A 56169-nucleotide genomic window follows, 5' to 3' on the forward strand; every position below is an offset into this window, starting at 1 on the left:
AATGGCCGTGGCCTACCCCGACCGCTTCGACAAATACCTATAAACCCAGCCCCACACACAAACAACTTGACACGCTCTCGACTGCGTTTAGATTTCGAAAAAGGACTCACCAAATCCCAGGGTCGACGAGAAGAGTTCATACCCGTCGGCGAAGACGCCAGCACGTATAACAGACTTATGAAAGCGCTGCGCCAACGCCATGATGTCATCGAATCCGGAAGGCTTGCCCCTCCCGCCTTACCTAGCGGGGTAGATCCGTATAAACGCATCAGCAATCGCTACATTTGCTTCGAAGAACGCGTCATTATCGCCGATCTTCTCCGCGAAGATGTGCCACTGCGTGAGATTGGGCGCCGTTTAGGGCGTAGCGCATCGTCAATTCAGCGTGAAGTACGCAGAAACCACAGTGCTGAAGGCCTGTATCGTGCGGAAACAGCCCAGTTAAAGGCCTGTGCGCGGAGATTGCGGCCGAAAATACCGAAACTACTAGCCAACAAAAGACTATGGGACTATGTATGCGCACAATTGCGGGCACAATGGTCACCTGAGGAGATTTCTAATCGCCTGCCCATCGACTACCCCACTGATAAGGACATGCGCATTAGTCACGAAACGATTTATGACGCCTTTTACCTGCAGGCCAAAGGAAGACTCAAAGACCTTGGCTTGGACTTGCCGACAGGTAGAAAGAAACGCAAGAAACGTCAAACCCGCTCCAGCACACCTGCCCAGCAACGCTTCGTCGACGACATGATCCTCATAGACGACCGGCCAGATGAGGTAAGTGAACGTATTTTGCCAGGCCACTGGGAAGGCGACCTCATCCTCGGTAAAAACAACCAATCAGCGGTAATCACGCTAGTAGAACGCGTTAGCCGATTTGTTGTCCTTGGCCACCTACCGGGAAGGCATACCAGCAAAGAAGTATTCACAGCCCTGCACAAGGCAGTTGCAGGAATCGATAAAGCTATCTGGTCATCAATTACCTGGGACCAAGGAAGCGAAATGGCTGGCCATAAAGCCTTTACTATGGCCACTGACATTCCCATCTACTTCTGCCATCCAGGATCACCATGGGAACGCGGCAGCAACGAAAACACCAACGGCAGGCTCAGAAGAAACCTTCCTAAAAACAGCGACCTGTCCATCTACAGCGCCGAGGACCTAGAAATGATCGCCAACATTCACAACCACAAACCACGCAAAGCACTCAACTGGCGCACCCCAGCCGAAGTCATGACCAACGCCCTCACACAAACCGGTAGCATCAAACCAAACTAACCATCATCGTTGCAACGACCCCTAGAATCCGCCAATTCGCACTGCTTGAAAAAGTCCCCACTCTAGCAAAAGCATTCCAGGAATTACACGGATTTTTCCGCAAAAATTGCAGCTAGACCCCCACATACGGGAAACGACGCGGTGCCCCTACAGCGCCGCGTCGTCCCTATTCCCTATCACTCACAACGGATTGGAGAAACCGTTCGCCTACCCCCTAAGTAGGCTTTGTGAGCAAGACCAACTGTAGCACTCGCGCAATGCAAACGGTAGCGCGAATCAAAGTTCCCAGCTTCCACCAATATTTTTTATTCTTAGGTGTGTTTTTTCAGACTTAATGAACCGTAGGTTTGGTTTTTCCTGTGGATGGAGCCCACCACTTTGCACTCAGCCCAATGAGAGTGATGGCGAGCAATACCGCAACGCCGGTCCACAGGATGGCCGGCTCGCCTTCGTTGCCCGCCGTCGTGACGGCCGCGGTAGTCCAACTCAACGGCAAAAGATTAGAAACAATCTGCCAAACCTTAGAAACACCGGCAATTGCCGCGGATTTCCACAGCCAACCCACCAGCGCGGTCTGGCCGATGCCAAACAGCGCCGCGAGGATGCTGCCGGCAGTAATGCCGCATAGCCCGAGTAGGCCGCGGGTGATGGCCGCCATGGACAGCGCGCCTAGAAGGAGCGCCGCGCCGGCCCACACCGCCGCCACAGGGGTAAATCCGGTGGCGAGCACAAAGAGGAGGATTTCCCCGATGGCGACCGCGGCCAGCGTGCCGCCGAGGACTGTCAACCATGGGCGGAATCCCATCTGCCATGCCACACCGGCCGCGGTGCCTGCGAGCAAGACCAGGGCGGAGACCAGCATCGCCACGATAGGGCTGAGCAGATGTGCTGGGCCGTCGGTCGCGGTATGCGCCGGCGGCAGGGCACGCTGAATTTCACCCACGTTGGTCTGGTTTTGGGCCGCCATGGTGGAAAGCCTGCCGGCGCCGTCGTCAAGCTTGTCCACGCCCTCCTGCGCCTCACCGACGCGCTTGTTCAGCTCCGCGATGCCCTCGTTAAGCTCCTGCGCACCGGATACGGCCTGGTTCACGCCATCGTGATAGGCATAGCCGTTGACCGCCAGCTGATTCGACAGATCGCGCGAGCCGTCCTTGAGCTTCTTGAGCTGATCGGTCACCGAATTATCCAGGCGGAAATTATTCACCTGCGAACGGAGATCGCCCAGCTGCGAGCGAATTTCCTTCGCTTCCTTGGACTTATTTCCTTCCAGGTCGCGCATCGTGCCATCGATGGCCTGCAGAATCTGCCCTTGGACGGCACCGAGGCCCACCACCTGGTCCACGGCACCACCGACACCATTGGCCAGCTCCGTTGCACCGCCACCGAGCGTATTAGTTCCGGACTGCAGCTGATTGAGGCCGGCCACCAATTCTTGGGAGCCCGTCGCCAACTTGTCGACGCCCCCTCCAAGCTCATCCGCCCCCTTATTCAGCTCTCCCGTGCCGTCGTCAAGCTGCGTGGCGCCCGATTTAAGCATGCTCGCCTGTGCCTGCGCGCGGCTGGCCGCCTCGGCGGCTTCCTTCACCTCTGGCGAGGCGAAATTTTCCCGCGGCGCTCCAAACGGCTGCGCGGCGCTAGACCAGGTGTGGGCGGGTTCCCACTGCGCAAGGCCCGCCACCGCAGCCCCGATAATGAGCGGCAGGGCGAGCAGGAGGATCAAGAGGACGCTGCGCCACCGGGAGGGGGACGCAGCGTCTGGGGAGGCAAGGCGTGAGGTCATAGTACTGAACCTATCCTTGCAGGTCACTCCCCTGTTGCAGGCGCGCCGAGCACCCCCGCAATGGCAGTTCCTCTACGATATATGGCATGTCCCACAATTATTCCCTAGCCCCTTCCCGCTACCTCGCCGCTGCGGTCATCGCACCGCTGTGTTTCAGCCTTGTTGCCTGCTCCAACGATGCCGATACGTCCGCAGAACCGGAGTTCTCCGACGCCACCGCCGCAAGCTCCTCGGCCACGGAGACCTCGTCCGAAGAAACCACGAGCGATCCCGCAACCTCGGAAGCCGAAGACACCGCCACCGAGACTGTGGAGGCCGAGCCTACTTCTGCGGCGGCAGCTCCCGCTGAGGAGACCGCGGATTCCGGCAACGCGGAAAGCGAAGCCCCAGCCGCCGTACCCGCCGACACCGGCCGCGGCGACTGCTCCCCAGAAGCGCTACAGCCCGCAGCTCCCACCATGACCAATATCCGAGTCAATAACTGCGATGGCCAGTGGGCCCACTTTGGCAAAGACAGCACGGACTGGACTGCCTGGGCACGCTATGAGGGCGGCCAGTGGGTAGCCATTGAATCCATTGGCACGGCAACCTCCGGCATGGCCGCCCCGTGCTACGACGTGGATAAATGGGCTGCCGAGGGCGCTCCCGCCTTTGTCACGGAAGAGATGCGCCGTTGCGACTAGCCACACAACAAGAAACCGCCCCCGTCCCGAGCAGTAATGCAATTCGGTACGGGGGCGGCGTCGTTAGCGCACAGGCGCTGCCGGGGAAGGGTTACTTCTTCTCGGCGTAGACCTCGCGCACGCGCTGGCCAAGGGCTGGGTGCACGTTAGTCCAGTATTCGTAGACGCGCTCCTCGGTCTCCTCGGATACACCAGCCATCGCGTTGGTGATATTGGTGACCAGGCGCTCCTTGGCGGCATCGTCATAGACGTTTTCGTACAGGTCGCGCGCCTGCACAAAATCATCGTCCTCGGCGTGGCGAACATACGGTGCGCGCACCAGGTCACTGCCGTGGGACTCCGGATTGATGTAGAGCTCCGCCGCGGTGGTGGTCTCGAGCTGGGAGCGGTCGTTCACAGCGGCGTCGTCAAGCACGCCCGTACCCTTGTCGTGGCGGTTGGGCGAGTAGACCGGATCCTCCGGAGCATTGAAGAGGAACTGCATGCTGCCCTCGTGCTCGTAGGTATTGACCTCGTCCACATTCTGCGGCTGGTTAACCGGCAGCTGCTTGTAATTCGCGCCGATGCGGTAACGCTGCTGGTCAGCGTAAGCAAAGACGCGAGCCTGCAGCATCTTATCCGGAGACAGGCCAACGCCCGGCACGATATTGGACGGGTCGAGCGCTACCTGCTCAATCTGCGCGAAGAAGTTGCGCGGGTTGCGGTTGAGCACAAAGTAGCCCACATCGTGCAGCGGGTAGTCCTTCTTGGACCAGACCTTGGTCAGGTCGAAGGGGTTGAAGCGGTAATTTTCCGCCTCATCCAGCGGCATGATCTGCACCTTAACGTCCCAGATCGGGTAGTTGCCCTCCTCGATGGCGTTGTAGAGATCCTCGCGGTGGCAATCCGGGTTCTGGCCGGCGGTGGTGGTGGCCTCCTCATCGGTGAAGTTCTCCACGCCCTGGCGGGACTTGAAGTGGTACTTGACCCAGAAGGCCTCGCCTTCTTCATTGACCCACTGGAAGGTGTGGGAACCGTAGCCATTCTGGTGGCGGGTGGACTTCGGGGTGCCGCGGTCACCCATCAGATAGGTGACCTGGTGTGCGGACTCCGGGTTGCGGGTCCAGAAATCCCACTGCATATCGGCATCGCGCAGGCCATTGGTGCCTAGGCGCTTCTGGGAGTGGATGAAGTCTGGGAACTTAATGCCATCGCGGATGAAGAAGACCGGGGTGTTATTGCCCACGATGTCGAGATTGCCTTCTTCGGTGTAGAAACGCAGGGCAAAGCCGTGCACATCGCGCCAGGTATCCGGGGAGCCCTGCTCGCCAGCCACGGTGGAAAACCGGCCCATCATCGGAGTGACGGTGCCCTTCTGGAAGACCTTGGCCTTGGTATAGGCAGAGACATCTTCCGTGATGTGCAGCTCGCCGAAGGCGCCGTGGCCCTTAGCGTGCGGCGTGCGCTCCGGCACGCGCTCGCGGTTGAAGTGCGCGAGCTTTTCAATGAGGTGGATATCATTCAGCGCCACCGGGCCCTGCTGGCCGGCGGTCACCGAGGTGTTTTCGGACGGCACCGGCTGGCCCGAAGGGCGGGTGGTATTTCCCTTGCCAGCGGCGCGCTGGCCCTTGTTCAGGATGTCATCAGCGGTAAATTCACTCATTCTTGCCTCCTGGCAATTCGCGTTCAGTTCCCTCCAGTGTGGCAAAACTTTGCACGGTTGTCAGGGCTCGCAAAAGAGAGTAAGAGGTGCTGGTAGATTCATTCAGGTGACTCACCACTCCGCAGCAGACGACGCCCGCGTCACCGACCTTGCCCTTCGGGCCGGTCGCGGCGACCGCGCGGCACTGACGGAGTTTATCAAGGCCACCCAGGATGATGTGTGGCGCTTGCTGGCGCACCTGGGCGGGCCCGAGGGGGCTGACGATCTCACTCAGGAGACCTATCTGCGCGTCATCAGCGCCTTGCCGCGGTTTGCGGCGCGGTCCTCCGCGCGCACGTGGCTGCTCTCCTTGGCCCGGCGCGTGTGGGTGGACAATATTCGCCACGATATGGCCCGGCCGCGAAAGTCTGCCACCGAGTACGAAGACGCGATGGGTGCGGCGCCGGAAGAATCCGCGGCGTGGAGCGAGTGGATCGACGCGCGTACGCTTATCGACGCCCTCCCGGCCGACCGCCGCGAAGCGCTCATCCTTACCCAAGTGCTGGGCTATACCTATGAGGAGGCGGCCAAGATCGCCGGCGTACGGGTGGGAACGATTCGCTCCCGCGTGGCCCGCGCCCGCAAGGATCTCATCGCGGGGATAGGGTAATACCCCCAAATAGCCCCCTGCGATTGCGGAGTTAATTTCACTCCCAAATTGTTACGCTCTAGTTACCTTGCTTCCTACGGGCCCCAGATTTTGGCACTTAGCTGCACTTTACGCGCAATGAGTGGGGTGAACGCGGCCACAATGAGGGCGATTCTTGCGCGAAATATCTGTCCAATGTGTGGTTTATTAGTTCTGTACACACGTGATAAATCGACCGTCGATCCGGGCCCGCGCGATACCAATGCCGGGCCCGGCGCGTGTGAGTAAGAGAGTTTCTCCCTTTCATGTTAAAACGCGCAATCGGAATTTCCATGGCGTTTATCGGCGTCGTCGTGGGCGCAGGCTTCGCCTCCGGCCAGGAGGCCATGCAGTACTTCGTGGCCTTTGGTAACTGGGGCCTGTGGGGTATCGCCCTGGCCGCTGGTTTGATGATGATCACCGGCATCTCCATCCTGCAGCTCGGCTCCTACTTCCAAGCCGAGGAGCACACCGCTGTCTACGACAAGGTCGCATCGCCATTTACCGCCAAGATTTTGGACTGGTCCACCCTGGTGACCTTGTTCTCCATCGGCTTCGTCATGTTCGCCGGCGGTGGTTCGAATATCAATCAGCAGTTCCCGTCCGTCCCAGTATGGGTGGGCGCCACCGCCATGCTGATTTTGGTGCTGCTCGTCGGCCTGATGGATGTCGACCGCGTAACCGCAGTCATCGGTACCATCACCCCATTCATCATCATCTTCGTGGTGCTTGCCACCGGCTATACCATCTTGAATGCAGACGTTGATTTCTCTGCCATGAATGACTGGGCGGTCAACAATGTTGATACCTCGCTGCCTAATTGGTGGCTAGCCGCACTGAACTACACCGGCCTGAACGTGATGACGGCAGTATCCATGTCCATCGTTATTGGCGGTAACTTCCTGGATAACCGCGCCGTGGGCATCGGTGGCCTCATTGGCGGCCTGCTCTACCTGATCCTGTTGGCCCTGCTGGTATTCGCCCTCTTCTTCGAGGCAGAGACCGTCAACGGCCAGGACATGCCGGTACTGAGCCTGATTACCAGCATCCACCCAGTCTTGGGCGTGGTGATGACCTTTGTCATTTACGGCATGGTCTTTAATACCGCCATCGGCATGTTCTACGCGCTGGGCAAGCGCTTGACCCGCAATAACCCCAAGCGCTTCTACCCGGTTTATGCCGGTGCCTGCATCATCGGCTTCATCCTGTCCTTCGTGGGCTTCCAGGCCTTGGTCAGCAACGTCTACCCGATCTTGGGCTACCTCGGACTCCTGATGATCGCGGTGATGGTCTTCAACCGCATCAAGAACGGCAGCAAGCTCGCGGACGAGTCCGATCGCCGCATGCGCGCACACGAGCTGGTGTCCCGCCGCCTGGACCCGCGCAAGCGCTTTACCAAGAAGAACGAGCGCGAGCTGCGCAAGCTGGCTGCAGCGTCCAATATGGAAACCACCGAGTTCGTCACCAATATCGCAGAAGAGATCCACGAGGAGCTCGAAAATGATGATGATATTGAGTATGACCGCGAAGATCCGGAGCCGTCCGTGACCTACGTGCAGCACACCAAGCCGGAAGTTCCGTCGTCCACTAGCGACCTCGACTTTGGCAAGAAGGGCACTGGTGCCGACTCCGGCACTGGCACCGCCAAGCCGGTTTCTGAGGACTAACCCCCTCGCCCACGGCTGATAAGCCAAAAGCTCGGCGCCCTCCTTCCCTTGCTATGGGGAAAGGAGGGCGCCGAGCTTTGTAGTGCAACGGGTGGCGAAGCGGCGCTGCTCTAGACGAGCAGCTCTGCAATCTGGATGGTGTTGAGAGCGGCACCCTTGCGCAGGTTATCGCCGGCGACAACGAGCACGAGGCCCTTGTTATCGTCCACCGTCTGGTCCTGGCGGATGCGGCCAACCAAGGACTCGTCGATGCCGGTGGCGGCGAGCGGAGTGGGGACGTCGGCAAGCGTAACGCCCGGAGCGCCACCCAAAAGCTCGGTGGCCTGCTCTGGGGTGATGGGCTTATCGAACTCGGCGTGAATGGTCAGGGTGTGGCCGGTGAAGACCGGGATGCGCACGCAGGTGCCCGCCACCTTCAGCTCCGGAATGTCTAGGATCTTGCGGGATTCGTTGCGCAGCTTTTGTTCCTCGTCGGTCTCCAGGGAGCCATCATCAACGAGGTTTCCGGCCATCGGCAGAGCGTTATAGGCGATAGGTGCCACATACGGGCCAAAGTCTTCGTCATTAAGCGCGGAGCCGTCGTGGACCAAGCCCACATTGTGCTCACCGACGGAATAGACCTGCGCGGCCAAAGTCTGCACGCCGGCCAGACCGGAACCAGACACCGCCTGGTAGGAGGACACGTGGAGCTTATTCAGGCCAGCGGCATCGTGGAGGACCTTCAGCACCGGCATGGCCGCCATGGTGGTGCAGTTCGGGTTAGCAATGATGCTCTTCGGGGTGTTCTTGACTGCCTCGGGGTTGACCTCGGAAACGATGAGGGGAACCTCTGGGTCCTTGCGGTAGGCCGAGGAATTATCCACCACGGTCGCGCCGGCCGCGGCGAATACCGGGGCCCACTGCTGAGAGGTGGAGCCACCGGCGGAGAACAAGGCAATATCGACATCGGCAACGGATTGCTCGGTGACCTCAGCGAGGTCTTCTACGGTAATCTGCTCGCCGCGGAATTCCAGCTCGGTGCCGGCGGAGCGAGACGAGGCAAAAAAGCGCACCTTATCCGCCGGGAAATTGCGTTCTTCCAAGATGGAGCGCATAACGCGGCCGACCTGGCCGGTAGCGCCTACGACTGCAACAGTGGTCATGACTTAAAAATCCTCTGTAGTTGCTTTTAGGTATTTAACGTCCGGTTCCAGCATAAACCGTGGCTTCTTCTTCGCCACCAAGCTGGAACTTATCGTGCAGCGCACGAGCTGCCTTATCCAGGTCAGCCTCGCGGGTGAGCACGGAGATGCGGATTTCGGAGGTGGAGATGAGCTCCATATTGACGTCGACGTCGCGCAGGGCCTCGGTAAACTCGGCGGTAACGCCCGGGTGGGACTTCATGCCGGCGCCAACGAGGGAGACCTTGCCCACTTGGTCGTCGTAAAGCACATTGGCCCAGCCGCCCTCGGACTTCAGCTTGGTCAACAGCTCCATGGCGCGTGGACCGTCAGCACGCGGGCAGGTGAAAGTGATGTCGGTGGTGCCATCCTCCAGGGAGGAGACGTTTTGCAAGACCATGTCAATATTGATCTCTGCATCGGCAATGACACGGAAAACCTTCGCTGCCTCCCCGGGGCGGTCCGGGATTCCAAGGACGGTGACCTTTGCCTCGGACTTATCGGTTGCTACACCAGTGAGTACTGCTTCTTCCACAGGGATATCCTCCATTGATCCGGTCACTAGGGTGCCGGGGTCATTTGAATAAGACGAGCGAACTCGCAAGGGTACATTGAACGCGCGGGCATATTCCACGCTGCGCAGAACCAAAATCTTGGAACCTACCGCGGCCATCTCCAGCATCTCCTCGAAGGAGAGCTTCTCTAGCTTCTGCGCGTCTGGGACGATGCGCGGGTCTGCGGTATACACGCCATCGACATCGGAATAGATCTCGCACACGTCCGCATTCAGCGCGGCTGCTAGCGCCACCGCGGTGGTATCGGAACCGCCGCGGCCCAGCGTGGTGACATCGCGCGATTCCTTATTGACTCCCTGGAAGCCGGCGACGATGCAGATCTTGCCCTCATCGAGAGCTTCGGTCAGGCGGCCTGGGGTAACGTCCACGATGCGGGCATTGCCGTGGCGCTCGGTGGTGAGCACGCCGGCCTGGGAACCGGTAAAGGACTGGGCATGGGCACCCAAGGATTCCACGGCCATGGCCACCAGCGCATTGGAGATGCGCTCGCCCGCGGTCAGCAGCATGTCCATTTCGCGCCGTGGTGGCACGGGGTTGACCTGGGCGGCAAGGTCGAGCAGCTCATCGGTGGTATCGCCCATGGCGGAGCACACCACGACGACGTCATTGCCCTGCTTCTTGGTGGCCACGATGCGCTCCGCAACGGCGCGAATGCGGTCTGCGGATTCGAGGGATGAACCGCCATATTTTTGCACGATCAGGGCCACGGTAAGGATGCCGCCTTTCGTCTTTCAAGGCACCCCTGGCGCGCGCGTCCGCACACCACCAGAAATACCTGTCGGTCATTAGTCAAATACCCATGCTACCCCGCAGGGGCCTAGTCCTCATCATAATTCCTAGACAATGCTTGCTTTTTATTCACACACCCCGAGCGTAAAGCGCGCCATGCGCCGGCCGTCCCCCCCATAGAGAAAAACGCGCGCCATGCAGCGCAGAATATGCATATAACAGGAATCTTTACTACCGTTGAGCGGGTGTTAAGCAACCTCCTCGCCATCTTTTTCGCGCTCGCATCCGCGCTGACGGTTGCTTGGGGCACGGTCGTCCGCCACCGCATTGCCCTCGACGCCGATGATTCGGTCATGCGTGCCGCCATGTCTAACCCCTTGTGGTGGGTGGGCACCGCGGCCGCGATTGGCGCCTACGGCCTGCAGGTTATCGCGCTCGGCTTCGGCACCTTGCTGGTCGTCCAGCCCATCTTGGTGCTGTCCTTGATGTTTACCCTGCCGCTCTCGGCATGGTACTCCGGCCGTAAGATGCCCTTCCACGAGGTTTTCTGGTCCATTGCGCTGACCATTGCGGTGGGCATCATGGTCATCTACGGCCGGCCGGTTGCTGGCAATCCCCGCCCAGAATGGAGCGATTGGTGGCCGGCGCTCCTCATAGGGTTGGCCACCCTCGCAATCCTCGGCGCGGCGGCCGCAAAGCTACCGGATCAGCGCCCCTTGGCATTGGGCACGGCCTGCGGCGTTATTTATGGCTTCGTCGCCCTGCTTTCTAAGGCCGTGGTGGATATTTTCACTCATGAAGGCCTCACCACCCTATTGGCGAGCTGGCAGTTCTACGGCCTCATCGGCCTCGCGCTTACCGGCACGGTGGTACAGCAATATTCCTTCAACGCCGGCCCCCTGGCCCATTCCCTGCCGGCCATGACCATCTTTGAGCCCATCGTGGCCTTCGGCTTGGGATACATGGTCCTGGGAGAGAAATTCCTCATCGATACGGCCGTCGGTTGGGCAATTATGCTCATCGCCCTAACCGTCATGGTGCTGTCCACCATCGTGCTCTCCCGCAGCCCGGTGAGCCAGCGCGGTTAGATGGCCCACTCAAATACGCCGAGCATATAGGCCGAAAACCACGCGCCAAACAGGGCCCAGGCAATAACCGCCACGCTTGCCGACGCCCCCTTTTTCACCCACGGCAACAACACGATCACCGCCGGCAGGAGCAGCCGGGGCCGCGAGTGCATGATGCCATCAGAAAGCAGCACATTGGCCATGAGGACGGCGGAAAATAGCCAGGCCGCCAACGGCAGGCGACGCCATGCCAGCACCAGGCATACCGGGGCAGCGATCATGACACCGGCACTGAGCAGGTAGCCGCCATTGGTGGCCCCAGTCAGCGTCTCCCACAACCACATAGCCGTGGCTTTGCCGCCATCAAAGCCGGAATTCCAATGTTCTTTCTGGATACCAAAATAACCGCCGACATCTTTCAAGTGGCTGCTCGACCACCACAAATAGCCCACCAGCGGCACGACCGAAAACGCCACCGCGGCCCAGGCTCGCCAGTCCTTTCGGGCCCGCAGCAGCACCATAAGCCCAAAGACCGCAACGAGGTCCACCGCGGTAAGGCGCACGAGCCCGGCCACAAAGATATACGCCGCGGCGGCCCACCAGCGCTCGCCCACCAGAGCCACTACCGCCCAGATAGCCAGTGCCCCGAAAAGCGCCTCGGTATACGGCATAGAAAACACGATGGACATCGGCGCGCTGGTTACCACTACGGCGCTGAGCACTTGGGCCCACTTTCCCATGCCCATCTGCGCGGCTAGGGCCATCACCCCGGCGGCCAGCGCGATGCTAAAGAGCACGTTGAGCGCGATGGCAGTGCCAGCCTCACCGGTTCCCAAGATGCCGCTTACCGCACGCACTAGGAAGGGAAAGCCTGGAAAGAAGGCCATGGTTGTCTCATGGACCGGCCCATCCGTAGAGATATCCGCACCGAAGTACCCGCCGCGGGCAATTTCTACGTAGTGCTTGGCGTCCCACTTATTGAGCAGTCCCCAGAGCTTATCGTCCTGCACGGCGGCCACCGCCGCGAGCACGCCCACGCGCACTGCGGCTCCGATGAGCGCAACGAGCGCGGCAGGCGCCCACAAGGAGCGCAGTAAGGACGACGAGTTGGATGCGGAATGGCGGGCAGTAGACACGAAAGGCATAGTACCGCACCGCCGCCGCGTCTCACTGAATGAAATCTCTTGCCACATAGTGAGAGAGCCTGTAGTGTGACCGATATGACACAGCGGATTGACCTACTCCTTATCTGCCGCGGCGGGATTTCGGCCTAAGCACTGGCCAGCGCCCCGTCGCGGAGTCCGGCTACCCAAGCCCAGCTGGCCGTCTCCCCACAGACACCACAGACAAGGAAACCGCACCATGTCCCCCACCGACTCTTTTATCAGCGCCCCTCGCGATATCACCACCCCCAACGGCCCACGCCGCGAGGGACAGCCCGCGTGGAATAAGCAGCGCGGCTCCGCCATGCCCCACGAGCGCTACCAGCCCTTCGCCGTCGAAGTGGAAGACATCGATCTGCCGGACCGCACGTGGCCCAGCAAGAAAATCACCCACGCCCCACAGTGGTGCGCAGTGGATCTGCGCGATGGCAACCAAGCGCTCATTGATCCCATGAGCCCAGAGCGCAAGCACCGCATGTTCGACCTTCTGGTCAAAATGGGCTACAAGGAAATCGAGGTCGGCTTCCCGTCCGCCTCCCAAACGGATTTCAACTTCGTCCGCGAAATCATCGAGGGCAATAAGATTCCCGATGACGTCACCATCCAAGTGCTAGTCCAAGCCCGCGAGCACCTGATCCGCCGCACCTTTGAGGCCTGCGAGGGCGCCAAGAACGTTATCGTGCACTTCTATAACTCCACCTCGAAGCTGCAGCGCCGTGTGGTCTTCCGCAAGGACAAGCCCGCCATTAAGAAGCTGGCTACCGACGCCGCCGCACTCATCAAGTCCATCGCCGCGGACTACCCCGACACCACGTGGCGCTGGGAGTACTCCCCCGAGTCCTTTACCGGCACCGAGCTGGACTTCGCCCGCGAGGTCTGCGATGAGGTAGTAGAAATCATGGATCCCTCCCCGGATAACCCGATGATCATCAACCTGCCCTCTACCGTGGAGATGATCTCGCCCAATGTCTACGCCGATTCCATCGAGTGGATGCACCGCAACCTGGCCCGCCGCGAAGACATCTTGCTCTCGCTGCACCCGCACAATGACCGCGGCGAGGGAATCGCCGCCGCCGAATTGGGCTTTATGGCCGGCGCGGACCGCATCGAGGGCTGCCTATTTGGCAACGGCGAGCGCACCGGCAACGTCGATCTCATCACCCTGGGCCTGAACATGCTCACCCAAGGCGTAGACCCACAGATTGACTTCTCCGATCTGCCGCAGATCCGCGAGACCGTCGAATACTGCAACCAGCTGCGCGTGCCGGAGCGCCACCCCTATGGCGGCGAGTTAGTCTTTACCGCCTTTTCCGGTTCCCACCAGGACGCCATCAACAAGGGCCTCGATGCACTGGCGGCCACCATCCGCCCCGGCGCGAACAATACCGAGGTCTCGTGGGAAGAACTGCGCGAGGCCATCTGGGAGGTTCCCTACCTGCCCATCGATCCAAAGGACGTGGGCCGCGACTACCAGGCGGTCATCCGCGTCAACTCCCAGTCCGGCAAGGGCGGCGTTGCCTACATCATGAAGACCGACCACGGCATCAATATGCCGCGCGCCATGCAAGCGGAATTTTCCACCGTGGTGCAGGAAATCACTGACTCCGAGGGCGGCGAGGTCAATTCCAAGAACATGTGGGACATCTTTGCCACCGAGTTCTTGGACCGCGAGACTCCACTGGCCCTAGCGTCCTTCCATATGGACAATGCCCCAACGGACGAGGAGGACGCTGCCGTGACCGCCACCGTGACCTTCCGCGGGGAAAAGTCCACTGTCTCCGGCACCGGCAACGGCCCCATCGCGGCGTATGCCAACGCGCTGGAATCCCTGGGCATCGACTTCGAGGTCATGGAATACTCCCAGCAGTCCCGCTCCGCCGGCGACGACGCCGAGGCCGCCTGTTATATCGCAGCCGACGTTAACCAGAACAAGGTGTGGGGCGCCGGCATCGCCGGATCCACCACGCGGGCTTCCATTAACGCAATTAACTCCGCCGTCAATCGCGCCCTGGCCTAAGCCCGGCCGCCGGTGCTGCACACCAGTGCCGCACCCTGGCGTGGTAGAAGGGTGGGTATGCCTTCTTCTACCTACCTCATTCCGCACCGCGGCTTGGGCGCCGTGCAGGCCCTGCCCGTCTATGGTGCGCAGACGAAGGAAAACCAGGAGTTCACCGTCACCTTGGCGCCCCGCCAGGACGGTGGCCTGGAGGTGCGCACCGACTCCCCCATCGGGCACATCACCAGCGCAGACCGCGCCGAATACCCCGAGATAGATCTGCTTTTTCGCGCTGGGCTCACTCCTGCAGCTACGGCCGCGCCGCAGCCCGATGGCTCCCTGTCCCTGCTGTTGCCTCGGCCGGGCCTCTGCCTGCCAGCCAATAACCCGCCGGCCGGTCCGTGGACGATGCTGGGCTATGCCCCACCCATCAACATCACCGAGCTACCCGCGGATCTGGATATTCCCGCCCACGCGCGCATGCACGTATTGGTGACGCTTTCACCCAGCGCCACCGGATCCGGCGCCGATGCTTATTTGGGCCCGCAGTGGGTGGGGCGGCTGGATGGGGTGGACGTCGCCAAGCAGGGCACAACCCTGGCCCATGCCTACCATGCGCCGCGCAGCACCGGCCGGGTGCTCAGTATTTATGCGGGTGCGCCGCTGCCGGATTCAAAGGAAGCCTCGCTTGCCGACGCCACCCCTACCTCCCCCGCCGCCACCGAAACCTTCGAAACCACAAGCTTTCGCGCCGTCAACGTCGATGACTCCACACCGCGCCGCCAGCAGTGGTGGCCTACCCTCATTGCCCTTCTGGTAATTGCGGTGCTTATCGCCGTACTTATTTTTATTCTGTAGGAACTTTTGGGCAGGATAACATCCCTTTCTCGCCGGGTTGGGAAATTGGAAAACGCCCCTAGCGGTGCTTAAAATGCGAAGTTACTATTGTTTCGCATGGAAAGGCCCCAATGACTTCGCTGGATTCCGCCACCTACGTGGTCCCTGACCACGGTTTTGGCGTGATCCATAACCTGCCTATTGCGGATGTGTCGCCGGAGATTTTCAGCGATTTGCTCGAATCCACAGCCGCGGAAAACGGTTACCTTTCCGCGGAGCTCGGCCCCCGCACCGCCGAGGAAGGCTTCGCGATTCGGATCGGTGACTCTCTTGTGGGCCACCTCAGTGCTGCCGATTCCCAGGCCTATGCCCTCTTTGACTGGATTCTCAGCGCCGGCCTGCACCCACGCGCCACCGCCCATGTGAGTATGACGGATGCCTCTGGGGAAGACTGGCCCACACTGAACCTGCTCCTGCCGGCGCCGCACCTGTGCATTCCCGCCAATAACCCGCCGGCGCAGCGCTGGACCATGCTGCCCGGCGAGACCACCGCCACGCTGACGGAGTTTTCCAAGGACGTCACCGCCTTTCCGCACACCGACGAGCACTACCTCGTTTCTTTGCGCACCCGCGGTTTCCTGCGCCGCAATACCGTCGACGTCTATATCAATAGCACCTTCTTAGGCTCCCTTCCCCGGGAAGCCGCCCGCGAGATCGCCCCCGCCGTCCTCGACTGCACCAAGACCGGCCGCCTCGCCATTGCCCACGGTTACTTCCACTACAACGCCGATGACCGCCCCGCGCTCACCATTTATGCGCATAACGCCGCCAACAAGCACCACGCGGGCCTAATTTTGGGCGTCGTCGCCGGTGGCACCGCCATCATGTCCGCTGCTACCGCAGCTCGCGCTCAGGCTGCATCCGCTGTCCCCGGCGGCCCCGCTACCGGTGTCTCTACCGCCGGCACCTCCGCAGCCAGCGGCTTCAGCGTCGCCTCTGCTGCCGGCGCATCCGGTGCCGTGACATCGAACCTGCTGGCCGCAGCCGGCGTCGCCGTGCTCGTTGGTGGCGGTGCCACCGTAGCCACCAACCTGCTGAGCGAGGACGAAGCCCTTTCAGACACCAACACGCATTCCACCGCGCCCGCTCCGGAAGACAACCATTCCTCCCGCGATTCTTCCCACTTCGACGGCAATGGCCCCAAGCGCCCCGCGCACCCCGCCACGCCGCGCATCCACGATGCCGGCCCCACCAGCGGTACCGCAGCTCAGCCCCCGCTTGCCGACGCCCCCTCCACTTCGCAAACCACGAAGAAGCCCAGCGCGACGCATTCTCCTCACGCTGACCGCACCCAGGCCCCTGCCGCCGACAACCGACGTGGCCACCACAGCGAACCCCGCGGCGGCCACCACGGCGAGGATTCCCAGGCAATTTCCCGCGCTGCCTCCGCCGCGGCCGCTGCCGCCATGGCCGCAGCAAATGACGTCGCCTCGGCCCCAGCCCCGGAACCGGCACCGGCACCGGCACCGTCTCGGACCACGCCTGCCTCGACGCCATCCTCCAGCTCGGAACCCGCACCCCAGGTAGCGGCCAAGGCACCGACCGCAACCTCCTCGTCCTCCCAGTCTGCCGAGCCTTCCGATCTGCCGACCTCAAGCGCGTCTACCTCGGAAAAGACAACTTCCGAGGAAACGACGACTGAAACTACCACCGCAGCCTCGACGGAAAAGCAGACCGCAGAGCCTTCCAGCTCCGCCACCAGTTCTGCCACGAGCGAACCAACGTCTGAGCCGACCCAGGCTGCAGACCCGTCTACGCCCACCTCAGCGCCTGAATCTTCGGAACCAAAGCCCTCGGAGTCGACCGCGCCTACGACGACGTCTCCGTTGCTGACCTCGGAGTCCGAGCCTGAGCCGGCGCCGGATACCACTATCCCAGGTTCCGAGCTCGAACCAACGCCAGAGCCGGAGACCACTGCACCTACGACGACGATCCCTGGCTCTGAACTCGAACCCACCCCGAAGCCAGAACCAGAGATCACCGTAGAGCCTGAACCGGCACTGCCTACTACGGACCGCGGCGCACCGGATGAACCGGAGGTGCCCCTGGTACCGCTCGAGCCGGAGGAGCCGCAGCAGTCGGAGGAACCGGGGCGACCTGAAGAGCCCGAGGAGCCAACGACCCCGCCGAAGGTCATCGTCATCGTCGCCGAAAATTAAGCGGCGCGCCCTGTCCCCCTGCACGAAATGCGGGATACTACACTGAGTTTAATGAACAACACACCTGGCCCCTCCCCGCAGCACACGCCGGCGTCGGCCCCAGCGCCGTCGCCCGCGACGGTGGCTTCGCGCCACGCGGCCAGGTCCACAGCGCCCAAACCGGGCGCAGAACAGCGACGCGCCCGGCCGCGCCGCGCGGTGCGACCGTCCGGCGAACCGGACGCCGCAAAACCCAAGCCGATACCAAAGCCAAAGCCGCACCCATCTGCCCGCCACGAGCGACCTGCCGCGCCGAAAGCGGCTAACCAGAAGCCACAGCAGCCGCAGCAAGCCGACTCATCCACCGATGCGGCCGACTACCCCTACGTGGCGCTGACCCTACAGACCACCGGCATCCACCCCAGCACCGGGCGCATCGTGACTATCGACGCCATCGCATTCAACGACGCCGGCAACCACGGCCAGCTCTTCCACGCCGTCCTCAAGCCCGATATCGATGCCGGCCCGCGCCACCTCCACGGGCTGAGCACCACCGATATTGAGCAGGCTCCCGCCTTTGGCAAAATCCTTAAATCGCTGGACAAGCTTATCGATGGCCGCACGCTCATCGTCCACGATCTCCCCTATACCTGGGGCTTTATCGTCGCCGAGGCCCGCCGCGCCATGATGGCCGCCGCCCGCCAAAATCGCGCCCGCAACCGCGGCCGCAACAAGGGCCGCCGGCGCCGCCAAAAGGTCGGACACGTCCCCACACCGGTTCGCATTATCGATACCTTGGCCACCTCTTATGCGCAGCAGGTGCGGTCGAATGATGTGCGTTTAGGGGGCGTCGCCAAGCAGAGCGGCCTGGACGCCACGCCGAAAGCCTCGGTGGAGCGCGCCGGCCGGCCCGAGCCGGAAACCTCACGCGAGAACACCGAGCTGCTCATCGCGCTCTACCGCCAGCAAGAAGGCGGAACTGTGCGCAGCTATGCGCCCGAAGACGTGCGCGCCGATCGCTTCGGCCTGCAACGCTCCCACGTGCGCGTCGACGCCGCCGAGGCCCCCGTCCAGCACCACAATCCCGGCAAATACGAACCGGGCAAGGAGCTGCGCCGCGGCATGGAGATCGTGGTCGCACCGGAAATCCTCGAGGATCCGGACACCATCATCGCCGCGCTCATGCGCGAGGAGCTCAATTATTCGGAAAAGCTTACCCGCGAGTCCTCCCTGGTAGTCTGCAATGTCACCACGGATCTGGTGGGAAAGCCCATGCATGCCCACCGCAAGGGCATTCCGCTGATGTCGGATGCCGCGTTTCTTGACGCCCTCACGCGCATCGAAGACGCCGAGCCCGCACCCGAATCCGCTAAGCCTGCGCCGCGGGCCCAACGCTCACCGCAGCACAACAAAAAGGGCGGCGGTAAGAACAACAAGCGGCGCCGGCGCCGCGGCGGCCGCGGTGGCCGCGGCAGAGGCCGACGAAATTCTGGCGGCTCGGCGGGAAAAAAGAACGACTAAGCCGCCCGCCCGACTACCCTAGGGGACATGAGTTTTAGAGTCCCGGGTGCGCTGAAGAAGTTGCGCACCACCACCGCCACTACCGCCGCGAAGCTGGCCACCACCGCTTCCCGCGCCACCGGCCGTGGCGCCGGCGGAATGATCGGTGGTCTAATCGCCAATGCCATTGACCCTTCCATCATGACCAACCTGGGCGGTGGGCGCCCGGCCGTGCTGGTTACCGGCACCAACGGCAAGTCCACTACCACCCGCATGTTGGCCGCCGCGGTTCGCGCCGAGCACACCGTAGCCACCAACGACGGCGGCGACAACATGGACGCCGGCATCATTTCCGCGCTCATGGCCGGCAAAGACGCCTCGCACCTGGTCCTCGAGGTGGACGAGCTCCACGTGCCCCACGTGGCCGATAACCTCAACCCGCAGGCCCTGGTCCTGCTCAACCTCACCCGCGACCAGCTGGACCGCGTGGGCGAAATCAACAAGATTGAGCGCGCACTGCGCGGCGCCGTGGAGGCTCACCCAGACATGCTCGTCATCGCCAATTGCGACGACGTGCTCATGACCTCCGTGGCCTATGACGCCAAGAATGTCATTTGGGTCTCGGCCGGCGCCGGCTGGCTCGGCGATTCCGTCACCTGCCCGCGCACCGGCGGGCACGTCGTGCGCACCGAAGATGACTGGTACGCCGTTAAGCCGCTTGCCGACGGCCGCGAATTCCGCCGGCCGCAGCCTACCTGGGGCGTCGATAAGCGGGGCATCATCACCCCGACCGCCAAGCGCCCGCTGAACCTGGCGCTGCCCGGCCGCGCGAACCGGGGCAACGCCGCCCAAGCCATCGCCGCAGCCGTGCAGGGCTTCGGTGTGGACCTCGATAAGGCCATTGCGGCCGCCGAAGGCATCGACGACGTCGCCGGCCGCTACTCCACCATCCACTGGAAGGGCCGCGAAATTCGCCTGCTGCTGGCCAAGAACCCGGCCGGCTGGCAAGAAGCCCTGTCCATGGTGGACCGCAGCGCCGATGGCCTGGTCATCGCCACCAACGGCCAGGTGGCCGATGGCATCGACATGTCCTGGCTGTGGGACGTGAAATTCGAAGGCTTCAACGGCTTAAGCGTCAAGGCCGCCGGCGAGCGCGGCACCGATCTCGCTGTGCGCCTGGTCTACGCCGATATCTCCCACGAGCTCATCCCGGACCCGATGGACGCGCTCGCCGCCTGCCCGGAGGGCCGTATCGAGGTCCTCGCCAACTACACCGCCTTCCGCGATTTGAAGAAGGCGCTTTCCAAGGAGGCCACCAATGCTTAATATCGGCCTAGTGCTTCCCGACGTCCTCGGTACCTACGGCGACGACGGCAACGCCCTCGTCCTGCGCCAGCGCGCCCGCATGCGCGGCTTCGAGGCGGAGATTCACCCCATCCGCTTGGGCGAGCCCGTGCCCGAGACGCTGGATATCTACACCCTCGGCGGCGGCGAAGATACCGCGCAGATCCTGGCCGCGGACCACCTGATTTCCGATGGCGGCCTCACCCGCGCCGCTAACGCTGGCCGCCCCATTTTTGCCATTTGCGCCGGCCTGCAGGTCCTGGGCGAATCCTTCCGCGCCTCCGGCCGCATCGTCGACGGCGTCGGGCTGCTCGACGCCACCACGGCCGGCATGCAGGACCGCGCCATCGGCGAGGTAGCCTCCGAGCCCACCCGCGCCGGTGTCACCGCGGACCTCACCGAGCCGCTGACCGGCTTTGAAAACCACCTGGGTGCCACCATCCTCGGCCCGTCCGCGCAGCCGCTCGGCACGCTCACCCGTGGCAATGGCAACGCCGACCAAGCCGCCACCGCCGATCTCAGCGACGGCTCCGCCCAGCGCACCTACGAAGGCGCCGTCCAAGGCAGCGTCATCGCCACCTATATGCACGGCCCAGCACTGGCCCGAAACCCGCAGTTGGCGGATCTCCTCCTCGCCCAAGCCATGGGTGTGCCCCTCGCCGACCTCGAGCCGATTGATATCCCGGCCGTCGACCGCCTGCGCGTCGAACGTTTCAACGCCTCCGAGCCCCCGCGCTCCCAAAGATAGGCCCACACCTGTGGATAACTTCGCCCGGCGGCCCCACAACCCCGAGTTATCCACAGGCTCGGTCGCCACCCCTTGTAGCCGCGTGCCCCCGCCCATAGGCTGCGGGGCATGACGTTATTGGAGCAGCTGGGCGATATCGCTAAGCGCGGCGTGGAACTTCTCGAAGAGGCCCACGCCGCCTCCAGCCTGCCCTTGCCCGCGGACCAAGCGCGCACCCTGCGCCGCACCGCCGCGGCCTTCCTCTCGCCCACCAGCCACTCGCGCTACCAATCCCGCGCCCTGGCCGCCGCGCGCCGCAACCAACACAGCCTGGAGACCCTCGCGCTCATCGCCCGCCGCTCGCGCGGCATTTCTGACCCCACCAAACGCTGGCAATTTCGCGAGAAGCTGTGCGCCACCGCCGGCACCACCGCGCAGGTCTCGCGCGCGGCGACTCGGCTGCTGCGCGAAATCAACCCGCCGCCCGAGCGCGAGGACGGCGGCCGCCGCATCATGCACGGCGAGAAAACTACTCTGAGTTTCACCGGCCCCGCCGCGCAGATGGCCGATATCTGGGCCGCCGCCAAGTCCGACCCGCTGGCCTGGCTCACCGGTTCCCGCGCCGCCGCGCCCGCGACCGTGACCACCAATGTCATCATCGAGCTGCCGGATTACCTGAAAATCCTGACAGGCGACGGCGACGACATCCGTCTCGCGATGACCAATGGCGCGACCATCACCGGCGCCGAACTCGTCCGCCGCACCCTAGCCGGCGCCGGCCTTTTCACGCTCATCCACCCCGAGCGCGGCCCCGTCAATCTCTACCGCACCCGGCATGCCTCCCCTAAGCAGCGTCGCATGCTCGAGGCCGAAGGCGCCCGCTGCGCCTGGCCCGCTTGCCGACGCCCCGCCTCCGAATGCCAAGCCCACCACCTCATCGAATACTCCCGCGGCGGCCTCACCCACCCCGAAAACATGACGCTGCTCTGCCCGTATCACAACTCCATCAACGGCCTGCCGGGCCGCGGCCGGATGGCGCGCATTCGCGGTCGAATCGCTTGGCTCCCGCCCGCCAGCCGGCACAACGCGATGCCTAGCAGCCCGCATAGCAGCATGCATAGCGGCCACAGCGGTATACACAGCAGCGCAGATAACGGGACGGCCAGCAGAGCGCACGGCCCGCCGGTGTTCACCGGCCGCGCGCGAACCGGGCCCACGGCCGCCGTCCCCTAGCCCGCGCTTGCGGATTCCCCGCGTTAAATGGTCAGGCGGCCAGAGAGCGCGCGGGACAAGGTGAGCTCGTCCACGAACTCCAGATCGCCTCCGAGCGGCATGCCGGAGGCCAATCTGGTGATCTTCAAATCAGGGAAGTCGCGCAGCAACCGCACCAGGTATGCGGCGGTGGCCTCGCCCTCGGTATTGGGGTCGGTGGCGAGAATAACTTCGTGGATGGTGGGGGTGGCGTCGTAAAGCGGGGCTTCAGGGGTGGAATCCGCCAGCTCGCGATCCGGCAGCACGCCGCCTAGGCGCTGTAGCAGCGTGGAAATATTCAGATCGCGCGGGCCCACATTCGCCAGCGGATCCAGCGCGCCACCCAAAACGTGATAGCGACCCTCATACTCGCCGGTGCGCTCGATGACCTGGATATCCTTCGGCTCTTCCACCACGCAAATGGTCGAGGCGTCGCGCTGCGAATTAATGCAGATGCGGCAGACATCCTCGCGGGAAATATTGCAGCAGATGCGGCAAAAGGTCACGCCATCGCGCACCGCGCCCAATGCGTTCTGCAGCCGCTCGATGTCCTCGGGCTCCATGTGCAAAACGTGAAACGCGATGCGCTGCGCCGACTTCGGGCCGATGCCCGGCAGGCGCGAAAACTCGTCGATGAGGTCTTGCAGAGGTCCTTCAAACATCAATTACTCCCAAATCAGCAAAAGGCCGCGGCCCCACCCGGGGCAACGGCCTTTTATCGTATCGCGCGGGCTACTGGTTGCCGCCGAAGACATCCTCAAAAGACGGACCACCCTGGCCGCCCATGCCCTGGGACAGCGGGCCAATCTTTTCCTGTGCCAGGCGGCCGGCCGCAGCGTGGGCCTCCTTGAACGCTCCCATGACCAGGTCCTGCAGGGTGTCGACGTCCTCTGGGTCCACGACAGACTTATCGATCTGCAGGTCCACGAGCTCGGCACCGCCGGTCATGGTCACCTTAACCAGGCCGTTGCCTGCCTGGCCCTCGACGTTGGTGGCGAGGATTTCTTCCTGCGCCTTCTGCAGGTCCGCCTGCACCTGCGCGGCCTGCGCGATGAGGTCGTTCATGTCATTTGCCTGCTGCATTGGGTCTTGGTCAGCCATGTTGTTTCCTTTCTAATTCAACTGTAAATTTCGCTACCGCCCGAGTGTACCGTGCTTGCCGGTTAGGCACGCCGGGCGCCCAGCTCGCGCTCCAGCAGCTCCATAGCTACCTCGGTAGCGCTGCGATGATCCATCTCGCCGGTGGACTGCGCGGCCTCCATCATGTCGCGCTCTTCGTCGTCGCGGGTATAGGCCGGCGGCTCCTCGGGCGGAGCGGCAAAGTCCGGCTCAGGCTCGGGCGGCAGCGGCACGCCGTTGCTGAACTGCGATTCATCGCGCTGCTTGGCAGCCTGCGTCGCCCGTGCGATGCGCGAGCGCCACCCGGGCGCGCTTTCCGGTTTACTCTCCGCCTCCTGGTCGTCGGCAGGCTCGCGCGCCGGCGGATTAGGCTTCCACGCTTCTTTGCTCTGCGGCGGCCGCGGGGCATCGAAACCGGCGGTCTTCGGGTCGGTACCCACCACACAGGTCACGGCCACATCGCGCTGGAACTCCTCCTTGAGCACCTCCACGATGACGGCGTTATTGGCGGGCGCGTTGATGCGCTCGGCCAGCGCGCCGGTGGTGTGTCCCAGCGTCAGGGTGCCATCGCGGAAGCCAAGCACGCGGGCTTCGGCCAGCATGATTTCGGCCACCTTATTCCGCTTTCCGACGCTCCCCCTCAACGCCACCCATTTCTCCCTCACGGCCTCTGCGAAGTCGCCCGCCGGCTCCTCCGCCGCCTGCGGCTGCGCCATTTCCGACGCCTTCTCTGCGCCAGACTCCGCCCCAGATTCCGGCTTGGTTTCCTGGGCAGATTCCTCTGCACGGGCTGGCACGGGCTTCTCCAGTGGCTCGCGATGCTTCTCCTGAGTCGGCGCTGAGTGCGGCGCCTCGCTCTGCGCCGACTGCGCCGATTGCTGCTCGGACACCTCTGCCTGCGGGATTTTCCGCTCACGCTGCCACGGGTCCCCAGCCTCTTGCTGCTGCGGTTTCGGCTGCGGCTCTTGGTTCTGAGGCTTCTGCGTGCTGTGCGCCTCGGCGGCTGCCGGCTGCTCGGGTTGCGCCTTCGGCTGCGCATCCGGTTGCGATTCCGGTTGGGACGGGACCTGCGGTTGCGGCTGAGCGGCCGGTGCAGAGGTTGGAGCAGAAGAAGGGGTAGAAGCCTGCTGCTCCTGGGACTTGGCGCGGCGGCGAGCGATGATAGCAGCAGCGGCGGACTGGGGGTCTTGAGCACCGGCGACGGCAGAGTTGGCCGCGGGAGCACCGCCCGGGGTCGCAGGGCCAGCCGGCGCGGGCGAGGCCGCGGCAGCATTGGCAGCGGGGGCGGGAGCGGGAGCCGCTGCAGGTGCGGCGGCAGCGGGACCGGTGGACCCGATAAGCAGATGCGCGCACATGATTTCTAGCAGCAGGCGCGGTGAAGTCGCACCAGTCAGGTCGCTGATGCGGTCGTTGACCGTGGAGGCCAGGTAAGTCAGCTGCGGTCCGGAAAAACGCTGCGCTTGGGCGGTGAGCACGGAAGCGCGGTCGGTGGGCGCGGAGACGAGGCCGGCGTCGATGGCGCCGGGCACGGCCTGCAGAATCATCAAATCGCGCAAACGGTCGAGCAAATCGACGGCGAAGCGGCGCGGGTCGTGGCCGGCCTCGATGACGTGGTCGACCATCGCGAAGAGGCCGGGTTTGTCTTGGTTGGCGAGGGTTTCGATGGCGTCGTCAAGCAGCGAGACATCGGTGACACCCAAAAGCGGCCGGGCAAGGTCGTAGGTCAGGCCATCGGGCCCGGCGCCGGCCAGCAGCTGGTCCAGCAGAGACAAAGTATCGCGCGGGGAACCGCCGCCCGCCTCAATGACCATGGGGTACACGGCGTCCTCGACCTGCACGCCCTCGGACTCGACGGTGCGCTGCAGCAGGCCCTTCATGGCCGGCGGGGTCAGCAGGCGGAAGGGATAGTGGTGGGTACGCGAGCGAATGGTGCCGATGATCTTCTCCGGCTCCGTGGTCGCGAAGATGAAAATGACGTGCTCGGGCGGCTCCTCCACGACCTTGAGCAGTGCGTTCGCACCGGAGGGCGAGATCATATGCGCCTCGTCAATGATGAAGATGCGGTAGCGCGATTCGGCCGGCGCGTAGTAGGCGCGGTCGCGCAGCTCGCGCATGTCCTCCACGCCGTTGTGCGAGGCGGCGTCGAGCTCCGTCACGTCCAGGTTGCCGGGGCCGCCGGGGGCGAGGGAGACGCAGGAATCGCATTTGCCGCACGGCGTCGAGGTCGGCCCGTGCTCGCAGTTGAGCGAGCGGGCCATAATCCGCGCCGAGGAGGTCTTGCCGCAGCCGCGCGGGCCGGAAAAGAGGTAGGCGTGGTTGATGCGCCCTGCGTCAAGGGCGGCGGATAGCGGCGTGGTGACCTGCTCTTGGCCCACGACCTCCGCGAACGTTGCTGGACGATATTTCCGGTATAAAGCCACGGTTAGCCAGTTTACCGGCTAACCCTCGCGCGACCAGTCCAGCAGGTCAATGCCCTGCTCGGCCACCGCTCCTTGCAGCTTGCCGACGCCCTCTTCTACCCCAAACGCATATTCCGAATCCGTCAGCATGACCAGCTGCAAGATGAGGGTCAGGCGGCCCTCCTCGCGAAACTGCGGGGTCTGCCCGCCCCACAGGTACGGCGCGATGAACAGTCCGTGGTGCACGGTGATATCTGGGACGTCGAGGATGGACGGCAGCATCACGCCCGGCTGCGCCGGCAGCAGGCCGCCGGCCTTCTCGAAGGTGTCGGCCGCGGCGTTGATGGCGGCGGCCACCTCGGGCTGCCCGGTGCGTGCCACCGTAAGCAGCTCGCAGCGCACATCGGCACCGTCATCTTGGCTTTGCAGGCCGGTGTCGGTGGTGTTGAAGGTGGTGGTAAGGGCGAGCGATTGGGCGTCGGCAAGCGAGGCAAGGCCTAGCCGGCGCTTATCGACGTAGCGGAACTCCAGCGGCGCCGGGATAATCTCGCTCAGCCACAGGGCAGACTCGTCGGCGTTGATTTTAGGCCCCCAGCTTCTCCACGGCGGCGAGCAGGACGCAGGTGGCAACGCCGTCCATCGCGGCCTCGACCTCCTCCTGTGGCGGCAGGGTTGGGGCGAGGCGGATATTGCGGTCATTGTCGTCCTGGCCATAAGGGTAGGCGGATCCGGCCTGGGTGAGCAGGATGCCGGCATCGCGCGCCAGCTCCCAGACGCGGTTGGCGGTGCCGTCGACGACGTCGAGGGAGATGAAGTAGCCGCCCTTCGGGTTGGTCCACTGCGCCACCTCGTACTCGCCGAGGCGCTTGTCCAGGATGCGCAGCACGGCATCGAACTTGGGCTTAATCAGCGCTGCGTGGCGGCGCATCACGGCGCGCACGCCCTCGGCAGAGCCGAAGAACTCGTGGTGTGCCAGCTGGTTAATCTTATTGGGGCCGATGCCGCGGATGCCGGCGTGCTCCAGGTACCACTCGAGGTTGTCCTCCGAGGTGCCGAAGAAGCCCACGCCCGCGCCCGCGAAGGTGATCTTCGAGGTCGAAGACATGGCCCAGAAGCGGTTCGGGTTGCCTTCTTCCGCAGCGATATCCAGAATCGGCAGGATTTCCGGGAAGTCCTCGGTCAGGGTGTGCACGGCGTAGGCGTTATCCCACACGATGCGGAAGTCCGGCGCGCCGGCCTCCATGCGGGCGAGGCGGCGGGCCTTGTCTTCAGAAATCACGGCGCCGGTGGGGTTAGCGAACATCGGCACTACCCACATGCCCTTGACTGCCGGATCCGCTACCAGCTTTTCGACGGCCTCTACATCCGGCCCGTCCTCCTCCATTGGCACCGTGACCAGCTCGAAGCCGAATTGCTCCGTGATGGCAAAGTGACGGTCGTAGCCCGGCACCGGGCAGATCCACTTGAGCTTTTCTTCCTTACTCCACGGCTGTGCGGAATCATTGGTGCCGAAGAGAAACGCCCAAGAGATCAGGTCGAACATGATGTTCAGCGAGGACGAGTCTGCGGCAATCAGCAGCTCTGGGTCCATGTTGGTCAGCTTGCCCCAGATATCGCGCAGTTCTTTGATGCCCTTTTGGTTGCCGTAATTACGCAGGTCGTTTCCGGCCGCATCGGTGTAATGGCCTAGTCCGGGCAGCGCCAGCAAATCATTGGAGAGGTCCAGCTGTGCCTTGGCCGGCTTTCCGCGGGTCAGATCTAATTTCAGGCCCTTAGCCTTAAGGTCCTCGTAGTCTTTACGGACCTGGGCAGCGAGCTCCGCGAGTTCGGACGATTCCAAAGTAAGAAGCGACATGCGTATGTCTACCTTCCATGTATAGGGCGACTTTTAGCCCCCAATAGTAACGCACGCCATACAAAAAGGGGACCCCGCGCACCCGCCAGAGCCTCCTGACCCTTGCTGCATTCCTGCCCTGGGGGAGTTCAGAGGATGGACGCCACGCGGAATCCTGCCCCATACTTTAACGCCCGCGCACCGGTTTAGCCAAATGGACCTCCAGCCGCACGGGCTGCCACCACCCGCCGGCGCGCGGACCAAGGACCATTCGACACAAAACGGCTTTAGATCGCCGAAAATAGGCCCTGACCTGGCGATTGGTAAAATAATTGCCACGGCTGCTAATGTTTCTTCTCGGAGGATTCGACTAGCGGCCTATGTCACACGCCTGGAACGCGTGCGGGGTTCACGCCCCTCGTGGGTTCAAATCCCACATCCTCCGCCAAAGGAAATCCCGGCTCCTGCTACACAGCATGGAGCCGGGATTTTTGTTGTATACGGGCGCGCGGCCGCGCTTGCCGACGCCGCTACCCCTAATCGATGACCGGCGGCTCGTAGCCATCCGCCTTAAGCCATGCGACGTGTGGCGGCGTATTCATCCCCCACTCGGTGCGCGCCCAGAGGAAAGCCTGGGAGACCTCGGCCTCGGAATAGCCGCCATCGCGCAGGTATTGCCGGAATCCGTTCGGGCCTGGGTCCTTGATCCAGAGCCAGACGTAGTCGTCGAGGGAGTCGTCGGCAAGCAAGCCCTCCAGCCCTGCTGGAACATATTCGCGCTCGGCGCGCACGCGGTCCGCTAGGTCCTGGTCAAGGAAGTCGTAGAGGTAATCCAGAGCGTCCTCAAGCTGCGCATAATCGAAAGGATCCATGCCGCCCAGCCTAGTGGCGCTTGGTGCCCAAGACCATGCGGTCAATTTCCTCGAGCACCTCATCCACGATGGCCGGATTATAGGCCCGGTAGCCGCGCATGCGCAGCAGCTCCTCCTGTGCGGCCGCCAGGGCGGTCCGGCGGGCCTCCAACACCACGTGGCGGGCCTGCCAGGCGCGCTGCCAGCGGGAGTCATCGGAAACATCCTCGCCATCGCCCAGGCGGTCTTCGAACCACTGAATCACGTTGGCGGAAATTTCGGGGTCGACCTTTTCGGCGTCGGCAGTAATGTGGCCGTCCGGCCGGAAGTGCGACAGGGCCTCGATGCTGGCCGCACGCGCGCGGGCCACCACGGCGGCGCGCATCTTATCGCTGGCGATTTGGGAGGCCTCTGTCAGGTCAAGGCGCTCCATCAGCCACGGCAGCAGCAGGCCGGGCACCACCATCGTGACCAGCAAGACGGTCAGTGCAATGACCGCCAGCTCGTGGTGAAAGCTGAACACGCCGGCCGGGATGGACAAAACCAGCGCCAAGGTGACTAGGCCGCGCATGCCGGACCACGTCATCAGCAGCACCTCCTGCAGGCGCAGCGGCGCCACGCGCGGGCGGCCGCGGGAGACGTTGATGCGGTAATAGATGTACATCCACACCAAGCGGACGACGAAGGCCACAAGGGACAAGATGACGCCCACCACCACGGAGTGCCACAGGTCCGAGCCCACTTCACCGATGGCGGTATTGACCGTCAGGCCAATGAGCCCGAAAGCCACGCCGGTAAAGAGCAGCTCGATGGTCTCCCAGAAGGCCTGGCCGGACAGGCGGTCCTCGGCCTGAATATCGGCACGGGAATTAAGCTCCACGGCCGCAATGACTACGGCGATAACGCCGGAGGCGCCGAGTTCCTCCGAGATGAGGTAGACCGCAAACGGCGTCACCCAGGTCAGCGCGTTGCGCGCGGTGACGTCGTGGACATGGGTGATAAACAGCGCCACCAGCCGGCCGACGACCCACCCCAGGCCGCCCGCGACGAATGCGGAGTAGAAGAAGTTGAGCACGCCGCCGCCGAAGGAAAGCTCATCGCCTTGGGTTACGGCCGTCAGCGCGAGATTGAAGGCAACGATGGAGGCGGCGTCGTTAAATAGGCCCTCGGTCTGCAAGGTGGTAATGATGCGGCGCGGGATGCCGGCGGGCTCGGCCACGGCGTCAACGGCAACGGGGTCCGGCGGGGCGATGGCCGCACCGATAAGGATGGCCGCGGCCAGGCTGATGCCGGGCAGGAAGGCATAGGCCGTGAAGCCAACGGCCAGCGTGGTGGCGACCACCAGCAGCACGGACAGGCTCAGGATGGTCACCCATTGCTCGCGGATAACACCCCAGGAGGTGCGCCGGGCCAGCGCCCACAGCAGCGGCGGCAGGAAGATGGGCAGGATGAGCTCGGTAGGCGGTTCGAACTGGGGCAGACCGGGCACGAAGACGGCGCAGGCGGTAATGATCGTCAGCAACGCCGGCCATGGCAGCCCAACCTTGTCACCGATGGCGACGACGAACACGGTCAGCAGCATGAGCCCAATGAGCACCAGAAGAACGTCCATGGGCCCAGATTTTACCCCCGCCAGATATAAGGCTCCGGGCTGAGGCGGTCAGGCGCGAATTGCGCGAGCAGATCCGCAGCACTGTGGGCTTCGTACCCCAGCGAGGCCGCCAGCTGCTTGACGACGTCCCCCTCCTCCCCCATCTCCCGCATGGTCACCGCCCCATCGCGCTTGGCCAGGCGCTCGCCGGATGCATTGAGTACGAGCGGGACGTGGATATACTCCGGCGGTTCGATGCCGAGCAGCGAGGCGAGGTAGGCCTGACGCGGCGCGGAGGAGAGCAGATCATCGCCGCGGACCACTTGGTCGATTCCTTGGTAGGCATCGTCGACGACGACGGCCAGGTTATAGGCCCAGCCAGTGTCTTGGCCGCCGCGGCGCAGGATGAAGTCATCCACGTCGCCCGTATAGGTGCCGTGGAGGGCGTCGTGGATGGTGAATGTGGGGGCGTCGGCAAGCAGGCGAAGGGCGGGCTGGCGATTCTGGGCCGCAAGCTCGGCGCGCTTGGCCGCGCGCTGGTCTTCGGTGAGGTTGCGGCAGGTGCCCGGGTACTGGCCGGGAATGGCGTGCGGGGCGCGGGAGGCCTCGCGGATATCCTTGCGGGAGCAATAGCACTCGTAGGTGGGCAGCTGGGCCAGAGCCTGCTCATAGGCGGCGTCGCGGTCGTGCTGGTAGATGACCTCGCCGTCCCAGTCCAGCCCGAGCGCGCGCAGATCCGCGAGCTGGCGCTCGGCCGACTCCTGGGAGGAGCGCTGCTTATCGATGTCCTCCACGCGCACCACAAAGCGCCTGCCCGTCGACCGGGCGAAAAGCCACGCCAGAAGCGCCGTGCGGAGGTTTCCAAAGTGCAGATCGCCGGAGGGGCTTGGCGCGTAGCGGCCGGCGCCGGTGGTCGCGGAATTCATGCCCACAGTCTACGGGCTGGCACAATGGCAGGCATGGAAAAATCGAACGGCGCTGAGGTGCGCTTCATTCCCGTCCGCTCCACTCTCTACCCCTGGCTGGTCACCGTGTTCGTGGTGACGTTCCTGATTTCTAATATCAACGCCACCAAGGGCGTCCAGCTCGGCCCGCTGGTCACCGACGGCGCCTTCTTCCTCTTCCCGCTGGCCTATATCGTCGGCGATGTGCTCTCGGAGTGCTATGGCTTCAAGTCCACCCGGCGCGCGGTCTATATCGGCTTCGCGATGGCCATTCTGGCGGCCGTGTGCTTCTATATCGCCATCTGGCTGCCGGCGGCCGATTTCTACGAGGGCCAGGAGGCCTTCGCTGCCACGCTCGGCCTGATGCCGCAGATCCTGGCCGCCTCGCTGGCCGGCTACCTGGTGGGCCAGCTGCTGAATGCCTGGACGCTGACCGCGATGAAGAAGCGCTCGGGCGAAAAGGGCCTCTTTGCGCGGCTTATCGCCTCCACTGTGGTGGGCGAGTTCGGCGATACGCTGCTCTTTTGCGCCATCGCCGCACCGGTCATCGGCGTAGACACCGTGGGCGGATTTATCAATTACGTCCTCGTGGGCTTTGTGTGGAAGACCCTGATGGAGGCCGTCATGCTGCCGGTGACGGCCGCGGTCATTCAGTGGGTGAAGAAGCGCGAGGACTACTTGCCGGCGTAGTACCGGCCGAGGAATTCATCGCGGTAGGCCTCGTAGTAGCCGCCGTCGATGGCGGCGCGGATATTATCCACCAGGCGAATCATGAACTCCACGTTGTGGATGGTGCACAGCGTGCCGGCGAGGAATTCCTTCGCCTTGAGCAGGTGGTGCAGGTAGGCGCGGGAGTAATTCTCGGATACGTAGCCGCCGAATTCCTCGTCGACGCCGGCAAAATCCCGCTTGAAGCGCGCATTGGTAAGGTTCATGCGGCCATCCAAGGTGTAGACGCCGCCGCGGCGCGCCAAGCGGGTGGGCGCCACACAGTCGAAGGTATCGGCGCCGGCCTCGACGGCGGTGAAGATATCGTCCGGCTCGGAGATGCCGAGCAGGTGGCGCGGCTTGTCCTCGGGTAGCTCATCGCAGACCCAGCCGACGATAGTGCCCAGGTTTTCCTTTTCCAGTGCGCCGCCGATGCCGAAACCGCCGAAGCCACGCTTGCCGTCCTCGCGGGCGGCGCGGTCGAGGTCGAGCAGGCCGCGGGTGGCCTGGCGGCGCAGGTCCTCGTACTGCGCGCCTTGGACAACACCCCACAGCGACTGCTTCGGGCGGTGGGCGCGCTCGCGGGTGAGGCGATCGTGCTCATCCAGGCAGCGTTTAGCCCAGCGGTGCGTGCGCGCGACGGATTCCTCCTGGTAGGTGCGCGTATCAACCAGCGTGGTCAGTTCGTCGAAGGCAAACATGATGTCTGCGCCCAGCCCGTGCTGGATCTGCATGGACTTCTCGGGGGTAAAGCGGTGCTTGGAGCCGTCGATGACGGATTTAAAATCCACGCCATCCTCGTCCACCTGCGCCATGCGTTCCTTCTTGGCGGCGCGGATGTCCTTATCGCTGAGATCCGCAACGTCCATCGCAAGGACCTTTTTGAAGCCCACGCCCAGGGACATGACCTGGAATCCGCCGGAGTCGGTATAGGTCGGGCCATGCCAGTTTTCAAACTCGGCCACGCCGCCGGCCTCGTCCACGATGTCGTGGCCCGGCTGCAGGTAGAGGTGGTACGCATTCGACAAGATGGCCTGCGCACCGGTAGAGCGAATTTGTTCCGGGGTCAGCGTCTTGACCGTGGCTTTGGTGGCCACTGGGATGAAGGCCGGAGTGTGAATATCACCGTGCGGAGTGTGGATGACACCGCTGCGGCCGTGCTTGCCGGGGCCTTCGGGCAGGCGCTTGCCGACGTCGAAGCTCAAGTCCATTTCTATTCTTCTTCCTCATCTGCGGGGATAGGGGCTGGGGTGGCGTGTTTAGCTTCCCATTCTTCTTCCAGGGCGGTGCCTTCGATATCCAGGGTGGGCAGAATCTTCTCCAACCACTTTGGCATCCACCACGTCGTGCGGCCCATGAGGAACATGGTGGCGGGGACGAGGGTCATGCGGATAAAGAAGGCGTCGAAAAGCACGCCGGCGGCCAGGGCAAAGCCAAAGATCTGAATGAAAGGCAGCGGCTGGTTAATAAAGGCCACGAAGACCGAAATCATAATGATGGCCGCGGCCGTGACCACGCGGGCGCCCTGGGTAAAGCCGGTGATGGTGGCCTCGTCGACGGCGCTATATCGCCCGCCGGTGCCCTCCGGATGCCGCGAGATATGCTCGCGCATGCGGGTGACCAAAAAGACCTGGTAGTCCATCGCGAGGCCAAAGGTCACGCCGATGAGGAAGATCGGCATGAAGGAAATCAGCGGGCCCGGCGCGGGGACTAGGTCCCACAGGCCTTCCTGCCAGACCAGGACGGTCAGGCCGAAGGCGCCGCCGACGGACAGCAGGAAGCCCAGGCCCGCAACCAGCGGCACCAGGATGGAACGGAAGACCAAAAGCAGTAGCACGATGGCCAGGCCTACGACGATGGCCAGGTACGGCGCCATGGCTTCCTCGAGGCGCTCGGTGATATCGAGCTGCACGGCGGTCAGGCCGGTCAAGCCGATATCGGTACCGGTGGCGTCTTCAATCTCGCTGGTGGCCGAGCGCAACGCGTGCGCAACGTTGACCGTCGCGGCGTCCGTCGGCGCGGTTTCTGGGGTGACCATGATCTGCGCGGCGCGCTGGTCCTCGCTCAGGCCGACGATCTGCGCGTGCTTCACACCGCCCAGCCCCTTGAGCTGGTCCGCGGTGTACAGGAAGGACGCGAGCGCGGCCTTATCCTCCGGCGAGGAATTGTCCGCAGTGTCTGCGGAGGTGTCTACTACCTCGGCGGCCGGGGCGATTTCCGGCTCGGCCTCGGGCTGGTCCGGCTGCGGCTGCTCAGGGGCTACGTCTTCCGGTGCCGCGTCCTCCGGTGCCACGTCTTCCGGTGCAGCGCCCTCTGGTGCAGCGCCCTCGGGCGCGGCCTCCGCGTCTGGTGCGGGGGCGGGCGCGGGGGCTGGTTCGGACTGGGATTGGGCGTCGACAAGCGGGGCAAGGGCGCCGGCATCCGCGTTGACCGTATGGGCATCGACCACGGCGAGGAAGGGGCCGTTGACGCCGGGTCCGAAGCCCTCGGACATGATGTCGGCAGCCTTGCGCTGGGTGGTATCGGGATTGGAGGTGGTATCGGCCGGAAGGGCGAGTTCCATGTCGAGCACCGGCGCGGTCATCGCGCCCAGGGAGAGGACAACCAGCGCCATGGCCAGGCCGGGGACCTTCTGGACTAAACGCACCCACCGGTTGCCCATGGTGGGCCCGCGGCGGCGCTTGCCCTTGCGGGTCGGGTTGCCGGCCACGCCGGGGATTCGACCATTGAAGGCCTTATCGCCCAGCAAGCCCAGCATCGCAGGGATGAGCGTGAGCGAGACCAAGACGGCGATCGCGACGGTGCCGGCGGCGGCCAAGCCCATGGCCGTGAGGAAGCCAATGCGCGCAATGATGAGCGCGAAGAGCGCGGTAAAGACCGTCGCGCCGGCAAAGACCACGGAGGAGCCGGCCGTACCCACCGCCATGCCTGCGGCATCGGGCCCGTCCATGCGGCGGCGCTCGGCGCGGTAGCGCGAAAGAATAAACAGCGCATAGTCGATGCCCACAGCCAGGCCGATCATGATGGCCAGAACCGGGGTCATATTATTGAGCTCAATCCAGTGGGTGGCAATGAGCATGCCCAGCGCGCCTAGTCCCACGCCAATGACGGCGGACACCAAAGGCATACCCGAGGCCACCAGGGAGCCGAAGGTAAAGATGAGCACGATAAAGGCAACGCCGAGGCCGATGATCTCAGAGGTGGAATTGACCGCGATTTCATCGCCAAAGCCGGCACCATTGCCTTCTACCGTGAGGCCACGGTCGCGGGCAATATTCATCGCCTCGGTAACGGTGTCTTTATCGGCCTGCTCCACGCTATAGGGCGACTCGGCGTCGAAATTAAAGGTGGTATAGGCAATGGTCTCGTCATCATTGACCATGGCGAGGTTGTCCGCGTCCGCGCGGGCGGATGCTTCCGGCAATCCCATGTCCGTGAACTGGTGGATCACCTGGTCCTGCAGGCGGGGCGAGACCTCAAGCGGGTTGCCAAAGCGCGTGGTATCGCCCATCTCCAGGTTGTCCTCGAGATAGGAGATGGTGGCGTCGATGGCCTCGCGGTTTGCGGGATCAGAAAGCTTCTGGCCGTCTGGGGCCTTGAAGACCACGTTGACCGAGGGCGAGTTGGCAGGGTTTCCGCCCTCTGGGAAGAGGTCCATAGTCTTGTAGGTGGCGTCGATGGACGGGGTTCCCTTGATGGAGAACTCGCTCGTCATCGGTTTCATCAGCAAGGCGGCGGCACCGCCGACGGCGGCGAGCAGCAGCAGCCATGCCACGATGACCTTCCACTTATGGAGGAAAGACCAGCGCCCAAGACGATAAAGCAGTTTAGCCACGGGTAGATGTACCTTTGCATTCGCGTGGGGGACGGGTTGAACTTTGCCCTAGTGTAGTGGCCATACCCCACAATCCCCTATCACGAAGCCACCTGCGTCCCAGTTTTCACAGCTGGCGGCCAGCCAGCCGGATTCCGCGCGCCTGCTGGGAAATTGGGCAAAAGAAAATCCCGACCTGCGTAAACAGGCCGGGATCCCGGTGCGGTGGCGGCGGGATTTGAACCCGCGGTTGGGGGTTACCCAACAATCGCTTTCGAGGCGATCACCTTCGGCCGCTCGGACACGCCACCGCGTTCCAGATTACGGGAGTAGGCCCGAGCGACAAAATCGCTGCGCCGGCGGGGTGCCAGCGCAGCGAGATGCGGAAACGAGGGACGAGGATTAGTCGTCCTTCAGGCCACCGATAACCTCGTTGGCCTTGTCCTTGATGCCTTCAGCGGCGTCAGACAGCTTGTCCTTAGCCTCGGAGGTGACCTGGTCGGCCTTGCCCTCGTTAGCTACGTCCTTGTTGTCGGTAGCTTCGCCGTAGGCTTCCTTTGCCTTGCCTACGAGGCCATCCTTCTTGTTTTCCAAATCGCCCATAATCACTCCTTTGAGTAGACAGTTGTTGTATGACCACCAGTGTACGCACGTTTAGCGCAGGCCGTCGAAGAAGTTTCGGAGCAACCCAGCGCACTCGCCTTCGAGGACGCCGCCGCGGACCTGCGGGGTAAAGGGGGCGGTGGGGGCACGGAGGACATCGATAAGCGAGCCGCACGCGCCCGTCTTGGGCTCAAAGGCGCCGAAGACCACGGAGGACACCCGCGCGGCCTGCAGCGCACCGGCACACATAGCGCATGGTTCCAGGGTGACAACGAGTTCGCAGCCGGAAAGCCGCCAGCCATCGCCGTGTACACGGACGGCCTGGCGAATGGCCTCGACCTCGGCATGGGCGGTGGGGTCCGCCAGCTCTTCGCGGCGGTTGACGCCGGTGGCAAGTTCGGTTCCCGCGGCGTCGTACAGCACCGCACCCACGGGGACGTCGCCGGCCGGCGTACGCTTGGCGACGTCGAGGGCGCGACGCATCCGAGCCTCAGCGCGCAGCAAGGGCTCAGGCGTTATCAATGACGTCTTCCAACTCATCGCCAAAGCCGAGCTCGCCGGCGATACGCAGCAACATATCGGAAGGCCAGTCCTCATCATTGTCAATGATGTAGCCCACCTGGTCCTCGGATAGACCAAGGTCAGCGAAGATATCGAAATCACCCTCGCCATAAGGATCGGCCTCTTCAGGGTCCACATCCGGGATTTCATGATCGTTGATATCCATGAAATCGGCGGCGAAGTCATCGTCCACGCCATAGGTGGCGTCCGAGATGAGCATCTTCACCCCGCCCGGCACCGGGCGCACGGCAATAAAATAAGCATCCTCCACGCACAGCAGCGCGAACGCAGCCCCCTCAGAACGCAGGCTGCGCACCGCATTGATGGAGGTCTGCGGATCCTCAAAGTCATCGTTGAAGCTGCGCACCAGCCATTGGCCCGCGTTGCGGGCGACGGTTACCGCGAAGGAGTAATTTTCGTTGCTCATACCTCGTGAGATTAGTCGTGTTGTGCCACAATTGTCATCGTGAGTTCTCAAGATGTTCAACGCCCCATCTGCATTATTGGCCTCGGCCTCATCGGCGGCTCTTTGCTGCGCGATCTCGCCGGATACAATCACCACGTTTTTGGCTACAACCACTCCACGTCTGGCGCCCGCACTGCAGTAAAGCAGGGTTTTGACGTCACCGATGATCTTCCGGCGATTTTGACCCGCGCGGAGACGGAGAACGCGCTCATCGTTATTGCCGTTCCCATGACCGCGGTGGGCGAGGTCCTCGATGCTATTCAAGAGCACGCGCCGAGCTGCGGTATTACGGACGTCGTTTCCGTTAAGACGGCCGTGCGCCAGCAGGTACTGGAGCGCGGTATGGAGTCGCGCTATGTGGGCGGCCACCCGATGGCGGGCACGTCCAAGTCCGGCTGGGATAACTCGCAGAAGGACCTGTTCCGCCGCGCGGCGTGGGGCATTACCTATGACTACGCCGCCGAGTGTGAGGCGCGCGGGGACAAGATTCCGAAGGAGTGGATTGAGACCTTCACCGAGGTCGTGCGCATGACCCAGATGGTGCACGCAGAGGCGGTGCCTATCCGCGTGGCTAATCATGATGCCGCGGTGGCGCGCATTTCCCACCTGCCGCACGTCTTTGCGGAGATCCTCGCCGTGGTCGGCGATAATGGCGGAATCCTGGCACAGTCCCTGTCTGCCGGTTCTTTCAAGGACGCTACCCGCGTGGCCGGCACGCACCCGGAGCTGGTGCAGCAGATGTGCGAGACCAATGCGCCGGCGTTGGTGGAAGCATTGGACGAAGCCTTGGACTTGCTGCACGATGCCCGCGAGAAGCTCGACTCCCCCGAGCCTTCCATCGCTGAGCTTTCCGACGCCGGCTATCGCGCCCGCACCCGCATCGATGCCCGTTCCGGCGCGCGCAAGGAATCGGTTTCCCCGGTCAAGATTTCTTCCCGCCCGGTGCTGCGCCTGCACCCAGGCGGTCCGAACTGGGTGGCGCAGCTGCGCCAATCCGAGTCCCTGGGCGGGCGCATCGAGATTTTCTAGTCCTCACGGCCGCGGTTGCGCAGGCGGGGAATCCGCGCCAGCACCGCGGCGGCGATAAGGCCGATGGCGGCTATGCCCGCATAGAGCCCCGCACGATCTGCACTGGTCTGCGGGGTTTTCGGCGGTTCGGGAGTGGTTGCCGCGGTGAGAATCGCTTCCTTATCGCGTCCGCTCACTACTGCCTCGATCCACTCCTTGGTGCCGGCCAGCGTGGTGATTGCCGCGCTTGGCGAGGGCAAGTCCGGATCCCCATTCGCGGTGCCCGCCGTGGCGAGTCCGGCGAGCTTACCGTCTACAAAGAAGGGGCCGCCGGAGTCACCACCCTGCATGCCGGCCCGGCCGGTGGAGTGTACGTCGAGGATGGCGCTTTCAATTAGTGGCATCGGGCCATCTGGCGCCCCACCCGGCATCGCCTCGCTGGCTGGCACGCTTTCCGTACCCTCCGGCATTTTAAGTCCCGGCATGGCCTCGGCCGCGGGAATGCTTTCTCCGCCAGCGGCGTCCTCGGCGCCATCCTCGGCCGCGTCTGCGGCGCCTGGTTCGGTGGAGCTAGCGGGGCCAGCAGGGCCGGCGCCGAGGAGCTCAGCCACTTCCATCTCCGCCTGCGGCAGCTGGCCGCGGCGCGCCATGGAGGAACTGCTGCTCCAGCCGTAAAGCGTGCCGCGCTGGCCAGGTTCTGGAACTTGAGTGGAAATCTCTGCGGGTTTTGTATCGGTGACGGGGGTGGTGAGGTGGAGAAGGGCGGCGTCGGAAAGCGGGGATAGCGCCCACGAATCGGCGTCGTAGGTGGTGCCATTGATGCGGGCCTGGGTGCCCTCGTTATTGACGGACTCGAGGCAGTGGCGGGCGGTGAGCACCCACTGGGCGGCCACGAGGGTGCCGGTGCAATCGCCGAAGCTGCCCACGCGTCCTATCTTGAGTTGGGCGACGGTACGGGCTTCCGGGGAGTCCGGAGCTGGTTCGCCGTGTTCGAGTGCAGTGGCCGGGGCGGCAGTCAGTGCCACGATGCTGGCGGCGAGCAAGGCAGGGAAGATTTTGTGCTGCATGATTAGTCCTTCTTTCCGCCAGGAACGGCGATGGCGATAACTTTGGCGACGGCCCATTCGGCCGGCCCCTTCCCTATCAGGCGGCGCCATAGGCTCGCGAAGACGAGGAAGAGGGCGATGAACGCGCAGGCCCAGGCGGTGTTGTGCAGGGAGACGTGGCTCTGCCAGTAGTAAGCGGTGAGCACATGCAGGATGTAGATGCTCAGCGACATTGCCCCCAGCGCAGCAAAGGGATACGCCAGCTTAGGCACTGCTCGACCGATAAGCAGGCATAAGTGCAGGACGATGGCGGCGACGGCGATGGATAGGACAATCTCTCCCAGCACGCCGGTGTGGCCGGTAAAGCGCAGCCAGCCAGGCATGTCCGGGGCAAAGCGGAAGTAAAAGCCGGCAGCGGCGACCACGGCGGCGATGCCGGTGGACACCCACTGGGCAGCGGCACGGGAGCTGCGGATATAGACCTCATAGAGCAGCATGCCAGCGAGGAAATAGGCGCAATAGGCCAGCAGCGGATAGACCTGCGGCAGGGTCAGCGGCGCATATTTTATGGTCGCGGCGGCGGTGGCAGCGGCGAGGAGCAGGAGCTTCCACCACCAGCGCAGCGGCGGGACCCAGGACACCAGGATCATCGTGATACCGATGACCACGAGGACGATTTGAATCTCTCCGCCCACGGGCAGCAGGACGAGGCCGATAAGCGTAATTATGCAGCCGCGAGCGATGATGCGCAGGAACGTCGTCGCCGTGAAATCGCGGGACATAAGCATCAACGTGACGCCGGCTAGAACGGCGAATAGTGCGGCGGGCAGGCCATTTAAAATGACCTTGGTATGCCACACCAAGGAGGCCATATGCAGAACTATCATGCCGATAATCGCAAGTGAGCGGGCTATATCGAGCCCTACAATGCGCGAGGGTGCTAACACCTAGCGTTCTCCTTCAAGACGGAGGGGAACGCGTCGCCGCACTCCCCTTGTTAATAAAGACTTTCTTTTTCTACTAAGTCTGTCTGGAAGGTTGCTGCGAATATTTTATACTTGTCCTGCATTTTATAAGTGGATTGCGTGAGACTTGTGCCTGACTTATGCGGGTGCCGTGAGGAGCGGCGTGGTGCGGACCTAGTCGCGGAAGGAACTATCGCGGCGCTTGCGCGAACGAGAAGGATCGGCGGCCAGTTTTAGGAGCGGGGTTGCAGCGACCCCAATGCCTAGGCCAACCAGGAAGAGCCAGAAAATGCCGGACCCCAGCCATAGCATGAGGCCAAGGATGACACCGGCGATGAGGCCGGAGACGAGGGCGGAAGACTTCATAGATCGAGACCTGGGTGGGACGGGCTGAGATACAAGAAAAGCCGCCCGAAGGCGGCTGATTTTGTGCGCCCGGAGGGATTCGAACCCCCAACCTTCTGATCCGTAGTCAGATGCTCTATCCGTTGAGCTACGGGCGCAGACCGTTGGTAAGCAGTGCGTGTGCTCTGCTGTGCAACGAGAATTTACTATACCCACGGTACGGAAAACTAACAAATCGCCTGTTCACCCGGTGTTTACCTGGCTGGAATGAGGGCGGTTAGGATCCGTGTTTTCCCGCTACCTAAAAATTCAGCCAGCACAGTAACGGATGTAGCCATTCCCTAATGGCGCTGGTGCTCTTTAGGGAATGGCTACGGACTCCGCTCTGGAACTAGATGGACAGGCCGAAGATTGGCACTGCCAGCAAGTACACCGTCAGGGTGATGAGGAAGATGCCGATGATATTGAGACCAAGGCCACCCTTGATCATCTCGCCAATCTTGACGTAGCCAGATCCATAGGCAATGGCGTTCGGCGGGGTGGCAACTGGGAGCATGAATGCGCAGGTTGCCGCGAGGGCCACCGGAATGGTGAGGAGAAGGACGTTGATATCGCCATCGGCAGTAAGCCCCACACCCACGGCAACACCACCCATAATCGGGATAAACGTAGCCGCCGTCGCGGTATTGGAGGTGATCTCCGTCAGGAAGAGCACCAGCGCAGCCACGGCAGAGACGATGAGGACAACCGGCAGGACGCTAAGCCCCTTGGCCATCTCACCAATCCACAGGGACAGGCCGGAGGAATTAAAGACCGAGGACAGCGATAGGCCGCCGCCGAAGAGCAGGAGGACGTCCCACGGCATTTCATTGGCCGTCTTCCAGTCCAGCAAGCGGATACGGCGCTGGTTGTCCGCGGGCAGGATAAAGAGCAAGATGCCGGCGGCGATGCCCACGATGGCATCGTCATAGTTCTCAAATTCCTTGAGGACCAGCGGCAGGGTAACCCAGGCTGCGGCAGCGAGGACGAAGATGATGCCCGTCATGATCTGGGGGCGGGTCCAGGGGCCGAGTGCCTTAATTTCGTCATTGATGAGCTCGCGCCCGCCTGGAATATCCTTCATCTCCGGCTTGAAAATGGTGATAAGCAGGGCCCAGGCAATCAGCAAGAAGGTCACGGCGAGCGGCACACCTACCGCCATCCACCGGCCAAAGCCGAGGGTTACACCCCAGGTATCGGCCATATATGCATTAAGGAAGGCATTCGGCGGGGTACCAATGAGCGTACCTAGCGAACCGATGGAGGCGGAATACGCAATACCCAGCATCAGTGCCGTGGCAAACTTCTTTTGCTTTTCCCAGCCGCCTACGGTTTCCGCGGTCAGCGCGAGCACCGAGGTACCGATCGGCAGCATCACCACTGCTGTAGCGGTATTGGATACCCACATGGACAAAAAGCCGGTAGCCAGCATGAATCCCAAGATCAGGCGCTTGGGCGAGGTGCCGATGATTTTCACCACGTATAGCGCTAGGCGGCGGTGCAGGTTCCAGCGCTGCAGGGCAAGCGCAATCAGGAAGCCACCCATGAACAAGAAAATGGTGGCGGACGCGTATGGGGCGCCTACTTCCTTAATCGTGCCCACACCGGCGAGCGGGAAGATGACCAGCGGCAGCAGCGCGGTGGCGGCGAGCGGAATGGCCTCGGTCATCCACCACACACCCATCAAGATGGTTACTGCGGCGACGGTGCGGATGGCACTGAGCGTGTACTCGGCTTCCGGATCTGCACCCGCGGAGCCCTGTACGGTCTCGATCGCATTCGAGGGGAAGATAAAGAAGACTAGTACGGCCAAACCCAAGCCGATGAAAAGGCCGATGAACTGACGGCGCCACTCGCTGCGCGGCGCTCCGGGGGCCTCGTCACCTTCGGTGTGGGCGGTAGATTCGTGAGTATGCGGGGTGGTCATACCGCGCGCTCCTTCACTTAGAGAGGATTGTGCTGTGGGATATGCTCCGTATTTCCCAGTTTATTAGCTAGGCCGAGGCAGCAGACCGAAAGTTATCCAGTTCACTGCGAAGCATGCACTGACCATACAAAACATGTGACGCAGAAACCATATCCCGCCACACGCAATCACCCCCGCACCCCCGTAGAGCACACATCGCACCTGCCCGAAACCGGAAATGTCCCCACCGCTTCCCCACCCCCGAACCACAGGGAGGTGTGCTAGATACCCAGCACGGTCTTAGCAATCAGAAAGTAGATAATCAGGCCCGTAGCATCGCAGAAGGTAGAGATGAAGGGGTTGGAAAAGACCGCCGGATCGGCGCCGATGGTCTTAGCCACGATGGGCATAAGCCCGCCGACGGTCGCGGAAATGGAACAGATCAAAAACAGCGTGGAGCCGATGACGAGGCCGATGCTTAGGCCATAGACCAGGGTGGCCAGCGCCAGGCCAGCTAGTCCCAGCACGGCGCCGAGCAGCATGCCGACGCGCAGCTCGCGCCACATGACGGCGAGGAGGTCGCGCGTGCGGACGTCGCCCAGCGCCAAGGCACGCGTCACCGTGGTAGCCGCCTGGTTGCCGGTATTTCCACCGGTGCCGGTCAGCAACGGAATAAAGAGGGACAGGACCACGGCCTTAGCCAGTGTGTCTTCAAAGGAATCGAGTACCTGCACCGTGAGCAGCGCAGAGACGGCCAGCACGAGCAGCCACACGATGCGCGAACGCACCAGCTTGAGCAGCGGCGTGGACAGGTACGGCTGCTGGAGGGCTTCGGTACCGCCGGCGCGAGCAGAGTCCTCGCTATCTTCTTCCTCCACGATGTCGGTAGCGTCATCCCACGTCAGCAGGCCGACAAGGCGGTGCGACTCATCCACAACGGGCAGCGCGAGCATATCCAGTGGCAGGAACCAGCGCGCGGTTTCCTCCGCATCATCGCCGGCCTGGGCAAAGACGGGTTCCTGCATAATATCGGCCATGGTAAGGGCGGCGTCGGCAGTAAAAATCTCGCGCAGGCTTACCACGCCCACCAAGCGCCGGTCCTCGCGCGTAATGGGCACGGTATAAATGGTCTCTAGCTCGTGCGCGGTTTCCCGCAGCTTGTACAGGGCATCCTTTACGCTCATCTCTGGGTGGATGACGGGAACCTCAGGCGACATGCGGCGGCCCACCGAGCCCTTGGCATAGCCCAGCACCACGCCCGTGACATCGCGCTTGGATTGGGTCAGCGAGCGCAGTAGGCGGTCCGCGATTTCCGCGGGCAGCTCGTCCAACAAGGCCACGCGGTCTTCCGGATCGAGCTCATCGAAGAACTCGTAGACATCGGCATTGCCCAGCTCATCGATGATATCCGCCTGGTGCTTGGCATCGAGGGCATCAAAGACGGCGATCGATTTTTGGCGCGGCAGCAGGCGCAGGGCCAGCGCCGCGCGGATGGCATTTTGCCGCTCGACGACGGCGATGAGATCCTGCAGCGGCACCCTATCCAAAAGTTCTTGCAGGCGCGGGGCCTTTTGTGGATCGATGGCGTCTTCTTGTTTCAGCCACGCTTCGACGATATCGCTAGCCTGCTCGGTGGTCTCCGCCATCGCGCTGCCCTGCCTTTCTTGCCTCTGGGATTTAGCTCCCTGAGTATTAATTACAGCCCATTTAGACTACGCCATGCTGCAGGGAATGACGCTAGCCGGCAACCTGCCGGTGACCGGTTACCGCAAGGTGCGGCGTATCCCCGTCCAGCGTGAGGTTTCCGGTGAATTCTTGGGTGGCGCAGCAGGCCGGGTCATCGTCAGCATAGGCACGCCAGGTAACGGTGACCGTGTCCTCGGTCCACTGCAGCTGCTGGATATGCCCACGCGCTGGCGGCATTCCCTCGCGTTCCCAATCATCCACCTTAGTGATGTAATTCAGGTCGTTGTCATAGATGAGCAGGTTATCCGGCCATCCCGTACCGCCCTTATTACAGACGTAGGTAATAACGGCTTCGTCCCTGCCATCGCCGTTGATATCCGCGTAGGCGCCCATTGGCGTATCGTCCTGATTCGACTTCAGACCCGCCGCGGCGACGTCAAAGAGCATTCCGGTCTTTAGATGCTGTGGCAGTTGGCCGCCTTCCAAGTTGCCCGCTTGGTTATCGCACAACGCCGGCACCCACAGGGAATCGAGGGCTTCTACCGGGATGATTTTATTATCCCCGCCGCCCTCGGTGTCCTTGTCTTCATCATTTTCATCTTTATCCGCTGCGGCTTCGGTGGTGGTTTCTTCTGCTGGGGAGTCCGTGGCCGAGGCCTGCGACTCGGCCTCTGTTTCGGATGCGTCCGCCGCGGAGGAGCTCGGGGCAGTGCCGGTGAAATTCGGCTTATCCGCGGACTCGGCGGACTCAGGGGAATTGGAACACCCACCCAAGGCGGCAACGGCGGTCGCCGCGACGACGGCAAGAGGGAGAGATAGGGATTTAGGCATAGGCATAATATACAGCGCCACGGCTCCCCGAGCCGGGTGAGAACCTAGAAGAAGAGACCCCACAGTGCGAAGGCGGCCAGCAGGGACACGAGCCCCGCGGTGCTCGCAAGGATGACCGCGTGGGGGAGGGAGCGGTGGGTGGATAAGGCGGCGTCGACAAGCGCGGCACGCTGCCACACCGCTAAGGCCAACGCCACAACACCGGCGGCTAGGAAGACTAGTGGCAAGAAGACGTGCACGCTCACCGCCCGCATTACCCCCAGCACCACCAAGGACAACGCCAAAAGGGTGCGCTGCCACGATAGGCGGGTGCGTTCGGGCTGCAGGCCGGGATCAAATAGTGGGCTAGCCAAGAAACTCGCCCACTACTAGTGCGCCCGCTACCACCATGATCGCCACGACGAGCACTGGGATGGCAAAGCTAAAGGGCAAGGGGCGTTCCTCGCGCATCGCACGTTCGGACTGCTTCCAATGCACCCACGCCACGAGCGGCAGAATAATGGCGACTACCAGCATGAATACCGACACCGCAGAGCGCAGTGCGGCCGGCAGGGGAACGTCAAAGGCTTCGAGCGCCACGCCGCCAGCAATTAACGCCAGGGAGGTGCGGATCCAAGCCAAGAATGTGCGCTCATTAGCGAGCGTGAAACGCGGATCAGGGTCGGTGCCAACCGCGAACACCGAGCGGGGAAACCTCGAGTCACTCATGGGTACCACTTTATATTCATTTGCCATCCGCGTCGTGATAAGCCCGCGCAACGCTTAGCCTTCCCGTAGTCTCAAAGGCGCAGGCCAGCCTCTGAGTAATGGAGCATTCACGCCCTATGTGCCTGCTCCTATGCGACTTCCAACTTGCCTCCCCTAACAAAAACAAGTTTTTCAGCGACGAGAACATCACGCGCGCCATGGCGTTCTTTCCTGATGGTTTCACTGCAGTCCTGCCAGAACTCGCAACGCAGAGACTTCTTTCCGTGTCGCCTGCACAGCTGAAGTATTATGACGCCGCCGTAGCGAAAAGCCATGCCGATCTGCGTGTGAGCGCCGCCGAGAAAAACGCCTGGCTGCTCTTGAGCGTGCTCGCCGGCGATTCGGTACATGAAGACATCCTCGACATCGGCTTCAACCAGCGACAGATGGGGGCAGCGCTTTCCCGGGTGGGGCGCGAGTGGGTACCAGGCTTTCTGAATTAACCCGCTGTAGCGAGTTATAGTCGGGCCCATGATTGAAGTTGCCGCCGTAGTTTTCCGTAATTCCTTTGGCCATGTCCTCACCGTGCGCAAGAAGTCTTCCACCAAGTTCCAGCTGCCCGGCGGCAAGCTGGAGACCGGCGAAACCCCAGTACAGGCCGCGGCCCGCGAGGTCGCAGAAGAAATCGGCGTTGATGTCCGCCTCCCTGAGCTATCCCTGCTCGGGACCTTCGATGCCCCGGCCGCCAACGAACCCGGCGAAACCGTGCGCGGACGCATCTTTACCTATCCGCGCCCCGTCCTTGCCCGCGCTGCCGCAGAAATTGCCGAGATCGCGTGGGTAGACCCCACCAACCCGGATCGCGAGCTCGCCCACCTCTTGCGTGACAAGGTCTTTCCCGCCCTGCGCTCCTAAAACCCCGACCGGCCCCAAGGCGCTTTCTCGCTTCCTATTGCGCCTTCTGGGAGGACAACTTAGAGTTATTTTCATCAGGATCGATTGATGAAAGGACGTCCCTCCATGCCGCAACCATCCACACCTGGTCCTATCACAACGATTTGTTTCCTCGTCCTCGGAGTTATTAGCTCTGTGATCGCCATTCTCCTGGTGCCCGCCCTCTTCCACGAGGTCACTTCTTTGCGTGCTGCGGCATTTACCGGAAGCTTTATCTTCGGCACCGGCATGCTCGTGCTCTTCCGCCGCTGCGCCGCGTACCAGCGCTAATAGCAGAATTCTCAGCCCCTCAACCCGAGCTTTGCGCCGCCACCTGAAATGAGAAAATCCCGAGCTCGCACGCTCGGGATTAGATGGCGGAGATGAGAGGATTCGAACCTCCGGACCCCAGAAGGGTCAACTCCTTAGCAGGGAGCCCCATTCGGCCGCTCTGGCACATCTCCACGGTTCGCAAGGAACCTCGTTTGAGAATACCTGCCTGCCCCGCCGCTGCCAAACTAGCCCCCTGCTTTCACGCCCGCAGCAAAGACGCAGGCCCTAAAGTGGGAGGCATGATTCGCCCAGACCTGAAAGCCATCCCCGCCTACGTCGCCGGTGCGCGCAACGATGACGCGCTCAAGCTCTCCTCCAACGAGGCGGCGCACCCGCCGCTGCCGGAGGCGGCCGCGGCCATGGCGGAGGCCGTGACGAAGGCCAACCGTTACCCGGATATTGCGGCCACCGCGCTGCGCGAGGACCTCGCCGCGCACCTGGGTGTGGAGTATGAACAGGTTGCGGTGGGCACCGGATCGTCCGCGCTGTGCCAACAGTTGGTGGAAATTGCCGCTACCCCTGGTGAAGAGGTCCTCTTCCCGTGGCGCTCCTTCGAGGCCTACCCCATCTTCGCCCAGGTAGTCGGCGCCCACCCCATCCCGGTTCCGCTAGGTGCAGACCAGCGCGTGGATCTGCCGGCCATGGCGGACAAGATTACGGACAAGACCCGGCTTATCTTCGTGTGCAATCCCAATAACCCGTCCGGCACCACAGTGACCAAGGAGGAGTTCGCCGCCTTCATGGATGCCGTTCCTGCCGACGTCCTCGTTGCCCTCGACGAGGCCTATATCGAATACAACCGTGCCACCAACATTCCGTTGGGTACGGAGCTGGTGGGCACCTATCCGAATCTGGTATGCCTGCGCACCTTCTCAAAGGCTTATGGCCTGGCCGGGGTGCGCATCGGTTATGCCTTTGGCCCAGAAAATATTATTGAGGCCCTCAATAAGGTGGCCATCCCCTTCTCCGCCAGCACCGTGGCACAGGTTGGTGCGCGCGCGGCACTGGCGGCGCAGGATTCGCTACGGGAGCGCACCGATGAGGCCGTCGCCCAGCGCGAGCGCCTAGAAGAAGCCTTGCAGGACTGGGGAGTGCCGCATTCCGAGGCAAACCATGTCTGGCTGCCGGCCGCGAATCTGGCCCGCCTTGGTACCCCGCAGGAGGTGGCCGCTCGCCTGGCCGAACACGGCGTGCTCGTGCGCGCGTTTAGCGAAGGCATACGCATTACCGTGACCACCGAGGAAGAAACCGACACCCTGTTGCAGGCGTGGAACGCAACCATAGGAGGCTAAATGCGCTCGCTCATCAACTTCGCCCTGAACGTCTTTGCCATCGCGGTGGCGCTGTGGGCGGTGGTCACCGTCATTCCCGGCATCACCATCACCCCGGCTGAGACTGGCAATTTCATTGCCATCGCCATCGTTTTCATCATTATTAATGCCGTGGTCATGCCGGTTCTGCGCGTCCTCGGCGCGCCGCTGACCTGCCTGACGCTCGGACTTTTCTCCCTCGTCATCAACGGCGCCGCGCTTATCATCGTGGAGTGGGCGCTCAATTCCCTGGACCTGGGAATCGGCCACCTCGTCATCGACTCCTGGGGCGCCGCAATCATCGGCGCCATCGTGCTGTCCATCGTCAGCAGCGTCATCAACTTCTTTACTAGCCCGCTGCGGCAGCGCGATTAGCCTCCCGCAAACGGCGGCAGGACGTCCACCCGGGTAACACCAGCCAGTGGGGAATCCTTGGCGGTGTTCCCGGCGCCGTCGATAAGAAAGCTACAGCGCCCCAAGACCTCTTTCAGGCTCATGCCGGCCTCGGTGGTGCCGGTATGTTCCCTGCCCAGCTGCGCCACCAGAGCACCCAAGGTGGCGGGGGCTTCTACCTGCTCAGAAGCCACGCCCGCAGCGGCACGGGCGGCGGCGAAATAGTGAACGGTCAACATGCCCTCCACTATGCCCCGCACGCCCATGCCCTGTCGAGACCGCGGGTAAACTAGCCGCCATGCGCACACCCGAGACTCACGCGCGCGAGGTCGCCGCGGCCCTGCCCGCACGCCAAACCACCACCGTGCCCCTCACCCAGGCTCAGGATATGGTGCTAGCTGCGGATATCCACGCCGGCTTCCCCTCCCCTCGCTTTGATAACTCCCAGATGGACGGCTACGCCCTTCCGCAGTGTGCGGCCGGGACCTACCCGGTGGGCCCCACCATCGCGGCCGGCACTGAGCCCGCCCAGGTACTCGACGGCCCGCTTGCCGGCGCCTGCCCCATCATGACCGGCGCCAAGGTCCCGGAAGGAACTGCAGCCATCGTGCCCATCGAGCGCTGCGAACCACAAGAATTCCTCTCCCCGGGTGACCGCATTACCGCGCCAGAGGCCTCGCCAGGCCAATTCATCCGCCACACCGGCTCCGACCTGGAAGAAGGCGCCCTCCTCGCCGCCCGCGGCGATAAGCTCACGCCGGTGCGCTTGGCCGCCCTCGCGTCCCAAGGAATCGACGAGGTAGAGGTCTACCGCCCCGCCCGCATCCTTATCTGCACCGGCGGCGCTGAAATCGGTCACGGCAGCGCCGCCATTCCGGATGCCAATGCGCCACTTTTGACGGCAATGGCCGGCCGCGCCGGCATCGACGTCGCGGGCTATATCACTACCGACGATGACCCGCAGTCCCTAGAGCGCGCTTTCGCGGAGGCCATCGCGCAACACCACCCGGATGCCATCATTACCTCAGGCGGAATTTCCGCCGGGAAATTTGAAGTAGTCCGCCAGGTGCTCGATGGCTGGTTCGGCCATGTGGACCAGCAGCCCGGCGGCCCGCAGGGCATCGCCGCATTCGGCGGAACGCCGGTCATCTGCCTGCCCGGAAACCCCATTTCCACCTTGGTAAGTTTCCGCCTCTTTGTCGCCCCTGCGCTCGGCTGGGAACCGGAGCCTTTCCGCGTCCCCCTCGCCGCGGGCATCGAGGGCCTCCCGCACAAGGACCAATTTCGCCGCGGGCGCGTCGATTCCCGCGCCCATATCCTCGGTGGTGCCAGCTCCCACCTGCTCGCCCAAGCGGCAGACGCCACCCATCTGATCCGCATTCCTGCCGGTCAACGCCTGGAAAAAGGCCAGGAAGTGGAGGTCTATCCACTATGAGCCCACAGCGCACCGCCATCGTCATTGTCGCCTCTACTCGCGCCGCCGCGGGCATCTACGAGGACCGCTCCGGTCCCATCGCGGTGGAGTTCTTGCGCCGCAAGGGCTTTGACTGCCCCGACGCGCGCATCGTCCCCGACGCCGAGATCGCCGCCGCCGTTGCCGCCGCCTTCGCGGAAAAGCCCGCGGTCATCCTAACTTCTGGCGGCACTGGGCTGACGCACGATGACCGCACGGTCGAGGCCGTCGCCCCACACATCACCCGCGAGCTGCCTGGCATCGCGGTGGCCTTCTGGCAGAAGGGATTGGAAAGCGTGCCCACCGCGGTGGCTTCTCGCGCCATTGCCGGCGTCAATGACTCCACCTTTGCCATGACGCTTCCCGGTTCTACCGGTGGGGTAAAAGATGGCTGCGCGGTTTTGGAAGAATTAATCGTTCCGATCGTCGATATGTTAGAAGGAAAACATGAGCACTGATCCCTCCTATGTGGCCGAGCAAACCGGGTGCACCATTGGCACGCTTCTGAGCGATCAACCCCTTGAATCCCTCCTTACCGGTGCCAAGGAAGAGGCCGCCACGGCCGCCATGGGTGCTGTTGTCACCTTTGAGGGCATCGTCCGCGATCACGATGGCGGCCGGCCGAATGTCACCCTACTTTCCTATAGCGCCCACCCATCCGCGCCGGAGAAGTTACAAGAAGTCACCGATTCCGTCGCGGCCAACCACCCAGTGCGCCTGTGGGCCGCCCACCGCACGGGGGATCTCAAGGTCGGCGACCTCGCCTTTGCCGTAGTAGCCGCCGCAGCACACCGCGGCGATGCCTTCCGCGCCGCCGAGGAATGCGCCGATCGCGTCAAAGCGGAGGTCCCCATCTGGAAAGAGCAAAGCCACGGCGATGGCTCCACCAATTGGGTGGGCCTGGAATGAGCATCCGCTATGCCCGCCAGGAAGCGCTCTGGGGAGAAGACGGCCAGCGCAAGCTCAGAAAAGCCCACGTAGCGGTCATTGGCGCCGGCGGCCTGGGCTCCCCGGCCCTGCTCTACCTCGCCGGCGCGGGTGTGGGCCGCATTTCGCTTTTCGACGACGACGTGGTCTCCCCTTCCAACCTGCACCGCCAAGTCATCCACACCACCGCCGCCATCGGCACACCGAAGAAGGATTCCGCCGCGGCCGCCGTCCGCGCGCTCAATCCAGAGGTGGATATCACCTGCCACGGCCGCCTCGAATCAGCGACAGCGCTCGAGCAGCTACACGGCTGCGATCTCATCCTCGACGGCACCGATAACTTCGACGCCCGCTACCTCAGCTCCTGGGCTGCCCACGAGCTCGGCATACCGCACGTATGGGCCTCCATCCTCGGCTTCGACGCACAGCTCAGCGTGTTCTGGTCCGGCCACGGCCCCGTCTACGAGGATGTCTTCCCCACCGCTCCCGCACCCGGCGAGGTTCCTTCCTGCTCGCAGGCCGGAGTTCTGGGACCAGTGGTCGGCGTTGTCGGCTCAGCCATGGCGCTCGAAGCGCTCAAACTCATCACCGGCGTAGGCACCCCACTCATCGGCACGCTCGGCTACTTCGACGCCCTTTCCGGTACCTGGGAATATATCCCGCTTCAGTCCACCGGCGCACAACCTACTCAGCCTGCCGACGCCCCCGAGGTCCGCGAGGTTCCCCTACACGCCCCGCTTATCGACGTCCGCACCTCCCCCGAGCGCGCCCAATCCGCTATCCCCAATTCCACGCACTTTGAGCTCGACCGCATCCTCGCCGGCGAAGATCCCGACATCGAACCAGATGCTGCGGCCGTAATCTACTGCGCCAGTGGCATCCGCTCCGCCCAAGCCGTCGATGTCCTCCGCAAACGCGGCTTCCCCCACGTCGTCTCCTTGCGCGGCGGCATCAATTCCTGGCTCGAGCAGCAGTAACCGAATGCCCCTTGGCAAAACCGCAGCCTAACGGTCGATTTTGGTCTTATGCTCCTTATTTCGCGCAAAAAGGAACCAGACAAGTGGCCCGAGGAACGGGTAAGCAAATGCTGCCATCACCAGCAATATCTTGACGCCTCCGCTATATCCCGAGCGAATGATGGAGATGAGGGAGGCCACCCAAAAGACCAACAAGGCGATGACGATGACGGCTCCTAGCCCGCTCCATAGCCAGTCATACGATGCCGGTATCTGGTCCTCGGCCAAGTAGGAAATGTAATTTGTCATAATCCCCTCAGGGTTAACGGTGTTTGAAAGTCCGTACCTCAAGGTAGAAGCTCAATGTAAACGCTGTCTGGCCGTGGACTTAAGTTTCACTGTCGCTCAGCGAAACCGTCCCACAACGTGAGTAGGCACCCTACCGAATCGGTAGGGTGCCTTAAATACTGCACTCTCCCACTCAGAAGCTATAAGCTTCTATGCTCCTTTAACTTAGAAAGGAAGCTTAGGCAGCTGCGGAGACGGCGGGATTTGAACCCGCGGAGGTATTACCTCGCCGGTTTTCAAGACCGGTGCATTCGGCCGCTCTGCCACGTCTCCACGTTGTATTTCGTAAACGCTCTTCGCGCCTACGAAGCAACTTAGTCAGTGTACTAAATTGATAGCCCGGTTTCCCAAAAAGCCACCTGCAGCACTGAATGTCACCGCAGGATACTCCGAATTTCGTGGCACAGGACACACAAGGTTCGTTAGATTGGGCCCATGACTACAACACACATGAAGGCTATCGTTCAGACCGACCCGCAGGATCGTCGGTCCTTAGAGCTCCGCGAAGTCGATGTCCCGCAGCTGCGCCCCGGCGAAGTGCTCGTCAAGGTGCAGGCAGCCGGCGTTAACCGGGGCGATATCCTGCAGACGATGGGTGCCTATCCGCCGCCACCGGGGGCATCGGAAATCTTGGGCTTAGAAGCAGCAGGCACCATCGCCGATGCCGGGGATACGAACTGGGAGGTAGGCACCGAGGTGGGCTGTCTGCTCGCGGGTGGTGGCTACGCCGAATACGTTGCGGTTCCGCAGGGTCAGCTGCTTCCCGTGCCCAAGGGGTTGAGCGTTGAGGAAACTGCAGCGGTAGTTGAGGTCGGATGCACCGTGTGGTCCAACCTGGGCATTGAGGCGGGCCTTCACGAGGGCCAGCGCGTCCTCATCCATGGTGGAGGCGGCGGCATTGGCACTTTTGCTATTCAGGTAGCCAAGGCGCTCGGCGCAGAGGTGGCGGTGACGGCCGGTTCACAGGAGAAGCTGGATCGTTGCCGCGAGCTGGGCGCCGATATTCTCATCAACTATAAGGAGCACGACTTCGTAGAAGAGTTGAAGGGAAGCTGCGATGTCATTTTGGACATCATCGGCGCGAAATATCTGGAAAAGAATATGAAGTGCCTGGCTAAGGACGGCAAGCTCATTATCATTGGCATGCAGGGCGGCACCAAGGCGGAAATCAACTTGGGCGCCATGCTGCCCAAGCGCCTGACCGTCCAGGGCACGACGTTGCGCGCCCGCGACTTAGAAGACAAGGCACAGATTGTTGCGGGCACGGTAGAAAATGTATGGCCCATGCTGGAAGACGGCCGAGTAAAGCACGCGCTGCATGCTACTTACCCGCTTGCCGACGCCGCCCAAGCCCACACCGCCCTAGACAGCGGCGAGGTCACCGGCACCTTGGTGCTTAACGTTTAGGCCAGCGAGGCTACGACGCGGATGAGATGCTCAACGTCGTGATAGGTGTTGAAGGGGCCGAGCGCAACGGTAACGGCGCCGCCAATTTCTTCCACGCCCATCTCCGTGAGCAACGGGGTCTGCGGGGCAAGCGTGGTAACAAGGCCGTTATCGAAAAGGCGCTTGTACACGGTCTCGGCCGGAACACCCTTTACTGCGAAGGTGAGGCGCGGCAGGCGATCGTCGGAGGCGCCCGCGGCCGCTTCCCCGGTCACGCCAAGAATATGCACGGCGGGCAGGGTGCTCAAGAAGGAATAGAGGTCAGCGCGCAGATCCTCCAAGTAGATGCTGAGCGCATCCATAGAAGTGCGCAGGCGCTTGCGGCGCGAGCCGCTCTCCCCACCGGCGAGGGCGGCAAGATGGTCTACAAGCGGTCCGACACCGCCGGCCAGACCAGAGGAAATGGGCGTTTCCAGCTTGCGGGCGCCCTTGCCGGTATGCACCGGATCGAGGGAGTCGAGGCGGCGGAACATGCGGGTATCGCGGAAGACCAAAGCTGCTAGCTGCGGTCCGCCCAGCAGTCCCAGGTCAAGGCCCAAGATATCGGCGCCGAGATCATCAAAGTTGATGGGGCGGTAGGGGGCGATCGCAGAGACGTCGAGAAGCGTCCAGGCGCGGGAGCGCTCATGGACGGTGTCAATGATCTCGGCGGCCGGGGATACCGTGCCCAAAAGCTCGTGCGCGGCGGAGAAGGCAACGAGTCGCGTGGAGCCATCGACAAGCTCGGCAAATTGGAAACCTGGCAGCTCACCCGTGCCCAAATCTGGCTGGGCCCACCGGGTTTCTGCCTTGACCTCAGAAAACGCCGAGTACAAAGACGGCGGATCCAGTTTGGAGAGCACCACCGAGGAATTGCTGCCCAACAGCGGGCGGGCCGCGTGCGCCAAGGACTGGTACAACACGGGCAAGGACGGGCCAAGCACCACGCGGTCTGCCTTGGATCCGGTCAGATCCGCTACAGCCATGCGTGCGGCGGTGTAATTACCATCGCCTTCCAAACGGCCCGGCGCGGGCGTAGCAGAGTGGGCGCCGCCTGGCCCCTCCTGGGGGGCCACTGCAGTAGACATCCGGAAGGAGCGCGCCACGCCGGAGGCGACGCGCTCAGAGATTTGGGGCACCGCGTGCGCGTTGAGGTAGGTCCAACCATCAGATAGCCCGGTGTATAAACCGCGCACACTGAATACGTCGTAGTGTGCCGAAGCTCCTGCTGGCATTACGGTCCCCTTCTTTATCGCACTAGGCATCGCCACACAGTGGCGGTCGGTTTCCTACTGTATACGCGTTTGTCCCAAGTTTCCCAAATCTGAATTTTCGCTGGATACCGCTGTTTTCGCAGGCTGGCGGCGTGTAGTTCCCGTTTGCCCAGCCCGCGCGCTAGGGTGTTGAGCGTGCAAGATAACAATCAACTGCGCGCTGATATCGCCCGCATGACCTCCCAGCCAGACGGCGAGGCCACCCCAGCGTCCCAGTCCGAGACCCTCAAGGCCGCCTTCGCGGACCTGGTGCAGGGTGCACAGCAGCGCGAGCTGTGGTTCAAACTGGGCATTCAAGATATTAAGCAGCGCTACCGCCGCTCTGTCCTGGGCCCGTTTTGGATCACCATCGCCACCGGCGTGATGGCCCTTGCCTTGGGCCTGTTGTATTCCATGCTCTTCCAGATTCCTGTCGCGGAGTTCCTCCCCCACGTCACCGTGGGCCTTATTATGTGGACCTTCATTTCGGGTTGCATCAAGGAAGGTTCCACCGTCTTCATTGACAACGAGGGCTTGATTAAACAGCTCCCCGCCCCGCTGTCGGTGCACGTTTACCGCTTGGTGTGGCGCCAGACGTTGTTTTTGGGCCATAACCTCATCATCTGGTTACTGCTTATCCTTATCTTCCCGCGCAGCCTAGGCTGGGAGTTCTTCCTCTTCCTCCCCGGCTTGGCCTTGTTGCTGGTCAACGGCGTGTGGGTCACGATGTTCTTTGGCATCATCGCTACCCGCTTCCGTGACGTCGCTCCGCTGCTAGAAGCACTGACCCAGCTGCTGTTCTACGTCACCCCGATTGTGTGGATGACCAATACCTTGAAGGACCAGGGCGGTGCGGTGGCCAGCCGCGCCCGCATCGCGGAAATCAACCCGCTCTACCACTACCTGGAAATCGTCCGTGCGCCCATGATCGGTGAACCGGTGGCCGCCTACCACTGGTGGATCGTCATCGGTTGCACCGTACTCGGCCTGCTCATCGCCGGCTTGGTCATGCGCAAGTGGCGCTTCCGCGTCAGCTACTGGGTTTAAGCCCACGCCCTGCACTTCCTGAGATTCCTGGAAAGGATACAGACTGATGGTCTCGATTGATACGTATAACGCGTGCGTGGACTTTCCCATCTTTGATGCCAAATCCCGCTCGCTAAAGAAG

General features: G+C 62.8%; 55 protein-coding genes, 5 tRNA genes and 1 other RNA gene (1 of these 61 only partly in view). 27 read left to right on the forward strand and 34 right to left on the reverse strand.

The genetic code is table 11. The features are described from left to right. Positions 1 to 177 precede the first annotated feature (177 nt). Complete coding sequence (locus QP965_RS07910; protein WP_284844648.1) at positions 178 to 1281, forward strand: IS30 family transposase; 1104 nt, start codon at positions 178 to 180, stop codon at positions 1279 to 1281. A 331-nt stretch (positions 1282 to 1612) separates the two neighbouring features. On the opposite strand, the gene QP965_RS07915 is transcribed toward QP965_RS07910, so the two are convergent. After that, complete coding sequence (locus tag QP965_RS07915) at positions 1613 to 3061, reverse strand: hypothetical protein (RefSeq protein ID WP_284844647.1); 1449 nt, start codon at positions 3059 to 3061, stop codon at positions 1613 to 1615. An 86-nt stretch (positions 3062 to 3147) separates the two neighbouring features. On the opposite strand from QP965_RS07915, the gene QP965_RS07920 reads away from it, so the two are divergent. After that, complete coding sequence (locus tag QP965_RS07920; RefSeq protein WP_284844646.1) at positions 3148 to 3744, forward strand: hypothetical protein; 597 nt, start codon at positions 3148 to 3150, stop codon at positions 3742 to 3744. Positions 3745 to 3835: 91 nt separating this feature from the next. Here QP965_RS07920 and QP965_RS07925 read toward each other — a convergent pair whose 3' ends face one another. Beyond that, the gene (locus QP965_RS07925) at positions 3836 to 5386 is read right to left on the reverse strand and encodes a catalase (RefSeq protein ID WP_284844645.1); all 1551 of its coding nucleotides are present in this window, start codon (positions 5384 to 5386) and stop codon (positions 3836 to 3838) included. A gap of 106 nt (positions 5387 to 5492) precedes the next feature. Here QP965_RS07925 and QP965_RS07930 point away from each other — a divergent pair, with 106 nt between their 5' ends. Together QP965_RS07930 and QP965_RS07935 are read left to right on the forward strand one after the other, a co-directional pair. Continuing rightward, the gene (locus QP965_RS07930) at positions 5493 to 6035 is read left to right on the forward strand and encodes an RNA polymerase sigma factor (protein WP_239274112.1); all 543 of its coding nucleotides are present in this window, start codon (positions 5493 to 5495) and stop codon (positions 6033 to 6035) included. Between the two features lie 284 nt (positions 6036 to 6319). Further along, on the forward strand, positions 6320 to 7720 hold the full coding sequence (locus tag QP965_RS07935; protein WP_284844644.1) for a YkvI family membrane protein: 1401 nt from the start codon (positions 6320 to 6322) through the stop codon (positions 7718 to 7720). Positions 7721 to 7830: 110 nt separating this feature from the next. Here the strand turns inward: QP965_RS07935 and QP965_RS07940 are convergent, their stop codons facing one another. Together QP965_RS07940 and QP965_RS07945 are read right to left on the reverse strand one after the other, a co-directional pair. Next, positions 7831 to 8862, reverse strand: a complete 1032-nt coding sequence (locus QP965_RS07940; protein ID WP_284844643.1) for an aspartate-semialdehyde dehydrogenase — start codon at positions 8860 to 8862, stop codon at positions 7831 to 7833. Between the two features lie 34 nt (positions 8863 to 8896). Continuing rightward, complete coding sequence (locus QP965_RS07945; RefSeq protein ID WP_179387282.1) at positions 8897 to 10162, reverse strand: aspartate kinase; 1266 nt, start codon at positions 10160 to 10162, stop codon at positions 8897 to 8899. Between the two features lie 231 nt (positions 10163 to 10393). Between QP965_RS07945 and QP965_RS07950 the strand changes: the two genes are divergently transcribed. After that, entirely contained in the window at positions 10394 to 11272 is an 879-nt protein-coding gene (locus tag QP965_RS07950; RefSeq protein ID WP_239278454.1) for a DMT family transporter, read from the forward strand. Here the strand turns inward: QP965_RS07950 and QP965_RS07955 are convergent. Continuing rightward, positions 11269 to 12396, reverse strand: coding sequence for a mannosyltransferase family protein (locus tag QP965_RS07955; protein WP_284844642.1), 1128 nt, complete (start codon positions 12394 to 12396; stop codon positions 11269 to 11271). The two genes, QP965_RS07950 and QP965_RS07955, sit on opposite strands and share 4 nt — an antisense overlap. A gap of 217 nt (positions 12397 to 12613) precedes the next feature. Here QP965_RS07955 and leuA point away from each other — a divergent pair, with 217 nt between their 5' ends. The 7 genes from leuA (at position 12614) to QP965_RS07990 (ending at position 22249) form a co-directional block, all read left to right on the forward strand. Further along, the gene (leuA, locus tag QP965_RS07960) at positions 12614 to 14431 is read left to right on the forward strand and encodes a 2-isopropylmalate synthase (protein ID WP_284816014.1); all 1818 of its coding nucleotides are present in this window, start codon (positions 12614 to 12616) and stop codon (positions 14429 to 14431) included. Between the two features lie 57 nt (positions 14432 to 14488). Beyond that, positions 14489 to 15268 (forward strand): hypothetical protein, encoded by a 780-nt coding sequence (locus QP965_RS07965; protein WP_284844641.1) that lies wholly within the window; start codon positions 14489 to 14491, stop codon positions 15266 to 15268. A 110-nt stretch (positions 15269 to 15378) separates the two neighbouring features. After that, positions 15379 to 17466 carry a hypothetical protein gene (locus QP965_RS07970; protein ID WP_284844640.1) on the forward strand — a complete coding sequence of 696 codons (2088 nt, stop codon included), beginning with the start codon at positions 15379 to 15381 and terminating at the stop codon, positions 17464 to 17466. A gap of 198 nt (positions 17467 to 17664) precedes the next feature. Continuing rightward, a complete protein-coding gene (locus QP965_RS07975) occupies positions 17665 to 18966 on the forward strand; it encodes a DNA polymerase III subunit epsilon (protein ID WP_350309239.1) in 1302 nt (433 codons plus the stop codon). Positions 18967 to 18993: 27 nt separating this feature from the next. Then, a complete protein-coding gene (locus QP965_RS07980; RefSeq protein ID WP_150851661.1) occupies positions 18994 to 20271 on the forward strand; it encodes a Mur ligase family protein in 1278 nt (425 codons plus the stop codon). Beyond that, positions 20264 to 21037: a type 1 glutamine amidotransferase gene (locus QP965_RS07985; RefSeq protein ID WP_284769165.1), complete on the forward strand. Its 774-nt coding sequence runs from the start codon at positions 20264 to 20266 to the stop codon at positions 21035 to 21037. The genes QP965_RS07980 and QP965_RS07985 overlap by 8 nt, the downstream gene beginning before the upstream one ends. A 108-nt stretch (positions 21038 to 21145) precedes the next feature. Continuing rightward, positions 21146 to 22249, forward strand: coding sequence for an HNH endonuclease signature motif containing protein (locus QP965_RS07990; RefSeq protein WP_284844638.1), 1104 nt, complete (start codon positions 21146 to 21148; stop codon positions 22247 to 22249). 23 nt (positions 22250 to 22272) lie between these two features. Here QP965_RS07990 and recR read toward each other — a convergent pair whose 3' ends face one another. From recR to ffs, 6 genes are all read right to left on the reverse strand, one after another. Further along, positions 22273 to 22929 carry a recombination mediator RecR gene (recR, locus tag QP965_RS07995; RefSeq protein WP_005323161.1) on the reverse strand — a complete coding sequence of 219 codons (657 nt, stop codon included), beginning with the start codon at positions 22927 to 22929 and terminating at the stop codon, positions 22273 to 22275. Positions 22930 to 22999: 70 nt separating this feature from the next. Further along, entirely contained in the window at positions 23000 to 23368 is a 369-nt protein-coding gene (locus QP965_RS08000; RefSeq protein ID WP_005327377.1) for a YbaB/EbfC family nucleoid-associated protein, read from the reverse strand. Between the two features lie 62 nt (positions 23369 to 23430). Next, on the reverse strand, positions 23431 to 25806 hold the full coding sequence (locus QP965_RS08005; protein WP_284844637.1) for a DNA polymerase III subunit gamma and tau: 2376 nt from the start codon (positions 25804 to 25806) through the stop codon (positions 23431 to 23433). Between the two features lie 18 nt (positions 25807 to 25824). Further along, positions 25825 to 26415, reverse strand: coding sequence for a hypothetical protein (locus QP965_RS08010; RefSeq protein ID WP_284844636.1), 591 nt, complete (start codon positions 26413 to 26415; stop codon positions 25825 to 25827). Next, positions 26369 to 27640, reverse strand: coding sequence for an aspartate aminotransferase type Ic (locus QP965_RS08015; protein WP_284844635.1), 1272 nt, complete (start codon positions 27638 to 27640; stop codon positions 26369 to 26371). The genes QP965_RS08010 and QP965_RS08015 overlap by 47 nt, the downstream gene beginning before the upstream one ends. Positions 27641 to 27700: 60 nt before the next feature. Next, an RNA gene (ffs, locus tag QP965_RS08020) (signal recognition particle sRNA small type) lies at positions 27701 to 27799 on the reverse strand. A gap of 179 nt (positions 27800 to 27978) precedes the next feature. Between ffs and QP965_RS08025 the strand changes: the two genes are divergently transcribed. Then, positions 27979 to 28067, forward strand: a tRNA-Ser gene (locus tag QP965_RS08025). A gap of 88 nt (positions 28068 to 28155) precedes the next feature. Here the strand turns inward: QP965_RS08025 and QP965_RS08030 are convergent. Genes QP965_RS08030 through gluQRS form a run of 3 tightly spaced genes read right to left on the reverse strand, consistent with a single transcriptional unit; the run spans position 28156 to position 30987 of the window. Beyond that, positions 28156 to 28491, reverse strand: coding sequence for a hypothetical protein (locus QP965_RS08030; RefSeq protein WP_005323168.1), 336 nt, complete (start codon positions 28489 to 28491; stop codon positions 28156 to 28158). A gap of 10 nt (positions 28492 to 28501) precedes the next feature. Further along, on the reverse strand, positions 28502 to 30082 hold the full coding sequence (locus QP965_RS08035; protein WP_284844634.1) for a cation:proton antiporter: 1581 nt from the start codon (positions 30080 to 30082) through the stop codon (positions 28502 to 28504). 11 nt (positions 30083 to 30093) lie between these two features. After that, complete coding sequence (gluQRS, locus tag QP965_RS08040) at positions 30094 to 30987, reverse strand: tRNA glutamyl-Q(34) synthetase GluQRS (protein ID WP_239194339.1); 894 nt, start codon at positions 30985 to 30987, stop codon at positions 30094 to 30096. A gap of 33 nt (positions 30988 to 31020) precedes the next feature. Here gluQRS and QP965_RS08045 point away from each other — a divergent pair, with 33 nt between their 5' ends. After that, positions 31021 to 31695, forward strand: coding sequence for a queuosine precursor transporter (locus QP965_RS08045; protein ID WP_502869255.1), 675 nt, complete (start codon positions 31021 to 31023; stop codon positions 31693 to 31695). Here the strand turns inward: QP965_RS08045 and tgt are convergent. The 6 genes from tgt to QP965_RS08075 all read right to left on the reverse strand — a co-directional run bounded on the left by tgt (position 31680) and on the right by QP965_RS08075 (position 37118). Further along, entirely contained in the window at positions 31680 to 32924 is a 1245-nt protein-coding gene (gene tgt, locus QP965_RS08050; RefSeq protein WP_284844632.1) for a tRNA guanosine(34) transglycosylase Tgt, read from the reverse strand. The two genes, QP965_RS08045 and tgt, sit on opposite strands and share 16 nt — an antisense overlap. A gap of 2 nt (positions 32925 to 32926) precedes the next feature. Then, positions 32927 to 35548 carry an MMPL family transporter gene (locus QP965_RS08055; protein ID WP_284844631.1) on the reverse strand — a complete coding sequence of 874 codons (2622 nt, stop codon included), beginning with the start codon at positions 35546 to 35548 and terminating at the stop codon, positions 32927 to 32929. 202 nt (positions 35549 to 35750) lie between these two features. Continuing rightward, positions 35751 to 35838: transfer RNA gene (locus tag QP965_RS08060), tRNA-Ser, on the reverse strand. A 91-nt stretch (positions 35839 to 35929) separates the two neighbouring features. Continuing rightward, the gene (locus QP965_RS08065; RefSeq protein WP_005323174.1) at positions 35930 to 36130 is read right to left on the reverse strand and encodes a CsbD family protein; all 201 of its coding nucleotides are present in this window, start codon (positions 36128 to 36130) and stop codon (positions 35930 to 35932) included. A 51-nt stretch (positions 36131 to 36181) separates the two neighbouring features. Then, positions 36182 to 36613, reverse strand: a complete 432-nt coding sequence (locus tag QP965_RS08070; protein ID WP_204611388.1) for a nucleoside deaminase — start codon at positions 36611 to 36613, stop codon at positions 36182 to 36184. 25 nt (positions 36614 to 36638) lie between these two features. Then, the gene (locus QP965_RS08075) at positions 36639 to 37118 is read right to left on the reverse strand and encodes a tRNA adenosine deaminase-associated protein (RefSeq protein WP_005323176.1); all 480 of its coding nucleotides are present in this window, start codon (positions 37116 to 37118) and stop codon (positions 36639 to 36641) included. Positions 37119 to 37157: 39 nt separating this feature from the next. On the opposite strand from QP965_RS08075, the gene QP965_RS08080 reads away from it, so the two are divergent. Beyond that, positions 37158 to 38186 (forward strand): prephenate dehydrogenase, encoded by a 1029-nt coding sequence (locus QP965_RS08080; RefSeq protein WP_284769157.1) that lies wholly within the window; start codon positions 37158 to 37160, stop codon positions 38184 to 38186. Here the strand turns inward: QP965_RS08080 and QP965_RS08085 are convergent. From QP965_RS08085 to QP965_RS08125, 9 genes are all read right to left on the reverse strand, one after another. Further along, a complete protein-coding gene (locus QP965_RS08085) occupies positions 38183 to 39232 on the reverse strand; it encodes a trypsin-like serine protease (RefSeq protein WP_284844630.1) in 1050 nt (349 codons plus the stop codon). The two genes, QP965_RS08080 and QP965_RS08085, sit on opposite strands and share 4 nt — an antisense overlap. Positions 39233 to 39234: 2 nt before the next feature. Beyond that, positions 39235 to 40098 (reverse strand): DUF418 domain-containing protein, encoded by an 864-nt coding sequence (locus tag QP965_RS08090; protein ID WP_502869256.1) that lies wholly within the window; start codon positions 40096 to 40098, stop codon positions 39235 to 39237. 252 nt (positions 40099 to 40350) lie between these two features. Further along, positions 40351 to 40542: a hypothetical protein gene (locus tag QP965_RS08095; protein WP_005323180.1), complete on the reverse strand. Its 192-nt coding sequence runs from the start codon at positions 40540 to 40542 to the stop codon at positions 40351 to 40353. Between the two features lie 64 nt (positions 40543 to 40606). Further along, positions 40607 to 40679: transfer RNA gene (locus QP965_RS08100), tRNA-Arg, on the reverse strand. Between the two features lie 233 nt (positions 40680 to 40912). Next, the gene (locus QP965_RS08105) at positions 40913 to 42487 is read right to left on the reverse strand and encodes an SLC13 family permease (RefSeq protein WP_284844628.1); all 1575 of its coding nucleotides are present in this window, start codon (positions 42485 to 42487) and stop codon (positions 40913 to 40915) included. Between the two features lie 260 nt (positions 42488 to 42747). After that, complete coding sequence (mgtE, locus tag QP965_RS08110; RefSeq protein ID WP_284844627.1) at positions 42748 to 44112, reverse strand: magnesium transporter; 1365 nt, start codon at positions 44110 to 44112, stop codon at positions 42748 to 42750. A gap of 91 nt (positions 44113 to 44203) precedes the next feature. Next, on the reverse strand, positions 44204 to 44983 hold the full coding sequence (locus QP965_RS08115; protein ID WP_284844626.1) for a hypothetical protein: 780 nt from the start codon (positions 44981 to 44983) through the stop codon (positions 44204 to 44206). Positions 44984 to 45027: 44 nt separating this feature from the next. After that, positions 45028 to 45336 carry a DUF202 domain-containing protein gene (locus tag QP965_RS08120; protein WP_239194011.1) on the reverse strand — a complete coding sequence of 103 codons (309 nt, stop codon included), beginning with the start codon at positions 45334 to 45336 and terminating at the stop codon, positions 45028 to 45030. Next, positions 45329 to 45691 carry a YidH family protein gene (locus QP965_RS08125; protein WP_284844625.1) on the reverse strand — a complete coding sequence of 121 codons (363 nt, stop codon included), beginning with the start codon at positions 45689 to 45691 and terminating at the stop codon, positions 45329 to 45331. The genes QP965_RS08120 and QP965_RS08125 overlap by 8 nt, the downstream gene beginning before the upstream one ends. Positions 45692 to 45789: 98 nt before the next feature. Here QP965_RS08125 and QP965_RS08130 point away from each other — a divergent pair, with 98 nt between their 5' ends. From QP965_RS08130 to QP965_RS08140, 3 genes are all read left to right on the forward strand, one after another. Then, complete coding sequence (locus QP965_RS08130) at positions 45790 to 46173, forward strand: hypothetical protein (protein ID WP_284844624.1); 384 nt, start codon at positions 45790 to 45792, stop codon at positions 46171 to 46173. Positions 46174 to 46201: 28 nt separating this feature from the next. Next, a complete protein-coding gene (locus tag QP965_RS08135) occupies positions 46202 to 46585 on the forward strand; it encodes an NUDIX hydrolase (protein ID WP_269953798.1) in 384 nt (127 codons plus the stop codon). A 174-nt stretch (positions 46586 to 46759) separates the two neighbouring features. Further along, positions 46760 to 46894: a hypothetical protein gene (locus QP965_RS08140; RefSeq protein WP_284766405.1), complete on the forward strand. Its 135-nt coding sequence runs from the start codon at positions 46760 to 46762 to the stop codon at positions 46892 to 46894. 84 nt (positions 46895 to 46978) lie between these two features. Here QP965_RS08140 and QP965_RS08145 read toward each other — a convergent pair. Then, positions 46979 to 47067: transfer RNA gene (locus QP965_RS08145), tRNA-Ser, on the reverse strand. A 108-nt stretch (positions 47068 to 47175) separates the two neighbouring features. Here QP965_RS08145 and hisC point away from each other — a divergent pair. Together hisC and QP965_RS08155 are read left to right on the forward strand one after the other, a co-directional pair. Then, entirely contained in the window at positions 47176 to 48228 is a 1053-nt protein-coding gene (hisC, locus tag QP965_RS08150) for a histidinol-phosphate transaminase (protein WP_284844623.1), read from the forward strand. After that, positions 48229 to 48621, forward strand: a complete 393-nt coding sequence (locus tag QP965_RS08155; protein WP_239279081.1) for a phage holin family protein — start codon at positions 48229 to 48231, stop codon at positions 48619 to 48621. Here the strand turns inward: QP965_RS08155 and QP965_RS08160 are convergent. Next, positions 48618 to 48878 (reverse strand): MoaD/ThiS family protein, encoded by a 261-nt coding sequence (locus tag QP965_RS08160; RefSeq protein ID WP_284766407.1) that lies wholly within the window; start codon positions 48876 to 48878, stop codon positions 48618 to 48620. The two genes, QP965_RS08155 and QP965_RS08160, sit on opposite strands and share 4 nt — an antisense overlap. Positions 48879 to 48937: 59 nt before the next feature. Between QP965_RS08160 and QP965_RS08165 the strand changes: the two genes are divergently transcribed. From QP965_RS08165 to QP965_RS08180, 4 genes are read left to right on the forward strand one after another with little or no spacing between them, the layout of a single operon-like run. After that, positions 48938 to 50074 carry a molybdopterin molybdotransferase MoeA gene (locus tag QP965_RS08165; protein WP_284844622.1) on the forward strand — a complete coding sequence of 379 codons (1137 nt, stop codon included), beginning with the start codon at positions 48938 to 48940 and terminating at the stop codon, positions 50072 to 50074. After that, the gene (locus QP965_RS08170; RefSeq protein WP_284844621.1) at positions 50071 to 50550 is read left to right on the forward strand and encodes a MogA/MoaB family molybdenum cofactor biosynthesis protein; all 480 of its coding nucleotides are present in this window, start codon (positions 50071 to 50073) and stop codon (positions 50548 to 50550) included. The genes QP965_RS08165 and QP965_RS08170 overlap by 4 nt, the downstream gene beginning before the upstream one ends. Beyond that, positions 50540 to 51001 carry a molybdenum cofactor biosynthesis protein MoaE gene (locus QP965_RS08175; RefSeq protein WP_284844620.1) on the forward strand — a complete coding sequence of 154 codons (462 nt, stop codon included), beginning with the start codon at positions 50540 to 50542 and terminating at the stop codon, positions 50999 to 51001. The genes QP965_RS08170 and QP965_RS08175 overlap by 11 nt, the downstream gene beginning before the upstream one ends. Next, positions 50998 to 51996, forward strand: coding sequence for a ThiF family adenylyltransferase (locus QP965_RS08180; RefSeq protein WP_284844619.1), 999 nt, complete (start codon positions 50998 to 51000; stop codon positions 51994 to 51996). Before QP965_RS08175 ends, QP965_RS08180 begins: the two co-directional genes overlap by 4 nt. Before the next feature lie 27 nt (positions 51997 to 52023). On the opposite strand, the gene QP965_RS08185 is transcribed toward QP965_RS08180, so the two are convergent. Both QP965_RS08185 and QP965_RS08190 read right to left on the reverse strand, forming a co-directional pair. Further along, a complete protein-coding gene (locus QP965_RS08185; RefSeq protein ID WP_269953806.1) occupies positions 52024 to 52284 on the reverse strand; it encodes a hypothetical protein in 261 nt (86 codons plus the stop codon). 228 nt (positions 52285 to 52512) lie between these two features. After that, positions 52513 to 52596, reverse strand: a tRNA-Ser gene (locus QP965_RS08190). 177 nt (positions 52597 to 52773) lie between these two features. On the opposite strand from QP965_RS08190, the gene QP965_RS08195 reads away from it, so the two are divergent. After that, on the forward strand, positions 52774 to 53730 hold the full coding sequence (locus QP965_RS08195; RefSeq protein ID WP_269953836.1) for an NAD(P)H-quinone oxidoreductase: 957 nt from the start codon (positions 52774 to 52776) through the stop codon (positions 53728 to 53730). Here QP965_RS08195 and QP965_RS08200 read toward each other — a convergent pair. Next, the gene (locus tag QP965_RS08200) at positions 53727 to 54983 is read right to left on the reverse strand and encodes an aminotransferase class V-fold PLP-dependent enzyme (protein WP_284766413.1); all 1257 of its coding nucleotides are present in this window, start codon (positions 54981 to 54983) and stop codon (positions 53727 to 53729) included. The two genes, QP965_RS08195 and QP965_RS08200, sit on opposite strands and share 4 nt — an antisense overlap. Before the next feature lie 213 nt (positions 54984 to 55196). On the opposite strand from QP965_RS08200, the gene wzm reads away from it, so the two are divergent. Both wzm and wzt read left to right on the forward strand, forming a co-directional pair. After that, positions 55197 to 56048, forward strand: a complete 852-nt coding sequence (wzm, locus tag QP965_RS08205; RefSeq protein ID WP_269953837.1) for a galactan export ABC transporter permease subunit Wzm/RfbD — start codon at positions 55197 to 55199, stop codon at positions 56046 to 56048. 46 nt (positions 56049 to 56094) lie between these two features. Beyond that, a protein-coding gene (gene wzt, locus QP965_RS08210) for a galactan export ABC transporter ATP-binding subunit Wzt/RfbE (protein ID WP_005323203.1) crosses the window boundary here: on the forward strand, positions 56095 to 56169 show its 5' portion. 729 nt of this gene lie beyond the right edge of the window; 75 of the gene's 804 nt are visible here — the first part of the coding sequence; its start codon is at positions 56095 to 56097; its stop codon lies beyond the right edge, outside the window.

Origin of the sequence: Corynebacterium sp. MSK074 (assembly GCF_030229735.1) — a bacterium.
In the GTDB taxonomy this organism is placed as follows: Bacteria; Actinomycetota; Actinomycetes; order Mycobacteriales; family Mycobacteriaceae; genus Corynebacterium.

Coding starts and splice junctions, on each gene's coding strand:
- QP965_RS08175 (WP_284844620.1), top strand. CDS start 50,540: ATGAGCACTGATCCCTCCTATGTGGCCGAGCAAACCGGGTGCACCATT.
- QP965_RS08165 (WP_284844622.1), top strand. CDS start 48,938: ATGCGCACACCCGAGACTCACGCGCGCGAGGTCGCCGCGGCCCTGCCC.
- QP965_RS08000 (WP_005327377.1), bottom strand. CDS start 23,368: ATGGCTGACCAAGACCCAATGCAGCAGGCAAATGACATGAACGACCTC.
- QP965_RS08185 (WP_269953806.1), bottom strand. CDS start 52,284: ATGACAAATTACATTTCCTACTTGGCCGAGGACCAGATACCGGCATCG.
- QP965_RS08180 (WP_284844619.1), top strand. CDS start 50,998: ATGAGCATCCGCTATGCCCGCCAGGAAGCGCTCTGGGGAGAAGACGGC.
- hisC (WP_284844623.1), top strand. CDS start 47,176: ATGATTCGCCCAGACCTGAAAGCCATCCCCGCCTACGTCGCCGGTGCG.
- QP965_RS08135 (WP_269953798.1), top strand. CDS start 46,202: ATGATTGAAGTTGCCGCCGTAGTTTTCCGTAATTCCTTTGGCCATGTC.
- QP965_RS08090 (WP_502869256.1), bottom strand. CDS start 40,098: ATGATAGTTCTGCATATGGCCTCCTTGGTGTGGCATACCAAGGTCATT.
- mgtE (WP_284844627.1), bottom strand. CDS start 44,112: ATGGCGGAGACCACCGAGCAGGCTAGCGATATCGTCGAAGCGTGGCTG.
- QP965_RS08130 (WP_284844624.1), top strand. CDS start 45,790: ATGGAGCATTCACGCCCTATGTGCCTGCTCCTATGCGACTTCCAACTT.
- QP965_RS07915 (WP_284844647.1), bottom strand. CDS start 3,061: ATGACCTCACGCCTTGCCTCCCCAGACGCTGCGTCCCCCTCCCGGTGG.
- leuA (WP_284816014.1), top strand. CDS start 12,614: ATGTCCCCCACCGACTCTTTTATCAGCGCCCCTCGCGATATCACCACC.
- QP965_RS07990 (WP_284844638.1), top strand. CDS start 21,146: ATGACGTTATTGGAGCAGCTGGGCGATATCGCTAAGCGCGGCGTGGAA.
- QP965_RS07985 (WP_284769165.1), top strand. CDS start 20,264: ATGCTTAATATCGGCCTAGTGCTTCCCGACGTCCTCGGTACCTACGGC.
- QP965_RS08160 (WP_284766407.1), bottom strand. CDS start 48,878: ATGTTGACCGTTCACTATTTCGCCGCCGCCCGTGCCGCTGCGGGCGTG.
- QP965_RS07940 (WP_284844643.1), bottom strand. CDS start 8,862: ATGACCACTGTTGCAGTCGTAGGCGCTACCGGCCAGGTCGGCCGCGTT.
- QP965_RS07950 (WP_239278454.1), top strand. CDS start 10,394: ATGCATATAACAGGAATCTTTACTACCGTTGAGCGGGTGTTAAGCAAC.
- QP965_RS07980 (WP_150851661.1), top strand. CDS start 18,994: ATGAGTTTTAGAGTCCCGGGTGCGCTGAAGAAGTTGCGCACCACCACC.
- QP965_RS08030 (WP_005323168.1), bottom strand. CDS start 28,491: ATGGATCCTTTCGATTATGCGCAGCTTGAGGACGCTCTGGATTACCTC.
- QP965_RS08015 (WP_284844635.1), bottom strand. CDS start 27,640: ATGTCGCTTCTTACTTTGGAATCGTCCGAACTCGCGGAGCTCGCTGCC.
- QP965_RS08195 (WP_269953836.1), top strand. CDS start 52,774: ATGAAGGCTATCGTTCAGACCGACCCGCAGGATCGTCGGTCCTTAGAG.
- wzm (WP_269953837.1), top strand. CDS start 55,197: ATGACCTCCCAGCCAGACGGCGAGGCCACCCCAGCGTCCCAGTCCGAG.
- QP965_RS07910 (WP_284844648.1), top strand. CDS start 178: ATGAAAGCGCTGCGCCAACGCCATGATGTCATCGAATCCGGAAGGCTT.
- QP965_RS08035 (WP_284844634.1), bottom strand. CDS start 30,082: ATGGACGTTCTTCTGGTGCTCATTGGGCTCATGCTGCTGACCGTGTTC.
- QP965_RS08085 (WP_284844630.1), bottom strand. CDS start 39,232: ATGCAGCACAAAATCTTCCCTGCCTTGCTCGCCGCCAGCATCGTGGCA.
- QP965_RS07935 (WP_284844644.1), top strand. CDS start 6,320: ATGTTAAAACGCGCAATCGGAATTTCCATGGCGTTTATCGGCGTCGTC.
- QP965_RS08045 (WP_502869255.1), top strand. CDS start 31,021: ATGGAAAAATCGAACGGCGCTGAGGTGCGCTTCATTCCCGTCCGCTCC.
- QP965_RS07955 (WP_284844642.1), bottom strand. CDS start 12,396: ATGCCTTTCGTGTCTACTGCCCGCCATTCCGCATCCAACTCGTCGTCC.
- QP965_RS08170 (WP_284844621.1), top strand. CDS start 50,071: ATGAGCCCACAGCGCACCGCCATCGTCATTGTCGCCTCTACTCGCGCC.
- gluQRS (WP_239194339.1), bottom strand. CDS start 30,987: ATGAATTCCGCGACCACCGGCGCCGGCCGCTACGCGCCAAGCCCCTCC.
- QP965_RS08070 (WP_204611388.1), bottom strand. CDS start 36,613: ATGCGTCGCGCCCTCGACGTCGCCAAGCGTACGCCGGCCGGCGACGTC.
- QP965_RS08200 (WP_284766413.1), bottom strand. CDS start 54,983: ATGCCAGCAGGAGCTTCGGCACACTACGACGTATTCAGTGTGCGCGGT.
- recR (WP_005323161.1), bottom strand. CDS start 22,929: ATGTTTGAAGGACCTCTGCAAGACCTCATCGACGAGTTTTCGCGCCTG.
- QP965_RS08105 (WP_284844628.1), bottom strand. CDS start 42,487: ATGACCACCCCGCATACTCACGAATCTACCGCCCACACCGAAGGTGAC.
- tgt (WP_284844632.1), bottom strand. CDS start 32,924: ATGGACTTGAGCTTCGACGTCGGCAAGCGCCTGCCCGAAGGCCCCGGC.
- QP965_RS08115 (WP_284844626.1), bottom strand. CDS start 44,983: ATGCCTAAATCCCTATCTCTCCCTCTTGCCGTCGTCGCGGCGACCGCC.
- QP965_RS07920 (WP_284844646.1), top strand. CDS start 3,148: ATGTCCCACAATTATTCCCTAGCCCCTTCCCGCTACCTCGCCGCTGCG.
- QP965_RS07965 (WP_284844641.1), top strand. CDS start 14,489: ATGCCTTCTTCTACCTACCTCATTCCGCACCGCGGCTTGGGCGCCGTG.
- QP965_RS08125 (WP_284844625.1), bottom strand. CDS start 45,691: ATGAGTGACTCGAGGTTTCCCCGCTCGGTGTTCGCGGTTGGCACCGAC.
- QP965_RS07925 (WP_284844645.1), bottom strand. CDS start 5,386: ATGAGTGAATTTACCGCTGATGACATCCTGAACAAGGGCCAGCGCGCC.
- QP965_RS08095 (WP_005323180.1), bottom strand. CDS start 40,542: ATGAAGTCTTCCGCCCTCGTCTCCGGCCTCATCGCCGGTGTCATCCTT.
- QP965_RS08155 (WP_239279081.1), top strand. CDS start 48,229: ATGCGCTCGCTCATCAACTTCGCCCTGAACGTCTTTGCCATCGCGGTG.
- QP965_RS08065 (WP_005323174.1), bottom strand. CDS start 36,130: ATGGGCGATTTGGAAAACAAGAAGGATGGCCTCGTAGGCAAGGCAAAG.
- QP965_RS07970 (WP_284844640.1), top strand. CDS start 15,379: ATGACTTCGCTGGATTCCGCCACCTACGTGGTCCCTGACCACGGTTTT.
- QP965_RS08075 (WP_005323176.1), bottom strand. CDS start 37,118: ATGAGCAACGAAAATTACTCCTTCGCGGTAACCGTCGCCCGCAACGCG.